Origin of the sequence: Caldicoprobacter algeriensis, assembly GCF_023838525.1 — a bacterium.
Taxonomy (GTDB): Bacteria; Bacillota; Clostridia; order Caldicoprobacterales; family Caldicoprobacteraceae; genus Caldicoprobacter; species Caldicoprobacter algeriensis.
Genome location: NZ_JAHUQD010000001.1, coordinates 115344 through 172779, shown reverse-complemented (window position 1 = coordinate 172779; position 57436 = coordinate 115344). Strand labels below are relative to the sequence as shown.

Here is a 57436-nt window from a genome sequence, read left to right as displayed (position 1 = left end):
GGATCGTATTCATGGGCACACCAGAATTTGCTATACCGTCTCTTGAAGCCATTGTAAGCAGCGGCCACGAGATAATAGGTGTGGTTACCCAGCCAGATAAGCCTAAGGGCCGGGGGAAGAAGCTGGCGCCTCCCCCCGTTAAAGAATGGGCTCTTGCAAGAGCCATACCGGTCTATCAGCCCGAAAAGGTAAGGGATCCAGAGTTTATCAGGATATTAAAAGAGCTGGCGCCCGACCTCATAGTTACTGCTGCCTACGGACAGATACTGCCAAAAGAGATACTCGATATCCCGCCACTGGGATGCATAAACGTCCATGCGTCTTTGCTGCCCAAGTACCGCGGCGCTTCGCCCATTCAACAGGCATTGATAGACGGGGAGACTGAGACGGGCATAACCATAATGTATATGGATGTGGGTATGGATACTGGTGATATAATACTTCAGAGGAGCACTCCCATACACCCCAATGAGCAGGCCGATGAATTGCATGACCGGCTGGCTGTGCTGGGTGGGCAGGCGCTGGCAGAGGTGCTGGAGCTGTTTGAAAAGGGGCGACCCGCCGGACGTCCTCAAGAGCATGACAAGGCCACTTACTGTAAAAAGATAGACAAATCCATGGGCAATATCGATTGGACCCAAAGCGCTGTCCGCATCAAAAACCTGGTGAGGGGGTTGACGCCCTGGCCCGGAACTTTTACCTTCCTTGGGGACCAGCGCATAAAAGTATGGAAGGTACAGGAATGGGAATACTCTAAACTGGGAACCTATACCCCCGGGCAGGTGGTGGCGGCCGATCAGCGCCAGGGACTGGTGGTGGCCTGCGGTGATGGCTTTTTGCGGCTTGTCAAAATACAGGGGGAAGGCAAAAAGGTCATGGAGGATATTGAGTTCTTGAGGGGTAACCCGATACCGGTGGGTGCTGTCTTCCGAAGTGAGCTATCTTCGGAAGTGCCCCAATCGTGTGAAGAGAAAGAGTAATAGAAACGACCTAGTATAAGTATTGCTTAAGGAGAATTGTGGAGCGAATACTATGGAGACTAAAACCGATGTTGCAAGGGATACCGCTTTGCGAATATTGAAAGAGATAAACCGTGATGGGAAATACGCCAACATAAGCTTGAAGCACCATTTGAGGAGAGCCAGGTTGCCTAACAGGGATGCCGCTTTTGTGACTCAGTTGGTTTATGGCACTTTGGAGCGGCAGATCACCATTGACTGGATTTTGAACAAGTTCTGCAGTTTAAAGCGGGCCAATCCCTGGGTAATAAACATATTGAGGATGGGCTGTTACCAGATCATGTATATGGATAGGGTGCCTGACTTTGCGGTTTGCGATGAATCGGTCAAGTTGTGCAAGAAGTACTGCAATAAGGCTCTGGCGGGCTTTGTAAACGGCGTGCTCAGAAACATCGTAAGGCATAAGGACGACATTTCGTTTCCCTCAAAGGAAGACGACCCGGTGCTCAACTTATCGCTTACTTACAGTTATCCCGTATGGCTGGTAAAAAAGTGGATTGACGATTATGGCATAGCGGTGGCAGAGGCCATGGTGATGCCTGCCGTGAGCGATGGCGATTACGTCACAATAAGGGTCAACAGAAACAGGATAACAAAGGATGAGCTTAAAGAGCGGTTCATGCAGCAGGGTATCCAGTGTGCAGATGGCCTGTATATAAAGGATGAAGCTTTAAGGCTCCGTTCTGCCGGCGATATTGAGAACAACCTCCTGTATGCGGAAGGCCTTTTTACGGTACAGGGCGAGAGCTCCATGCTGGTTGTTCGCGTTCTTGATCCCAAGAAGGGCGAGCTTATTATAGATGCGTGCAGCGCTCCAGGCGGTAAGGCCACCCATATGGCCGAGCTGATGGGGAATCAGGGGCGCATATTGGCATGGGATGTCCACCTTCAAAGGGTCGAGTTGATAAAGCTTAACGCCGAGAGGCTGGGGGCTACCATCGTTGAGCCACAGCAGCAGGATGCCCGGAAGTTTCAGGCATGTCTTGAGGGGCAGGCTGATCGAGTGCTCATCGATGCCCCGTGCAGCGGATGGGGGGTCATATACAAGAAGCCCGATATAAAGAACAGCATAAGGCGGGAAGACCTTGATGAACTTTATGAGCTTCAAGACCAGATCATTTCCACTTGTTCCCGTTATGTAAAGCCAGGAGGTGTACTGGTCTACAGCACATGTACCATGAATGTGGACGAAAACCAGATGGTTATTGAGAAATTTTTGCAGCATAATCCCCACTTTATACTGGATGATTTTACGTATTTATTACCGGAGGGCTTAAAAGATTCAGTTATTCGGCCGGGAATGATTCAGCTTATCCCTTCCAGGGATGGAATAGATGGATTTTTCATTGCCAGGCTAAAGAGGATGAGGTGACCATGGTAGAAAAGCGGGATATTTTGAGCTTATCTTTGGAAGAAATACAACAGGCGGTACAGGAATGGGGACAGCCCCATTATCGTGCTCAGCAGATACTTCAATGGCTTCACAGGGGTGTAAAGAGCTTCGACGATATGACCGATTTGCCAAAGGCTCTTCGTGAGCTTCTGGCAGAGCGGTTTTATATAGTGAAGTTGCAGATGCTGGACAAACGCACATCAAGCGCAGGAGATGCAACAAAGTATTTGTTTTTACTGCAGGACCGTAATATAATTGAAAGTGTTGTGATGCGATATAAGTACGGCAATTCCCTGTGCCTGTCCACGCAGGTGGGGTGCAGGATGGGATGTAAATTCTGCGCTTCCACCATTGGAGGTTTGGTTCGCAACCTTTCGGCAGGGGAGATGCTGGCGCAGGTCATAGAGGTGAACGATGACCTTGAAAAAGTCGGGGAACGCAGGGTGGGCAATGTAGTGCTCATGGGTATTGGTGAGCCCCTTGATAATTATGATAACACCGTTAAATTTATTAAGATGATACATTATCCGATGGGGCTCAATATGAGTTACCGCAGGATTACGCTGTCCACCTGCGGACTTGTACCCAGGATGATGGATTTGGCAGAAGAAGGTCTGCCGATTACCCTTTCTATCTCCCTTCATGCGCCAAACGATGAGCTTAGAAAGCTGATCATGCCGGTTGCATCGGCCTATTCGATTGACGACATACTCAAAGCCAGCAGATATTACTTTAAAAAGACCGGCAGGAGGGTAACGTTTGAGTATGCCTTGATCAGCGATTTGAATGATCGTGAGAAGGACGCCATTGAATTGGCCCGAAGGCTGAAAGGTTTTCCGTGCCATGTTAATATCATCCCCTTGAACAACGTCAGGGGGCTTGCGTACAAGAGGAGTTCACAAGCTGCTGTGGAAAGGTTTGTTTCGGTGCTGAAATCGCAGGGAATTGCCGTTACAAAGCGCAGGGAGCTGGGGCTGGATATTGAAGGCGCCTGCGGTCAGCTCAGGAGGAGTTATCTTGAGCGGGTTGAAGCCCGTCAGGACGAGAGGTGAGGGGGACGTGAGGCTGGTATTTAGCGCTTACAGCCATCCTGGCAAGGTGAGGAAGAATAACGAAGACTATTTTTTCATTCCCAACGACGGAACGCGAGTAAAGAACTTGATGATGGTTGCCGATGGAATGGGCGGTCACAATGCAGGAGATGTGGCTAGCCGTATGGTGGTTGAGGCTATAGTGGAGTACTATGTAGAAAACTCGCACAGGGTTACATCGGTGGAGCAGGCTAAGGACCTCATATTGAATTCCATTCAGCAGGCCAATATAAAGGTGTATAACCAGTCCCAGGCCCGGGACATATATAAGGGCATGGGGACGACCCTTACCCTTGCTTATTTTTTCGACCACAGGGTATGTATAGGCCATGTGGGAGACAGCCGGGCTTATCTGGTACGCGACAGGTCGGTAACCAAAATTACCCGGGATCATTCGCTGGTTCAGGAGTTGCTGGAGGAAGGTAAGATAACCCAGGAAGAGGTGGACAATCACCCTCAAAAGAACATCATCACCCGTGCGCTTGGTACAGCAAGCCAGGTTATCGCCGATTATTATGAGATAGAGCTGAAAGACAATGATATAATAGTTTTGTGCACTGATGGTTTGAGCAATCACGTGGATTTGAACAAAAATATAGATCTTTTTTATTTTCTTGAATCGCTGGATGAGATCGCCTCGACTCTAGGCAAGAAAGCGCTGGAAGCTGGAGGCGTTGACAACGTCACAATAGTTATGGCCAAGTACTCCTGTGCGACAGAAAAGAGGTGAAGCCTTTGCTGGGACGGATTTTAGGTGGAAGATACGAGCTGGAAGAGAAGATCGGCAGCGGGGGTATGGCCATAGTCTATAAAGCCAGGTGCCATCTGCTAAAAAGGCACGTAGCCGTGAAGGTGCTCAGGCCTGAACTGGTGGAAGACGAGGAATTTGTGGCACGTTTTAAAAGGGAGTCTCAGGCAGCGGCCAGCCTTTCCCATCCCAATATTGTGAACATCTATGATGTTGGCGAGGAGAACGGAATATATTATATAGTCATGGAATACATCAAGGGGAAAACACTGAAGGAATATATACGCGAGAAGGGAAAGCTGGATTGGGAGGAGGCTGTGCGCATTGCCATCCAGATATGCTCTGCGCTCAAGCACGCCCACAAGAACGGTATCATACACCGCGATATAAAACCTCAAAACATCCTCGTTAGCGAAGACGGCACTGTAAAAGTTACGGATTTTGGCATAGCGAGGGCTGTTACCTCTGCTACCGTCACCATGGCAGGGGCCAATGTAATGGGTTCAGTACACTATTTTTCACCCGAGCAGGCCCGCGGGGGGCATGTGGACGCCAAATCAGACCTCTATTCTCTGGGCATAGTGCTGTATGAGATGGTGACGGGTACTGTTCCGTTTGAGGGTGATACTGCTATTTCTGTAGCGCTTAAGCATATTCAGGAAAAGGTAAAACCCCCTGGAGAGCTAAACCCTGATATCCCCAAAAGCCTTCAGGATGTCATAGAGAAGGCTATAGAAAAAGATCAAAATAAGCGCTACCAATCCGCTGGTGAAATGATAAAAGACCTGCAGAGAGTGCTAAAAGAGCCCAATGGCAATTTCGTCGTTCGCAGCAATGACAACAGCGATATGCCCACGCGGGTCTTCAGGCCCATTAACGTTGGAAAAGAACAACAGGAGAGCTCGGCTGAGAAAGAAAAGCGGCCCGTATGGCTGAAGCTGCTGTTTATCACCATTCCTTTACTTGCTATACTGGCGCTGTTTTTCTATATAGGCAGCCAGATATACCAGAATCATTTTGTGGTGGAAGACGTCGAGGTGCCCAGAGTGGTGGGAATGGATGAGCAGAATGCTGAAAGGATATTGCAGGAGCATAATCTGACCATGAAAGTCATCGAGAGGAAAAACAGCAGCCAGGAAGAGGGAATCATACTGTATCAGGAGCCGGCCGAGGGCATAAAGGTAAAACCTCACTCGACGGTAAATGTGGTGGTGAGCCTGGGGCCTAAGACCATAAAAGTGCCGAATGTGATTGGCTTTTCACATCGTGATGCCGAGATAGCGCTGGAGAATGCCGGGCTCAAGGTAGGACCACCGGAGTACGTTGAGAGCGATATGCCGGCCGGTACGGTGGTCAGACAGAGCATAGAGCCCAATACCGAGGTGGTGGAAAACACTGAGATTGTGCTGGTTATAAGCAAGAAGCCAGAGATAGAGCTGATTGAGGTGCAGGAATACGTTGGACTAAAAGAGGAGATTGCCAGAGAACTCATAGAGGGCATAGGGCTTAAGATAGGCAAGGTTGTCAAGGATTATAGTCAGGAATATCCCGAGGGGGTTGTATATAAGCAGAGCCCACAGGCGGGCGATGTGGTGGAACCCGGCCGTGAAGTCGACCTGTGGGTAAGTTTGGGGCCGGTGCCCTCTTATCCCAAGGTGCTGGAAATTGACCTCAGCCAGTATGAAGGGAATCAGGAGGATGATGACAATAGCAGCATAAAGGTTACGGTAAAGCGGGTTGATGATGGCCAGGTCGTATATGATGCCGAGCATGCACTATCTGAAGGTACTATATCCATAAATCTTGAAGGTTCGGGCGTTGTGCGTTACATTATATATATAGATGACCAGCCGGTGAAGGAGATTGCAGTCGATTTTACGAAAAAGGAAGATGTAGATTGATGGAGAGAGGGATTATAGTCAAAGGAGTAGGTGGATTCTATGATGTCTATTTGAGTGGCAACTTCCTGCGATGTATCCCCAGGGGCAAGTTCCGCAAACAGGGCATTACCCCTATGGTTGGGGATATGGTGGAGGTCAACACAAAAGATGCGGTGATAGAATCCATACTGCCGCGAAAAAACCAGTTTAAGCGCCCATGTGTGGCTAATATTGACAATCTTGGGATTGTTATGTCGGTTAAACATCCGAATCCGGATTTGCTGTTGGTGGATAAGCTCATATTGGCGGCCCGGATGAACTCTGTAAAGCCCTTTATAGTGATAAACAAGATAGACCTTGTAGAGTGCGAGTGTGAGATAAAGGCCATTGAAGAGGAGTATCGCCTTTCGGGCTGTTCTATTTTTTGCATATCGTGTAAGGATGGTACCGGGATTGAGGAACTCAAGCAGGGGCTGTACAGTGGTATCACCACCTTTGCCGGGCAGTCGGGGGTGGGCAAGTCATCGCTCATCAACCGGCTTTATCCGGATGTATCGCGTGAGGTGGGGGATATAAGCGACAAGACCAAGAGGGGCAGGCATACCACTCGCAGCGTAGAACTCCTCGTACTGCCCGATGGCAAGATGCTGGTCGACACCCCTGGTTTCAGCGCGCTGGAGGTGGATCTCATGCAGCCCGAGGAGGTTCAGCTTTACTACGACGAGTTTATTCCATATGTTGAGGAGTGCAGGTTCCCAAAGTGCGTACACTACAGAGAACCCCATTGTGCGGTGAAGGAGGCCGTACAGAGGGGAAAGATTCCCGGGCAGCGCTATGAACGCTACATCCGGATCATAGAGGATATAAACGAAAAGAGGAGGGAGCGGTGGTGATAAAGATTGCCCCCTCAATCCTTTCAGCGGATTTCTCCAGGCTGGGTGAGGAGATCAAAAGGCTGGATCATGGGGGTGCTGACATCGTACACATCGATGTCATGGACGGCCATTTTGTGCCCAATATCACCATAGGTCCTCTGGTGGTCAAGGCTATACGCCCTTACACCAGGCTGCCTTTTGATGTGCACCTCATGATGGACAACCCCATGGAGTTTGTGGACGCCTATGTGGAGGCCGGCGCCGATAGCATCACTGTACATGCTGAGGTGCTGCACCATCTGCACAGAGCGATATGCTACATAAAGGGTCTAGGTGTAAAGGCTGCTGTGGCTCTCAATCCGTCTACGCCCCTCAACGTCCTGGAATATGTTTTGGGGGATGTAGATATGGTGCTCTTGATGACGGTAAACCCGGGCTTTGGCGGTCAAAAGTTTATCCCGGCCATGATGGACAAGATCAGGAAGCTGGTAGATATGCGAAGCGCCTGCGGCGCTGATTTTTACATACAGGTGGATGGCGGGATTGGACTGCACAATATAAGGGATGTGGTAAAGGCTGGAGCAGAGGTTATAGTAGCCGGTTCTGCGGTTTTTGGCGCCCAGGACATAAAGGGCATTATAGAGGCTATGAGGCAAGAGGCGAAATTATGAAGGTTCTAATAATTGCCAACGGAGAGATAAGGGATATACAAAAGGTAAAGGCCATGCTGCCGCAGGTGGATTATACCATATGTGCCGATGGAGGGGTAAGGCACGCGCGGGGTCTGGGAGTTGTCCCTGATCTGATAGTGGGAGACTTCGACTCGCTGCCCGATGAGGCGTTACGGGAGTATAGCATGGCCGGGATTCCCATCAAGCGATATCCTGCTGATAAGGACAAAACTGATATGCAGATAGCAGTCGATACGGCCGTGGATATGGGGGCCAGCCAGGTATTCTTATTGGGCGCATTTGGCAGCCGGTGGGACCATTCCTATGCCAACATGCTGATGCTGTACAGGCTTGCCACACGCGGTATAAAAGCCCAGATTTTGGACTCACATAACGTTGTGATGGTTTCCAGCGGGAAAGTGGAGATAGAGGGGGAAATAGGGCAGACGCTGTCATTGCTACCCTTAAGCGGCGATGTTCGCATTTTGCGCACTGACGGGTTGAAATACCCCATAGTGGACGGCATTTTGCCCCTGGATTTCCCGTATGGTGTAAGCAATGTGTTGGTAAAACCCAGGGCAGAGGTACATGTCTGCTCGGGATGGGTAATGGTGGTGGTAGCAAGGGATTGATTTTTGGCAAGTCACCTGCCTGCTATATCCAGCATATAATGTTTATCGAGGAAAAGAAGCATTAAGTTTTCATGCAGGCGGGGAAGTGAGTGGGTTGATCGTGAGATTTTCTCCGAAAAAGAAGAGCAACACGGCCAGGATTGTTCTGGGCGTGCTCTTCATCGTTGCAGGGATACTTTTGATAATAATATGGGTACCGCTATGGATGTGGGTGTTTTTGTTAGGGTTCGTGATGATAGCCATAGGCGTCATCCTCTTGAGGAAGTGAGGTGATGGGAGTGGCCAGGATATACGTTATAAAACTACCCAAGTTGCTGGGGAAATTCATAAGAAGGTTGAGGAAAATGAGAGCCGGTTGAAAAGTTGCTGCTGATTACTTACGATTGCTCAAGGTCATAAAAGAGAATATTCTCGTAAAAATTAAAAAAACGTGCTTAATCGCACGTTTTTTTAGTGTGAACGTTTATGCGCTCTGAAACGCAATAAACTTTCATTAAAGCGCTCTTTGTACTTTCCCCGACTTAAGGCAATTGGTGCAAACCCTGATGGTCTTGGGAGTTCCATTGACGATGGCTTTCACTTTTTGAAGGTTTGGAACCCATATGCGGTTGGTCTTGCGATTGGAATGGCTGACTGCTTTTCCGTACAATAGCCCCTTCTTGCATATATCACAGCTTCTTGACATGGACTTTACACCTCCTCCTTTACATCCACTACCGTTGCTTAAAAACAATAATATTGTACCATTAAGCTGGTGGTTTTTCAAGAAAGCAAAAAGCTAAAAAATAAATGTTATTGCATGATTTGCCGTCATATTATAGAATGGTAGTAGAATTTTCGTTGGTGAAGGTATTTAAGAAGGGAGGCACAACAATGGCTGCTAGAAAAAGAAATTCGTTGGGGGAGATCATCATTTCGGACGAAGTGTTGGCAACGCTGGCGGGGATATCGGCTATGGAGTGCTATGGCATTGTAGGAATGGCTGCTAAACGCCCAACTGACGGCCTGGTGGAGCTGCTGGGTTTGGAAAATCTGTCCAGAGGTGTGAAGGTTCACACACAGGACAATGAGATTTACATAAATTTATATATCATTGTCGAATACGGGATTTCCATAGCTACTGTAGCCAAAAATGTTATGGAAACAGTGAAATATAACATAGAAAACTTTACCGGCATGAGCGTAAAACGGGTAGATATCAACGTAGAAGGCGTGAGAGTGTAAGCTACCCTGACTGAAGGAGGTACAAGGAGTTGAAGTGCGAATTCATTGATGCAGCGAAGATGAAAGAGATGATACTGTCTGCCACTCAGTTTTTGGATAAGCACAAACAGGCTGTAAACGCTCTGAACGTGTTTCCGGTTCCCGATGGCGATACCGGCACAAACATGTCGCTTACCATGCTGGCAGCGGCAAAGGAGGTACAGGGCGCCCGTTCAGATAGCATGGCCGAAGTGGTAAACGCTCTGGCCAGTGGTGCACTGAAGGGGGCAAGAGGGAATTCAGGGGTCATACTGTCTCAGTTGTTCAGAGGATTTGCCAGGGCATTACAAAGCCGCCAGGAAATTACCACCAGCGACTATGCCGAGGCCATGCAAGCGGGAGTGGATACCGCATACAAGGCTGTTATGAAGCCGGTTGAGGGTACCATGCTTACGGTTGCCCGGGTTACGGCAGAGGAAGCGAGGAAGATTGCCAGAGAACAAAAGGATTTCAATGAGTTTTATAAAGAAATCATAAAGGTGGCCAAGAGGGTCCTTGATAAAACCCCTGAAATGCTTCCGGTACTGAAGCAGGCGGGCGTTGTGGATGCAGGCGGCATGGGGCTCCTGTATATAATGATAGGCGCCAGCCATGCACTCAAGGGAACTTTTGAGCTGGACGGCGCCATTTTGGCTGCCGAGAACTATTCTGCGGCGCCCAAGCTTGAGGTACGGCCCCAGGAAGATATAGAATATGGATACTGTACTGAATTCCTCATAAAGAATCTGTATCCTTATGTGGAAGAAGGGGATGAGGAAAATTTAAGGGAAAGGTTAAATAAGCTGGGCGATTCTGTGCTGGTCATACGCGATGATGATATAATTAAAGTTCATGTGCACACCAACATGCCCGGGAAGGTGTTGCAGCTGGGATTGAGGTACGGGGAGCTGTCCAGCATAAAAATAGACAATATGAGGGAGCAACACAGGCACATAAACGAAATTGGCAGTGAGGAGTCTGCACCGCAGGATGATGCTGTGGAGAAGCAGTTCGGGGTAATTGCGGTGGCCATGGGCCAAGGGATATCTTCAATATTTAAGGATTTGGCAGTCGATTTTGTGGTTGAAGGTGGACAAACTATGAATCCCAGCATAGATGACTTACTGAAGGCTATCGAGAAGGTTAAGGCAAAGGAGATATTCATTCTTCCTAACAACGGCAATATAATCTTGTCGGCCTCCCAGGCACAGCAGATAAGCGATAAAAAGATTTATGTTATACCCAGCAAGTCCATTCCACAGGGTATAGCGGCAATGCTGGCGTTCAATCCCGATGTGGATGCCGAGACCAATGTACAGCGCATGACGGCGGCATTGAGCTCGGTGAAGACTGGACAGGTGACATATGCCGTACGAGATTCGAATTTCGATGGTATGAGCATACAAAAGGGCGATATTTTGGGCCTGATTGATGGCAAAATAAGCGTGGTGGGCAAGGATATAAACGAAGTCACCAGAGGCCTTATAGATAATATGATGGATGATGAGAGCGAGATAATCACTCTATATTACGGGGAGCAGGTGAGCGCCCAGGATGCTGAAGCTATAGCGGATTTTGTGTCGAGCCGCTATCCCGACGTCGAGGTGGAAGTCCATTTTGGCGGCCAGCCATTGTATTATTACATCATATCAGTAGAGTGAGCGGGTTGATGTCAATTCAAACGATAAGCCGGAGGAGCACCTTCCGGCTTTTTGTTTTGTTCATTGATTTATCAAATTCACTTGTTCTGCAAAGCATTGAGTTACAAAGCTTGGCGTTTTGTGAAGAGCAAGATACGGGTTGCAGACAAACAGTTTTAATGAGGGCTAGATCGTTTAAAAATGCTCAAAATATTGTGGTATAATTTTTCTATATAGCATATTTTAATCTTCAATTGCTGAGCGATGTTTTTACCATGATGAGGTGCAAACGGTTTATGAGCATATTGAAGCAGGATGTACAGTTTATAAAAGGCGTGGGTCCCAAAAAGGCTGCCCGTTTAAACAAGCTGGGCATAAAGACTGTAGAGGATGCGCTGCATCATTTTCCTAGGGATTACGAAATGTGGCGCGGTATAAAGAAAGTGGCCAGCGCTGTGGATGGGGAAGACGCATCCTTTATGGTGACCTTTGTAGGGAATGCAAACACTCAAAAGCCCAGGAAGGGCTTGACCATAACCACATGGCGTGCAAAAGACGATACCGGCTATCTGTGGTGCGTATGGTTTAATCAGCCTTACCGCAGCAATATGTACAGCACTGATAAGCTGTATTTTGTTCGTGGAAGGGTAGAATACAGGTATGGGATGGTGCAGCTTCAGAACCCCATTGTTGAGGAGTATGTCCCCGAAAAACATGATGGCAGCAAAATACTGCCCATTTATCCGCTCACCGAGGGGATTACGCAAAAAGACATGCGCAATTTGATGGCAGAGGCTCTGAAGAGAGTAGAAGGAAGCTTGAATGACGAGTTTCCGGCAGATTTGCGAAAGAGGTTTAAGCTGGCTGAAAAGAATTTTGCTATGCGCCATATACACTTTCCTCAATCCCTTCAGGCGCTGGAAGAGGCCAGGCGCAGGCTGGTGTTCGAAGAGCTGTTCTTTATGAAGATGGCGCTACAACTGATTCGCGAGAAGAATCAGAGCGACAACCGGGGGTTGACCTTTGAGTGGGACCAGAGGGCTTTTGAAGAGTTTGTACAAAACCTGCCCTTTCCTCTGACCAATGCGCAGAAGAGGGTGGTGGACGAGATACTGCGGGATTTGAAGAGCGGAAGAGTGATGAATCGGCTGGTACAGGGAGATGTGGGTTCCGGCAAAACGGTGGTGGCGGCCCTGGCTTTATACTGTGCCGTGCTCAGCGGATATCAGGGAGCCATGATGGTCCCAACAGAGATACTGGCCAGACAGCACTATGCAACCCTCAAAGAGCTGTTTGATGGTACCGGTGTAAAGGTGGAGTGCCTTGTGGGTGGGATGAAGAATGTCGAGAAGGAGAGCATAAGATTCAGGCTGGCCACAGGGGACATCGATATCCTTGTTGGAACCCATGCGGTGATTGAGGACGGGGTGAACTTCAAAAATCTGGGCCTGGTTATAACCGACGAACAGCATCGGTTTGGGGTGCGGCAAAGAGCTGCACTGCAGCAGAAAGGCCAATCGCCCCATATGCTGGTCATGTCGGCTACTCCTATACCCAGGACCCTTGCTCTGATGTTTTATGGCGATTTGGACGTCTCGGTGATCGATGAGCTGCCACCTGGCAGAAAGCCTGTTAAGACCTATCATGTACCCCCATCCATGAAGGGGCGGGTTTTGGAATTCATCAAGCGTCAGGTGGCAGAAGGGCGCCAGGCATACATGGTGTGCCCTTTGGTGGAGGAGTCGGATGCTATAGATTCGCAGTCGGCGATTGAACTGTTTGAAACATTAAGGCGCGGGGAGCTGGCCGATTTGAGGCTGGGGCTTTTGCACGGGCGTATGAAGCCTGCTGAAAAGGAGAGCGTAATGGAGGCCTTTGCAGCCGGCCAGATCGATGTGCTGATTTCAACGACGGTGATAGAGGTAGGGGTGAACGTGCCCAATGCAACCGTCATGGTAATTGAAAACGCCGAGAGGTTTGGCCTGGCTCAGCTGCATCAGCTGAGAGGACGGGTAGGCCGCGGTGAGCACCAGTCTTACTGCATCCTGATTGCCGATGCCAAGACCAAGGAGATTTATGAGCGCATGAAGGTCATGACCAAGTCTAACGACGGGTTTGAAATAGCCGAGAAAGATCTACAGCTCAGGGGGCCGGGCGATTTCCTCGGGGTTAAGCAGCATGGCCTGCCCGAGTTTAAAATTGCCAACCTTGTTAGGGATATAGGTATATTAAAGCAGGTTGACCTGGCTGTAAGGCAGGTTTTACAGCAAAGGGACAACCCTGCCTATAAAGCCCTGATTGAATATACGATGGATAAGTTTAATGAACAGCTGAATGAGATAACATTCAATTAAAAAGAGTTATTTTTGTCGCGTTTGTTATAACGGCGTATTGGGGTAATGGAAGTAATGTAATGGATGATGAGAATAATGAATTGGATGTATTGCTAAACTTTGGAGAAAACCTTGTTACCCCTGAGTGGACGTTTATAAGGGATCAGCTTTACCGCTTTAAAGAATGAAAAAATATAAATGGAGATGCTAATATACAGTTGCTATATATTACTAGAGTAAAAATCGTTATATTGGTTAAATTAATAATACCACGATAAATCAGGAGGTGAAATAGACGTGGCCAGGAATAATAAGAAGGTAGTTCCCGAGGCTAGGCAGGCTCTTGACAACATGAAGTTTGAGATAGCCAGCCAGCTGGGAGTCAATCTGAAGCAGGGGTACAATGGAGACTTGACCGCTAAAGAGGCTGGTTATATCGGTGGGTATATGGTGAAGAGGATGATCGAGCAGGCCGAGAGGCAGCTCAGCGGTAGATAACATGTATGATAAAAGGGAACGGCTTTGAGTCGTTCCCTTTTATCATTTTTGGTAGCTGCTAAAACCGTGCATCTGCGAGCACTAGTTAAAGTGGTCAGCATGGGGAAAAGCATTTTAAATGTGCTGTTTTCTCTTTTCAGTTGTGCCGTGATCACACGCCAAGGTTGCTGCATAAAACAAAAAAAGCTGGTGACCTTTAAGCCACCAGCGCTGGGAGAGGAGAAATTGAAGGAAGAGCTCTATGGGGGATGTTACACTTCTATTATTGCACGATATGGCTGAAAATATACATCCGCTTGTATAGGAAAATTAGCCTGTTTTTTAAAGATTGCTTGTCCGGTATAGCAAATTATGCTAGAATGAATAATAATTAAAAAATTAGGTATCATGGGGGAAACCGGCTTGAGAGTTATAGCAGGGCGGTGGAAGGGGAGAAGGCTGCTAGCGGTAAAGGGCATGCATACCCGGCCCACATCTGACAGGGTAAAAGAGGCCATATTTAACATACTGCAGCAGTACATTACCGGCAGCAACGTGCTGGACCTGTTTGCCGGGACGGGCAATCTGGGCCTAGAGGCTTTAAGCAGGGGTTGTTCAAGGGTAGTATTTGTGGAGAAGGACCCGCGTGCCATCGATGTGCTCAACAAAAACCGTGCCAATTTGGGATGCGTTGAACAAACCACCGTCATGCGCGACGATGTGTTTTACGCAATCAAACGCCTTTCCGGCCGGGAAAGGTTTGACATAATATTTGCTGATCCCCCTTACAGCAGAGGATTGGAAGCCCTGCTTCTGAATGCCATTGCCGACAGCGATATACTGTGTCAGGATGGCATAGTTGTGCTTGAGCATTCCAGCAGGGACCATCAACCTGATAGAGTGGGGAGCTTGATTAAACTGCAGGACAGGCGTTACGGTGATACAGCGATAAGCTTTTATAAAAAGGAGTGAATGGCGTCATGAAGGTGGCTGTTTATCCAGGCAGTTTCGATCCCATAACAAATGGGCATATGGATATCATAAAAAGGGCCAGCAAGATATTTGACAAGCTGATTGTGGCTGTTGTGCGCAACCCCAACAAGGTGGCGACATTTACGGTGGCCGAAAGGATGGAGCTCATTAAAAAAGCGGTGAGCGATTTGCCCAACGTGGAAGTTGATCATTTCGAAGGATTGCTGGTTGATTTCATGAGGAAGAAAAACGCCTGCGTTATCATAAAGGGATTGAGGGCAGTATCCGATTTTGAATACGAGTTTCAGATGGCGCTTATGAACAGAAAGCTGGACCCCAATATAGAAACCTTGTTCATGATGACCAGCTATAAGTATTCCTATTTGAGCTCCAGCATTGTCAAGGAGATCGGCAGGCTGGGAGGATGTATAGGCGAACTGGTGCCGGAAGTTATTCTGCCTGATATACAAAAGAGATTGATTAACTCATGAGGGGGAGTAGGAGAGATGAATATTTTCAACCTTCTGGATATTTTGGAGGATGAGTTGGAGAATGGCAAGCCTGTGCCCCTCCTGGGCAAAGTAATGGTGGACCGCGATAAATGCCTGGATATCATCAGGGATATTCGCCTTAGCTTGCCGGAAGCACTGCAACAGGCAGAGATGATAACCAAGGAACGCCAGAGGATACTGGCCGAAGCGCAAAAGGAAGCCGAAACCCTTCTTAAGGAGGCCGAACAGCACATCAAAGTCCTTGTGGACGAGCACGAGATCACGCAGATGGCCTATCAGCAGTCAAGGGAGATCATCGAAAATGCACAGGATAGCGCCAAGAAGATACGGCTGGGTGCAAGGGAGTACGCTGATGAGATACTGCAGGAGGTGGAACGCTACCTTGCACATCAGCTGGAGGTCATAAGGCAGAACCGCGAGGAGCTAAAGGGGAGTAAGAAGTGAGGGCGCTATGGGCGGTTTGAGTGCCTGGATGGATTGAGGCGTACCATGATAAGGGAAATTAAGGCGGTCAGAAACAGAATCAAGATGGAGCATACAACCAGCTGCCATGCGCTTTGCAGCTGAGTGTAAAATGATGTACTCGTTTGAGGAGAAAATTGGTGGAATACGCCCGGGTCGGGTTGTACCCATATTTTCATAATGGTCCAGGCCAGGATGGAAGCCAGGATTCCATGGAGAAATTTGGCCATGGTGTACAGGCCAATGGAGATGCCGCTCTTGCTTAAAAAGCCCATTGCCTGGCAGTGAATAGAAAATCCGCTCCAGCTGATTACAAATGCGCTTAGAATTATTTTTTGGGACAGTGGAGCGGCGGCCTGGGATATCAGCTTGCACCCGGTGGTCATCTCGAATATTCCGCCGATTAAGCCAGGGAGCAGTTGTGGTTCCATTCCCAAAGGCAGGAGGAGAGGTGCCAGCATTCGGGACACATTGCTTATGAAGCCCGTTTTTAACAAAATATTGATGATTACCGAAAAGAGGATGATAAATCCCCCTATATACAAAAGTGCGTTCATGGAATTGCGGACGGCATCGCCCAGCATTTCTCCAAAGGTTCTGCTGTTCTTTTTTCTTGCGGCCAGCAGGGCCGCAAAAGCCGCTTTAAAGCCAGGGGGATTATCTATTTTTTTGGCCTTTTTATAGTCGGATGGCATATAAAGGCGAAATATGAGGCCTACTATAATGGAAGCGATATAGTGGCTTGCTGCGATGACCTTGCCGGCTGCAGAACTGTTGAGCATTCCTATGCCCACCGCGCCCAGCATGAAGAGCGGGCCGGAGGTGCTGCAAAAGGCCATTATCCTTTGGGCTTCGTGGACGGTTATGCTGCCTCTCTCGAGGAAAGAGGAGGTCAGCTTTGCCCCTACGGGATAGCCCGAGGTGATGCTCATGGCCCATATAAACGAGCTTTCACCCGGGCAGCGAAACAAGGGTCTCATGACAGGCCTGAGTAGGATGGCAAAAAAGTCCACCAGCCCGATGCCCATCATTATTTCGGAGGTGATGAAGAAAGGAAGCAGTGCCGGGAAGACGTTTCTCAGCCAGGTGTCCAGGCCAGTCAAGGCCGCTTGAAACGATTGGCGCGGAAAGGCGATTATAAAACAGGCGACCAGGAGACATAACATTACCAATGTTATCGATTGTAGCTTTATCAAGGCATATCTTTTATGCATTTTTCCTCCCATAATAAGGCATATAAAGAGTGCGCTTCAGTATAATTCATATTGTGGAGGTAGTAAGTTTATGAAGAAAAAGGTGAAGATAGGGTTGGCTTTGGGCTCGGGGGCTGCTAGAGGTTTGGCTCACATTGGTGTACTGCAGGTGCTTGAGGAAAACGGGATCGTCCCTGACTACATAGCCGGAACCAGCATTGGGGCCATTGTAGGAGCTTTGTATGCCGCCGGTGTTTCCCCAAAGATGATGGAGGCCCTGGCACAAAACCTGGACATAAAGAAGTATTATGATGTCACTGTTCCGCGTTACGGCTTTGTAAAGGGACAGAGGATTGAAGAACTCATCAAGCTGCTTACCCGCGATAAAGAGTTTAGCGAACTTAACATTCCTCTTACCGTAACGGCCGTTGACCTTAAGACCTGCAGGTTGATAGAGCTTAACGAGGGCAAGGTATACAGGGCTGTGCGGTCCAGTATATCCATCCCTGGGATATTTACCCCAGTTGAACAGGGAGATTATATCCTGGTGGATGGGGGGCTGCTGGCACGGGTGCCGGTGGATACCGTTAAACGCATGGGAGCCGATGTGGTCATAGGAGTGGACGTAGGATTTCGAGGGCAGCATCGTCCGCCTGTAAACATTCTGGAAGTGATTTTGCAGTCATTGGAGGTAATGGAACTGGAGATTTTGAAGAACAACGTGGAAAAAGGGGATGTGATAATCTATCCCGATGTCTCGGATATACACCCCTTTTATTTCGACAAGGTGGAGGAATGCGTACAGGAGGGCAGAAAAGCGGCCCTGAAAGCCATGGACCGCATAAAAAATCTCATACAAACCTACCAGCGTTAGACAATCCTGATCTTCTCGGTAAAGTCCCTGTTTCCCCTTCTGTAGCGTGGATCGGGTATGCCCAGGCTGTATAAATCGGTGGCCAAAATGTCTATATCAAACATTTCGCGGGCTATGGGGCTTTCGAGTATGCGAGCATAGTGAGCTGTCTTGGTTATTATGGGCACCTTGGCGTTTTGTTTTAATTGCTTCAAAAGCGGTATGGCTCTTTTTGAGAATCCCAGAATTCGCAAGTATTGGGGCCCACCGGCGCGCCGAAATCTTTCCACTCTTTCTCTTGTTATACCCAGCAATGCATGAATGAGTATGCGCTGCAGGCGCGTGTATACGTATCTCTTTGTCTTGGCAAGGGCTATGAATTCATCCAGGGTAGAGGCTTTAAGAGCGCATTCCTTTATGCGGTTTTCAAGGCCTTCATCTACATCCATAAGGTGTTTGATGTCTTCCAGGCACATCGAGCGGATTTTTCCCAATAAGAGCTGTTCAAGGGAATTGTTGGTGACCGGCCCTTTCCCAGATTCTACAGCGCGTTTTAATATTTCAAAGGATGCCTGAGGAATTGCCTGGGAAATGCTATCCCAGCATTTTTGCCTCAGGAGCTCATTCCTTATGGCCGTTGCGCTGGATACCTCACCGCTCATCTCTTGAGCGTTGTATGGTGCACCTATCCGCTGAATTGTAACCGGGATTATGCTGCTGTTGGTTCTGTAGAGCGCCTTCAGGTATTCTATTGCCAGTATGGAGTTTGAGCTGTTGATTATTTTTTCCCACTGGCTTTCTGAAAAGCCCGGCCCGCTTCTTTTTGCATGCTCTTTGATTGCCCTGTGCCTGGCCTGAGGGAAGGACAGCCCTTGATCCAGGTATTGTTTTAACAGAGCTTTAAAAGGTGGTGGTTCATCGGCCAGTATCCTGGCTATTTCTGCAAGGGGTTGTATCTGCCCTATTTCGCTGCCAAAGCTAATGTGGGTTACCACCCCTGTATGGTTGAGAAGCTGAACGCCGCCATAGGCGAACAGTTCCGCCGTTTGAGATGAATATGCGGCCGGCAGCTCTACTACTATATCGACGCCGTTTCTAAGCGCCATCTCAGTCCTTTCCCATTTATCGATTATGGCCGCTTCGCCCCTTTGGGTGAAGTGGCCCGACATGGCCACCATGGTGTAATCGGGATCGATGAGCTCTAAAGAGCTTTTAAGGTGATACATGTGCCCGTTGTGGAACGGATTGTATTCGGCGATAATCCCCAATACTTTCACCATAACTCCCCCTCGCTTTGGAGATGATATAGATGATATATTATTATTTTATCTTGAACTCAGTGCAATGTAAAACTTCAAAAAACTATTGATTTGCTAGTCATTTGGGTTAGAATAGATAATGGTTGTTTTAAGCTAAAAAAATATATACAGAAAATTCTGAAATTATATTTTATGAAGGATTTTAATGTTTTATGTAGAATATTAAATGGGTTGGCTTTTTTGTGTGTGATTAGCAAAAAAATAAATCTTTTGCTGAAAGGGGAATATCTATGGGTGTAATGGAATCTATTATTAGCAAGGCCAAGTCGTGCAAAAAGCGCATAGTCCTTCCTGAAAGTAATGACGACAGGACGCTGAAAGCGGCAGAAATAGTGATGAGGGAGGGCATAGCCGATATAATCCTGCTGGGCAAAAAAGAGGAGATTTATAAAAACGCAGCAGGATTGGATATAGCGGCTGCTACAATTATAGAGCCAGAGGGCTCGGATAAATTTGACCTTTACGTCGATCAGTTGGTGGAGTTGCGAAAACACAAAGGGATGACCCCGGATAAAGCCAGGGAGCTCATGAAAAACCCGCTGTATTATGGTTCCATGATGGTCAAGCTGGGCGATGCAGATGGAATGGTGGCGGGTGCGGTGCACAGTACGCCGGATGTATGGAGGCCGGTTTTGCAGATCATAAAGACCATGCCGGGGATATCGGTGGCATCCAGCTGTTTCCTCATTGAGGTGCCCGATTGCCCATACGGTGAAAACGGAGTGTTCATCTATGCCGACTGCGGTCTGAATCCTAACCCTACGGCGGAGGAGCTGGCGGCTATTGCTGTATCTGCAGCCAGGACCGCTAAAGTGCTGGTGGGTATGGAACCACGAGTAGCCATGCTGTCTTTTTCAACAAAGGGGAGCGCAGAGCATGAATCGGTTGACAAGGTAAGAGAGGCCACACGGATAGCCAAAGAGATGATGCCTGACCTGCTCATAGACGGCGAGCTGCAGGTTGATGCTGCTCTGGATATGGAAGTGGCCAAGAAGAAATGTCCTGGCAGTCCGGTAGGGGGTAGGGCAAATGTATTGATATTCCCTGACCTTAACGCCGGCAATATTGCGTACAAGCTCACTCAGAGGCTGGCCAAGGCCATGGCGTTGGGACCGCTGAGCCAGGGGCTGGCAAAGCCGGTAAACGACCTGTCAAGGGGCTGTAGCGCCGAGGACATCGTCAACGTGGTGGCCATTACGGCTGTTGAGGCCCAACAACAGTGAAGGGGAGGGACACGGGATGAAGGTGTTGGTCATCAATGCCGGTAGTTCATCGCTGAAGTATCAGCTTATCGATATGACTGATGAAACGGTTTTGGCCAAAGGCAATGCCGAACGAATAGGAATAGACAACTCTGTGCTGTCACATACACCGGCTGGGAAGGAAAAGGTTGAGATAAGGACCGACATCAAGGACCACGTGCAGGCCGTGAGAATGGTCATAGATGCGCTGGTGCACCCCGAATACGGGGTGATCAAAGACATGTCCGAGATTTCGGCGGTAGGGCACAGGGTTGTTCATGGCGGCGAGAAGTTTTCGGGTTCGGTGGTAATAGACGATGATGTAATGGAGGCTATAAGAGCAAACAGCGAGCTGGCGCCCCTTCACAATCCTGCCAATATAACCGGCATAGAGGCATGCAAAAGTGTTATGCCCAATACACCCATGGTGGCCGTTTTTGATACGGCATTCCATCAGACCATGCCCAGGGAATCCTACATATATGCCATTCCATACAGCGCTTATGAAAAATACGGCATAAGGCGCTATGGATTCCACGGTACTTCGCACAAGTACGTATCGCTAAAGGCTGCCAGGTTCATGGGTAGGCCGATAGAAGAGCTGAAAATAGTCACGTGCCATCTAGGCAACGGGTCCAGCATCACTGCTGTTAAAAACGGCAAGTCGGTGGACACCAGCATGGGATTTACCCCTCTGGAAGGGCTGCCCATGGGTACCCGCTGCGGCACCATTGACCCGGCTATCATCATGTTTTTGATGGAAAAGGAAAATATGACTTACCAGCAGATCAACCATTACTTGAACAAGGAATCGGGGGTACTAGGCATATCGGGCGTGAGCAGCGATTTCAGAGACTTGGAAGCGGCTGCTCGAGAGGGGAATGAGCGGGCACAGCTGGCCTTGGACATATTTGCCTATTCCATCAAGAAGTACATTGGTGCATACGCCGCGGCTATGGGTGGGTTGGATTGCGTAGTCTTTACTGCAGGCATAGGCGAAAACAATCCTTACATCCGCCAGAAAGCCTGTGAAGGTTTGGAGTTTCTTGGCATAAAGATTGATGAGGAAAAGAATCAACGTATGGTTGGTAGAATGGGGCGAGAAGGCGAAATATCCACTGCCGACTCGACAGTGAAGGTTTTGGTGATTCCAACAAATGAAGAGCTGATGATAGCAAGGGAGACTGTAGAATTGGTTGGTTGATGCGGGATTTCATGGGTGCACAGCAAAGCTAGGAAGGCCATCGTTTATTTTAGAGCAGTTGAGTATCGCAATTGGTATTGTAATTAATTGCATAAATGGATATCAAGGGAATATCCTTGATATCCATTTATTTTTGGTTTGATTTGAAAAATATTGGTAGAATAGTTTACAAGAATTCTGCAGAAAGCCTCGTCCTTGTAGGGCGGGGATGAATGCAAGGGTTGAAACTGAGAACCAAGTATGATATAATTAAACCAAATCTTGGAATTAAGAAGGTTGGTTTAGAATGAATACCTACAAATCCACACGACATGCTAAATTCCTAATCAACTACCACTTTGTTTGGATACCAAAGTACAGAAAAGACTTTTTAAAAGACCCTGAGGTAAAAAATACAGTTGAAGAAACAATCAGGGAACTATCCAAGACATACAAGTTTGATATTTTAGCACTTGAAATAATGCCTGATCATATTCATCTATTTATTTCTGCACTTCCAAGGTATTCTCCAAGCGAACTTATTAATGTTATAAAGGGCGCTACTGGCAGGAAGATAGGACAAAAGTTTCCCCAGTACAAACAAAGAGATTCTGTCTGGACAAGAGCGTACTTTGTGGCAACTGCAGGTAATGTATCTGCCGAAACCATCAAGAAGTATATAGAGAGCCAATGGAAGAAGGTAGAAAAGGATGGATAGGACATATATTTTGTCAGTTCCAGAAGAATATCAAGATTTAGCGAGAGAAATTTCAATGGTATCTGGTAAAATCTACTCTAAAGCAGTAAATTTTTTTAAAAGAATACAAACAAAAGGGATACATGTTTCGAGAAAGACATTTGACCGGTATATGGAATGGTGGCTGCATCAAAAGAGTTTTAAACTTCACAGTCAAAGCAAACAGGCAGCATACCAGCAGTTTTGGACTGCATATCAGGCATACCTGAAAAAATTACAAAAGGCAAAGGAGAAAGGCCAAGATACATCCAAGATAAGGCCACCATTCAGGAACAAGAAGTATAATAAAGTGGTTTTTAAGAAAAGCGCAATTCATTTTAAAGATGGAGACTTGATTTTGTCAAATGGGAAGGAACAAGCACCAATGGTTATAAAAGGGTGTTGTTTAAAAGGTGCTCCCAAGTATGCAGAGCTGATTTTCCATCAAGACAAGAAGAAATATTATCTTCACATTGTGGTTGAAGTAGAAGAAGGAAAAATTGAGAATACCGCAGGAGTCATGGCAATAGATCTTGGAGTAATACATCCGATGGTTTGTTTTGATGGCAGAAAAGTTTTAATCTATAATGGTGGTATTCTGAACTCAAAGATAAGATACCGCAATAAAAAACTTGCAGAATTTCAGCAAAAACTATCTAAGTGTCAGAAAGATTCAAAAAAATTCAAAGAGCTTTTGAGAGCAAAGAGGGAAGTATTGAAAAGAGTTAACAATCAAATTAGAGATGTGTTGGAAAAATACACATCTTATTTGGTAGGGTATTGTATTAAAAATGGTATAGGGACAATTGTATTAGGTGATTTGAAGGGTATAAGGAATGGGGCAAGACATGGGAAAGTACCAAATCAAAAAATCCATCAATGGATGTTTAGAAGAGTAGCAAGAAGGATAGAAGAGAAAGCCGAGTTTGTGGGGATAGAAGTCAAATTTATAAAAGAAAATGGGACATCACAGAGTTGTCCTGTGTGTGGTAGCAAAAACAAGCCAGAAAACAGGAACTATGAATGCAAAAGCTGTGGTTTTAGATATCACAGGGATGGAGTGGGAGCGATAAACATATACAGAAAGTATACAGGCTCTTTAAGCCTGGTAGTAGGGCTATTGGCTTGCCCCACAGGTGTGAGGTACACACCACACCTGTGTTGCCCTATTGAGTGGAATATCCACCCAGTAGGGAAGACGGCCTGAAATTCGGAGCTGTCAAGAATCCTCGCCCCTTCCAGGGCGGGGAGAAGTCAAAATCTGACTATGGAGTAGATATGTAAAAAGAGGGTGAATTTTATGGAACATTTGCTATCTGTAAAGGGCCTTAGGAAATATTACAGCAAAGTAAAAGCGGTGGATGGAATCTCGTTTGAGCTGTATCCAGGAGAAGTAGTGGGATTGATAGGGCCTAATGGTGCCGGGAAAAGTACCACGCTTAAAACCATAATGGGCCTTTTAAGAAAAACTGAAGGTGAGATAAGGGTATGCGGTTATGACCACAGAGATGTACAGGCTCGCATGAGAATTGCGTATATTCCGGAAACACCCGATATTTATCCAATCCTTACGGTATGGGAACATATGAAGTTTATTGCATTGGCCTATAATCTACATAATTGGGAAAGTGAAGCGCTAAAATACATGGAAGCATACGACCTTCTGGACAAAAAAGATGAATTGGGAGCAAGTTTGTCAAAGGGTATGCAGCAAAAATTGATGGTGATCTGTAGCCTTTTGCACCATCCCGAGTTGATGTTGTTTGATGAACCATTTATAGGCCTTGATCCCAAGGCCATGAGGGAATTGAAAGATACTATACGGCGGCTTAGGGACGAGGGCAAGGCTGTTCTTTTGAGTACGCACATGCTGGATTCGGTGCAGAATCTAGCCGATAGAGTGCTTATTTTAAAGGCGGGGAAATTGATTTATCAAGGTACCATTGGTGAGATTATGGAAAAGGCTGGTCCGGGGGGAACGTTGGAAGACCTGTTTTTGGAGGTAACAAAATGAGGGAGATAAGAGCTTTATTCTGGCTGGATGTTTTAAGGGCGAAGAATTTTATAAAGGGTATAATTAAAAAGCCCAGCAGGATATTTTTATATCTTTCACAGTTTATATGGTATATATTCTGGCTTATTCCTGTTTTACTAACAAGAGGCAAAACGGCGGGAGAAGTAGTATATCCAACAAAAACCATATATCTACTTGTTTGTATAATGGTGTTTTTACTGTTGGGGCTTGTCATATCTTTATACAGCTCTATAAAGCATCCGAGCATTATTCTGGGAGAGGGTGATGTTGCCTTCCTACTGTCTTCTCCCATAGGCGAGAGAAAGATATTTTTGTGGCATATGTTGAGGGTTGCATTCAAAAATATCGGTTATGCTGTGCTTTTGGTGATATATCTACCATACCTGAGCATAGTGTTAGGAATAGAAAGCTACGCAAAAAATTTGGTTTTTGCATACATAGGCATCTTTACCTTCTCATTGAGCTTGGTTCCTCTGGAATTCTTAATTTATTCAATAACAATGAAATTTGGCGCAGAAAAATTTATCAGGCGATGTTTGGGCATACTGTTGGTCTTAACCGTGGGATTAGCGGTATACCATGTTTATAAACAGCAAAGCCTGCGCGGGTTAATCGATTTTCTTATGCTGGATGGTTGGAATTACCTTCCGGTTATTGGGCCTTCTAGACATCTTATATTTTTATATTTTTCACCTGATACAGCAAACAATATCCCTTTTATTATGTATCAAATGGCCAACATAGTATTCATGGTTGCAGCAGGTTTGTATTTTGCGACCGACTATTATGAAGAGGTTGTAGGTTACAATGAAATATTGAAGCGTATAAGGGAGAAGGCAAAGAAGGGAAATTATTATGAAGCAGAAAAAAGCTCGGCAAAGAAAAAAAAGAAGGTAAGAAGGGTAGAGGTAAAACTTGAACTCAAAGGGCCCTGGGCTTTTTTATGGGCTAAACTGGTGGAGGCCAGAAGGAGTGCAGGGTCTCTGATATTTAACTACTATAACCTTGTAATAATCGTGATTTCGATTATAGCAGGATATTTTCTTCCAAAAAATGATAAGGATTTGATATTTGTTGGTGCCTTCATGTATGCCTACGGGGTCTGGCTGGGGACGAGTACAATTTCGGCTGTGGTTTCGGAGCTTAAAAGGATGTACATATATATAATACCGGGTGATGGAATTAAAAAATTGGTAGCAGTCAGTACGGTGACTATATTAAAAACATTTATAGGAGCTGTTGCAATGATTGTACCTCTTTCAATTTTTATAAAACCGGGCATGTTAAACATCATTGCTTCAATTCTGTTTATAATGGGCGTTGCAACTCTGCAGAATTATTCTTCTTTATTGTTACAACTTGTTTTGCCTTCTAAAACAGACCTTATATCAATTATGCCTGTGGTGAAGTGGCTAGGGTTTATTGTGATACTTCTACCAGCAGGAGCGGTGGCGGTACCTCTAGGAATGGCAACAGATAGCATGGGGATAGGGGTTTTGGCGGCAGCAGTTATGATGTTTCTGGAATCAGCTGCATTTTTAGCCTTTGCTAATTTAGCGTTTGACCGGCTAGAATTGAGAGATAACTAGACGTATTTATGGTGACTGAAAGGAGGTTAGAATATGGCGTTGAGACCTGATAAATTTCTGGAACGGTTGTACAGCTCTATCAGGCCCAAATACAGCTTTAATGCTAAAACCATATCTGAGTGGGAGATATGGCGTAATAATTTAAAGAAGGTGTTTGTGGAATGCCTGGGCGAATTTCCGGAGGAAAAAGTGGACTTAAATCCTCGAATTGTGGAACAAAAAGAGCTTGATGGCTATATAAGACAGCGGGTGGCATTTACCACTATGGAAGATTTAGAGATGTTGGCGTATGTATTGATCCCCAAAAATGTAGCCGGAAGGCTGCCGGCTGTTGTAGCATGCCATGGCCATGGGTACGGAAGTAAGGATGTGGTGGGGCTCAATTTCGATGGCAGTGAAAAGACCGGCGATGCTGGATATCAAAAGAATTTTGCTGTGGAGCTGGTAAAGAGGGGATTTTTAGTCATAGCGCCCGAACTGCTTGGGTTTGGTGACAGGACGCTTGAGGAGGACGCGCGTAAAGCGCATAAGGGTGAAAGTTCTTGCTACAAGATATCGACCAATTTGTTGATGATGGGTAAGACAATGGCTGGGATACGAGTGTATGAGGTCATGCGTACCATAGACTACCTCTTAACCCGCAGCGAAATCGATACTGACAGAGTGGGCTGCATGGGCATCTCGGGGGGAGGATTGGTGTGCGCCTTCACAAGCGCCATAGATGAGAGGATCAAGGTTGCGGTCATCAGCGGCTATGCAAATACATTTAAGGACAGCGTAATGTCCATATACCATTGTATAGACAATTTTATACCCGGAATAATCCAATATGCCGAAATGCCCGATATAATTGGTCTCATCGCTCCAAGGCCTCTGCTTATCGAGTCAGGTACTCTGGACCCTATATTTCCCATAGGAGCTGCTGAAAAGGCTTTCTCTAAATTGGAGAGAATATATGAAATTTTGGGAGCGCGGGAGAGACTGGATAAGGACTTCTTTGAAGGCCAGCATCAGATATCAGGGAGAAAAGCATATGACTGGTTTGTCAAGTGGCTGTGAGATGTTGGAGTATTTCGGAGCTTTTACTTCCTTCATATTTTGACAGGTATTTTTTCTGTGATTTTTACTTCATATGGCGATACCGAACACCGATAGGCGAGAACTTCTACGCCCGCTTGAGCGGCTTCTCTGACTTTTTGTGCAAATGCGGGGTCCATAAGGGCATTGGGGCTAAAGCCTTTTGCATATTCTATCTGAACCACAAAAAGCAAAACCGCGCGATGGCCGCTTTGTGCTGCGCATATCAACTCGTCGATGTGTTTGCGGCCCCTCTGTGTAGGGGCGTCGGGGAAGTAGCTCCAGCCGTCTAATTCTAAAGTGACCCCTTTTACTTCAACAAAGCAAATGTCCTTTCCGATAAGCTGCAGGTCAAAACGGCTGCTGTTGTAGATTATTTCTCTGTTTATGGCGCTGTAGCCTTTCAGCTCGCTGATGGTTCCGGCTGATATAGCCTCAACGGCCAGGGCATTGGGAAGCTGGGAATCTATGGACACCCAGCTTCCCTTCTTTTTTACCATCCGTAATTCATATTTGGTTTTCCGGTTGGATGAAGCGTGGTAAGAAACGGCCACCTCTGCACCAGGGTACAGTAGCTCTTTGAGCCGTCCGGTATTGGGGACGTGGCAGACCGCTTCTGCTCCTGATATATTTACGTGGGCGATAAACCTGTTGGGCCTGCATATAAAAGTGCCATAATGCATATCATAGTCCAGTTTCATATCGTGCCAGCCTTACTTTTTCTAGCTTTTCATGCAAGAGTCATGAAGAAACGGATCGCTATTTTTCTTTGGCTTGTTTTTTAGAAGGGCACAGCCCTTTAAACGAGCAGCCATTGCAACCGGCGCAGCCCGAGAGCTGCAGGACAAGGGTGTGGCATCTGGGGCATCGATGGTATTTTTCTATATCAACCAGCATCTTGCAGGTGGGACACTGTACATGCATATTTAACACCTCACAAAGTTTTTTAATTGGTTTAACTGTTGATTTGCGATTACAAATTAATTTAGCTTAATGAAAAGTATAAAAAGGCAAAGCGAATTTCGTTTTGGGTAGCACATTAGCCTTTTTACACTAACAAGATCATATTATGACCTGCGCTACTATTCCTGCCGTTAAAAATGAGATTACAAAGCTTCCCATCCATATCAGAAGGGCTTCCTTCCAGTCTCTCTCTTTGAAAATCACCATGATGGCGGCTATGCAGGGAACAAACAGGGTTATGGCTATAAGCGCCACCACCACCTGAGATGAATTCAGCAGGCCTCTTGATACCATGTCGTTCAGGCCAGCGGCGCCAAAGTCCCTTCTGATTATCCCCATGATGAAGGCGACAGCCGTTTCACGTGGAAGCTTTAAAAATCCTTCTGTGATGGGCGCAAACCCGTTGGCTATCAGGTCTAAAATTCCGGTGTACTGCAGCAGAGTGATTATGACGGCGCCAAGGAGAAAGAGTGGACCGGCCTCGGTGATGAAGACCTTGGACTTGACGTATGTCTTTTTAAGGACGTTTCCGATGCGCGGCAGGCGCAGCGGAGGAAGGTCTATCATAAGGTCGGTGGACTTTCCGGGAACAACCTTATTCAAAAGGGTACCTGTGAGCGCGAAGACTATAAATATTACTGATACATAAAGAGCGGCCATCTTAATGCCCAACGGCCCCAGCAATCCGGCTATTACTCCCAGCTGAGCGGAGCAGGGAATGGCCAGGCCCAGAAGCATGGTAGCTATGAACCTTTCACGCCTTGAACCGAGTATGCGCGTCGTGATGGTGGCCATGGTAACGCAACCGAACCCCAGTATTATGGGTATGATGGCTCGTCCGTTCAATCCAAGCAAGTTTAAGCTTCGGTCGGTAAGTACTGCTACCCTGGGAAGGTATCCAGAGTCTTCCATGATGGAAAGCACCAAGTAAAACCCTACTACAAGAGGTAGCAGAAGTCCGAATACATAGATGGGCGTCATGGTGAGAACGCCAAATTCACCAATGAGCAGCTGGGCCAAAAGGCTCTCTGTACCCAGTAAGGGTTCCAGCGTCTTCATTATGAATTCATAATAATATTTGCCCATGATCACTTCTTCGGTCCACCCAACCACCGTCTGTGCCACGAATACTCCCACGAATTCATAGACAAGCCATAGCACGACCAGCAGAATCGGGATACCTGTCAAAGGGGATAACATCCATCTTCCTAATTTCACAGAGAAAGAAGCGCCGCGGTTGGTATGGCGTACCACCTTTTTGACTATTTCATCAACTCTTGCGCGCCTTGCTTGATAGATTTGCTCCCTCATCCCCTTAATTCCGCTTATGTTGTGGCGGGCAATGATATTTTCGTCCTCCTCCAGCACCAGCAGGGCTTCAGAGTCTTCGTCGACCATATGGCGAACAGCGTGCAGATTTTCCTCAACTATAGGGAGCCTGTTGCCGGTCCTTGCGCGGCCAAGCGCCTCCTTTACTTCCTCAATGCCTTCGCCTTTTACGGCAATGGTGGGAATTACCGGTACCCCAAGCTCCCGGGATAGCTTGTCAACGTCGATCTCTATGCCGTTTTTCTTGACATCATCTATCATGTTGAGGGCCACTACCACCGGTTTGCCCATGTCTATGATCTGCTGGGTGAGAAACAGGTCACGCTCTATATGTAGAGCGTCAACCACATTGAGGATGATGTCGGCGTACAGTATGACATCCCTGGCAACCCGCTCTTCGTCGTTAAAGGAGGATACCCCATAAACGCCTGGCGTATCCATTACCACCATGTCCTTGTATCTTCCCGAGCTTATGTCTACTGTGGTTCCAGGAAAGTTGGATACATCCACGTATGACCCTGTGAGGGCGTTGAAGAACACCGATTTTCCTACGTTAGGATTTCCAACCAGTACGATCTTCTTTGCTTCTTTGTTTATATCGATTTTTTCTGTCATATTATGGCACTGCATTGCTTCACATCCCCCTTGTCTAGCAGTTGTACCTCTATCTTCTTGGCCAGTCCCCTGCCTATAGCTATCTCCTGCATACCGTTTTGGATGATTACCGGCCCGGCGGGGAATTTATACACGCAGGTGAGCCTGGCACCTTGGTATATGCCTAAACGTATGGCTTGCGCACTGACGTGTTTATCTGGGATTGATACTATTTGGAAAATTTGTCCTTTATTTACTTGATCCAGCGTCATGTTAGCTCTCCCTTCTAAACGCATAATTGGTATTTTAAAGGCATTTTTTATTTGGTTTTTAAAATTTTTTATCACAAATAACCATTGTACATGGGTGCCAGTAAATATTATGACATTGATAATCATTATCAATAAAAATTCCTACTAAAACACTTTGTTTTTCAAATCCATTTTAATGTAAATGATAATCATTGTCAATATATATTTTGTCAAAATTTTTAATTATGTGATTTTCAGCGCCATGCGTCTTGACAGTGTTAAATTTTTCTTATAATATTAAGAATTAGAAAATTAAAAATCATAAGCTAAAAGTAAAGGGGAGTAATCCATTGCCCTTAAGTTTCATCAGGGCAAAGCTTCCAATCGTCATTACGGCACTGCATTTTGAGGGAATTTGTGCAGTGCCCGGTTGGAAGGCAGACGTAAAGTCTGAGGATGAGACCTTTGTCTGGCAAATGGCTGTCAGATGGAGGTCTTTAATAATTTTAAAAGCACTTTAATTTTGCTTCGGTTTTGTCATAATCTCAAAGCATCTGTTATATCAAGTGATATTACGCATTATACGTATGTCTGCAGGTCTTATGGGCGATTGCCGGGATAAACGTACAGAGATGCATCGTTAAACGGACAGTGAAGGATACTAACATTGGCAAAAATTAAAGCAAGCGGGGTGTAAGTTTTTATGGAGAAGATGGCATGGCATGTTTTATCTAAAGAAGAGGTTGAAGAGAAGCTTTCAACTTCGTTTTTGAAAGGCCTTTCTAAAGACGAAGTGTACCGCCGCCTGGAACAGTATGGCTCTAATGAATTGGAGGAAAAAGGGCGAAAAACGATTTTTCAGATGTTCCTGGACCAGTTTAAGGATTTTATGATTGCAGTTCTGATAGTGGCGGCCATTATATCCGGTTTGCTTGGTGAGATAACCGATGCGCTCATCATACTGCTCATCGTTGTATTAAATGCTGTTCTGGGCGTGGTACAGGAGAACAAGGCTGAACAGTCTTTGGAAGCTTTGAAGAAAATGGCATCCCCCACAGCAAAGGTCATAAGGAATGGGATGCCCGACGTGATTCCGGCGTCACAGCTGGTACCAGGGGATGTGGTGGTGCTGGAGGCCGGCGACTTTGTTCCCGCCGATATCCGGCTTATAGAGACCTCTAACTTGAAGATAGAGGAGGCGGCGCTCACCGGCGAATCGGTGCCGGTTGAGAAGCACAGCGAAAGGCTGGAAAAGGAGGACGTACCCCTTGGCGACAGGGTGAATATGGCCTATTCAGGCAGTATAGTGACCTACGGCAGGGGAAAGGGCATAGTGGTAGGCACAGGCATGAACACCGAGATGGGTAAAATCGCCGAGATGATACAGACAGGCGAGGAGACCGTGACGCCCCTTCAAAAGCGTTTGGAGGTGGTGGGCAAGACCCTGGGTACAGCGGCCCTCGCCATATGCGGTGTCATATTCACTGTGGGCATACTCTACGGCAAAGAAATTTTCCAGATGTTCTTGACCTCTGTCAGCCTTGCGGTGGCTGCTATACCTGAAGGGCTACCGGCTATAGTGACGATAGTGCTGGCGGTGGGGGTACAGCGCATGGCCAGGCGCAACGCCATTATACGCAAGCTGCCGGCGGTGGAGACGCTGGGCAGTGCCACCATCATATGTTCGGATAAGACGGGGACGCTGACACAAAACCGCATGACTGTGGAACAGGTTTATTACAATGGCAAGTTTTTAAACGTCAATAAACTTGAAGGGCAAGATGGCTTAGATGACCATCTTAAACTACTGGTTACAACTGGTGTTTTGTGTAACGATACGCAGATAGTGATGGAAGGCGAAAAGAAGAAGACCATAGGGGACCCCACTGAGACGGCCTTGGTGCAGCTCGGCTTAAAAGTGGGACTGGATAAAGATATACTTGATGCCAATATGCCCAGGGTGGATGAGTTGCCCTTTGATTCGGAGAGAAAGCTTATGACCACGGTACATAAGCTGGAAAACGGTTATCGCGTATTTACCAAAGGCGCTCCTGACCGGCTCATCTTGCGGTGTAACAGGATATTGCTGGATGGGAAGGTTGTGGACATATCGGATGACCACCTGCAGCAGATTCAAAAGGCCAACGATGACATGGCCTCCCGCGCTCTGAGGGTTCTGGGTATGGCTTACAAAGACCTGGGCGATTTAAATTATACAGATAAGGAAAAGGAACTGGAAAATAGCTTGATTTTCGTTGGCCTAGTAGGGATGATTGACCCACCGCGGCCGGAAGCCAAGGAAGCCATAAAGATATGTCAGCGGGCAGGCATAAAACCCATTATGATTACGGGCGATCACAAGATAACGGCTGTGGCCATTGCGCGTCAGCTGGGAATTTTGAAAAGCGATGAGGAAGCCATCACCGGCGTTGAGCTGGATCGGCTGAGCGACGAGGAGTTTAAGGAACGCGTTAAAGACTTTTCCGTGTATGCCCGCGTCTCCCCCGAGCACAAGGTGAGAATTGTGAAGGCATGGCAGGCCTGGGGCGAGATAGTAGCCATGACGGGGGATGGGGTCAACGATGCTCCGGCTCTTAAAATCGCCGATATCGGTGCTGCCATGGGCAAGGTGGGTACTGATGTGACAAAAGAGGCTGCTGACATGGTGCTTACCGATGACAACTTTGCTACCATCGTTGCGGCGGTAGAGGAAGGAAGGATAATATTTGCCAATATTCTGAAGGCAATCCAGTATCTGCTCTCGTGTAACGTGGGTGAGATACTGGTAATATTCATTGCCACCATGCTCAATTGGGAGGAACCGCTGCTGCCCATACATATACTGTGGATTAATCTGGTGACCGATAGCTTTCCTGCTCTGGCGCTGGGGATGGAACCGGCTGAGCGGGATATCATGGACAAAAAGCCCAGAGATCCCAATGCTAGAATTTTTGGCAGGGGTATGGTACGGCGCATTGTTTATCAGGGCTTTTTGACGGGTATTTTGACCTTAACGGCTTTTACAATAGGCCTCAGAGATGGCCTAGATGTTGGGCGAACCATGGCTTTTGCAGCCCTCACCTTTGGAGAGTTGGTGCACGTGCTAAATGTGCGCTCCAACAAGTATTCGATTTTTAAGATAGGGTTTATGACAAACCGGTACGTGGTGGGAGCTATCGCTGTTTCGGGATTGCTTCAGATTTTGGTAATGGTGGTGCCTTTCCTGTCGGATGTCTTTAATGTGGTTTCACTTAACTTTAAACACTGGATGTGGGTTGCCATTCTGGCTTTGGCACGGTTGGTTGTGGTGGAGATTGTGAAGCTGCTGGGATACAATACTACAAGAGATGAGGAGTGATGGTTGTATAGCTTTGATGAAGATTATGTGTAGGGTTATGCCTTGAGGAGAAGGGTAATAATTGTATCGTTATAATACTATTTGCGATGGAGTATAAGTATTGGTTATTTGCTCCATAAGCCCAAATAAGGGTATAATACCAACAAGATGGGGTGGCAGGGATTATCCTGAGAGGAGTTTTATCTGATGGATGTCCCTGCCACACTAAGGCCTTAATTAAGCACAGGGGGTAGATGAAAGATGGGCTCATGGAGCGTACGAAAACTGGTATTGGCAGGGATTTTGGCAGCGTTGGTATTTGTGGTGACGGCATTTACCAAGATACCTTCTCCTTTTGCAAGGGCCGCTTATTATCATGCCGGTGATAGCATAATCTATTTAAGCGGTCTGATTTTGGGACCACATATGGCAGCGGTGGTAAGCGGCTTGGGTTCGTTTTTGTCTGACCTGTACCTTGGCTATCCGCTCTATATGTTTGCCACCTTCGTTATAAAAGGCATAATGGGTGGTATTGCCGGCTATTTTCTGTATGTGCCACAGGGCAGGGTGTCTTGGAGGAGAAAGTTGCTGGGGGTTGCCCTTGCTGGGCTGTGGATGGCAGTGGGGTATTATGTATTTGAGGTGTACATAGTCAGGATAGTGGATTGGCGGGCCAACATCCCCAACTTCTTTGCCAACATAGGCCAGGCTTTGGTGGGAGCAGTGATATTTTTGCCTCTGTCCAAACCTTTGGAGAGGCTCAAGGATGTTCTATAAGTCCTCTTTTCAAAAAAGGGAATAACCTGCATTTTGGTAGAAGAGAAGGCATTTCCAGAGGTACGTTATAAATTAAGAGGATAAAAGGTGTAAAGCACTTACCCTTTAGTATTGACGCATGGTGAAATACCAGTACCAGGTGTCGGGTATTCTAATGGCCGTTGGGAATCCTTTTATATCAACACCTATGTAACCATATCCATGAACAACGACATCTGTGCCCAAGCCGCCATATACGATATTTGCAGAAGCCCCAGTCTGAACCCAGCCGTTGTCAATGAATACGCCAACTATGTCGGATGTAATCCTGTCGATGGATACAAAGATACGGTAACCATATGAGTTATAATCCCAGTGATATTCGATGGTGCACATCTTCCAAACAGTCAAAGGGGCGCCTAATCCGTATAGATAAAGAGGGTGCCCATTTTTGTTTGATTCTGAACGCCCGTATATGAATAGGGCACAATATCGTAGGCACTGTTGGAAGGCATTGTAACTTTGGAAACTCCATTGGGGGATACTTCAACCCTAACCCTTTTGTCAGCTGATCTCTTAAAGGATTCTAGCAGTAGATCTAGTTCTTGTACAGAGTTTAATTTAAAAAATTGATCCGCATCCACAACCCCTTCTACATCTTATTTTTATAAATCCTTTGCTCAGCACCTGCATGATATTTTTCCTTTCATTTCATTTCTTTTGTAAGGTCGGCTTGAGTTCGTTCAGTACCTTTATGACTGTAATGTTAAGACGAAATTATAAGTTCAGCCATTCTTTTTATCGTTTTTACTGCAAGAAAACTTCATCTTCTACAAGATGGAGATGAATTACTAAAAATATGATATAAATATTTTCTAGGTGATGGCTAATGTATAAAACTCAGAAAAATCATATAAGGTGTGATAAGCAAACATATGAGCTGTTGAGGGTGCTGTTCCATCTTCCCCAAAATCTGTATAACTAAAGAAAGTAGCTGGCGAGTCTGCGGTTGAGCAAATAGTCAGTAGTGGGTGTGTGGACCACCCTATGAGAATAAGGGTGGCTTAATGCTACCAGACTTCTCACGAAGCCACCACCTTTATAGGTGGTTGGTAGTTCATATTAATGGTAACATTATATTGAGTCATTCTTCATTCATACGGCTGTTTTTTTCCATATCTCTGGTGCTATTTGCATTTGATGCTGAGGAGGAATCTAAAATGGGGGTGAACGCATGTTGAATTTTATAAAAGATGTGTTTAGGAAAAAGAACAGGTTTAGTGATGAAGATTACAAGAGACATTACGAGTTAAAACTTAAATCGTTAGAGAACATTTTGGGAAAGATGCATGAGTTTGTAGGGCATTCAGTCATACCTTTTCAAGCAGGTGGAGCAGTGGATATGTACTATTTCCCTAATGCAATAGATGGGACTGCTTTTGTGACTATGAAATTGATAGAACCGGATGGGTACTTATGAGTTGATCGCTTTTACTAGACACAAAATTGATGAAGGTTTCAATCAAGATTCGAAATTTTATAAAATCGAATGAGTAAGGAGAAGGGTTTTATGCCTAAAAGGTTATTATTGGGCATAGACCTTGGCACATCGGGATGCAAGATAGCGGTTATGGAGCTGATGTGTGCATAAATACGGGAGATGAAAATTTTAAGGAAGCAATCAGTGATTTTACTGATGGACGGGGCTTTGAAATTGTGGTGGAAGCCGCCGGCGTTGAATTTACAGAAAAGCTTTGCCTTGAGATTGCGGCCAATAAAGGTACCGTGATGTTCATAGGCACGCCGTCGAAGCCAATTACACTTCAACCCAGGGAATTTGAATACATCAATCGCAAGGAGCTAACAGTGAGAAGGTCGTGGATGTAGTACTCTGCACCTTTCTCAGGGAGGGAATGGGAGCTAAGGTGGTTTATCATGCGGCGTATTCAGGCTTAAAGCCATGACGGCAACAGCAGGCGGTAAGTGGCTCAACGTGGCAAGAGTTGCCAAAATTTTGGGAGAGCAGGTGGTGGCCACCGGTTTGATTGGTGGTGCCACCGGCCAGTTTATTCACAATCAGGTTCAAGACAGCGGAATCATAAGCAAGTTTGTACCAATAGAAGGGGAAACCAGGATATGCATAAATATTATGGATGAGAAAAACGTCACCTCCACCGAGGTTTTGGAGCCGGGGCCGACGGTAAAGGTCCTAATTCCTGGCAATATATGGTTTAGGACCTTATATTTTTAGTCTTAAATCAATTTTAATAAATTTGTTGTTATTTATTTATTTTTTCGGTTTCAATTGATGATATAATCTATGAAGGGAGAAATAGGTAGTATGCCTGACCGTATCGAATGGGCGATTGAGAAATGTACTGCGGGAAACAGATTTTGGGTGGAGGGAATGGTGTGAAAAGAGCAACGATAGTAGTGTTAGCCTTTTTAGCGCTGTTGATGCAGCTAGGTTCGGTCAACGTTAGCATAGCATATGCCAATGACGACGATGGCATTATAATGCAAGTTCAAATGGGCTTTAAAGGGCGTTTCAGGCTTGGGAACTGGACTCCTATTACGGTGGATATCAAGAATAAGGGTGATGATGTACAGGGAGACCTCGAGATAGAGGTCCAGCAGCCAAATCGTATCACGTCGGCCGTGTTTTCGACGCCGGTGGTTATTCCCCATGGTACGCGAAAGCGCTTTAAACTCTATGTCCAAATAAATACTCTGCAGAGGAATTTTGAGGTGAAGCTAACTCAAGGGGGTACTGTAATAGATAGCGTTGAGATCGACGATGTGGCGCCGGTGACGCGGGACAGCTATATGTTAGGCCTTGTGACGGACGACAGGGAGGCGCTTAGCTACTGGAAGGCCTCGCTGGGCAGTGACCGCATCTTTTATCAGTATGAGGCGGTATATCTTGGTATGGAGGATTTTCCGAACAGAAAAGAGGTCCTTGATAATTTTATGATACTCATACTGAACAATGCCGATACAACCAGGTTTTCGAAACTGCAGGTAGAGGCCTTGCGGAAGTGGGTGGAGGCCGGCGGCATTCTCATTGTGGGTACCGGCCCCAACGGACACAAGACGCTGTCTGCTTTGCAGGATGGTATTCTTTCGGCCAGCATGTCGGGGACAGAAGAGGTGGCTAGAATTCCTATTCTAGAAGCTGTCGGTGAAAGCACGATACAGGGCGATGTGCCTTTTGAGGTAATGAACCTAGCCATCGATGGTGCAGAGCCTATACTTGAGCATGAGGGGAAGGGAATCGTATGGAAGGTAAATCGCGGTGCAGGGTACATCTTTGTGTCGGCCTTCGACTTGGGGCTGGAGCCATTTGTAAGCTGGACCGGCAATAAGATGCTGTGGGAAAATATCTTGAACGCTCATATCAGCGCCGATAAGGTGAACATTCTGAAAAACATTGAAGTGCGCAGAGCCTATGGCGTGAGGGTTGGGACAGCAAGAAATGAGCTAATTCATGAAGCCCTCGGAATAGGCATGAAGGCTATGGACCTTCCCCCTTTTTCAAAGCTGCTTTTAATACTTGCTGCATATTTAATTGTGGTGGGGCCTGTGAATTACCTGGTGCTCAAACGATTGGATAGGCGCGAATGGACGTGGTTCACAATACCCATTACAGTGATGGTGTTTTCGGCTATCATATATGGTTTGGGGTATATGGCCAAGGGGGGTGATATCATAATCCACGCCATTTCGGTGGTAAACTTGGATGGAAGCGGCAGCGCAGATGTGGAGAGCCACATTGGCTTGTTCGTGCCCAAGAAGGGGGATTACCAGGTTACGGTTGAAGGCGACTCGTTGCTGGCTTTGGGAAGCCAGGGGGTATATGATGATTACAACATGCCTTCTGCAAGCGGCCAAAATGACCGACGAAGGGGTCTAATTGAGGCGCGGGTGGTACAGGGCAGATATCCTTCAATAACCTTTTACAATACCAACGTGTGGACCATGTGGGATTTTATGATGGCTGACACGGTGGATGAATTCGGCACAATTGATGCCGAGCTGTATTTTGAAGGCAACAGGATAAAGGGAAGCATAATTAACAATATGCCTTATCCGCTGGAAAATGTTATCGCGTATACGCAGTATGGGTATCAGGTGTTAGGCAACTTGGCAGCGGGTGAGGCAAAACAGGTGGATGTGCCGGTATTTGCAAGAACGGGCCAGTGGCAATCTCAAATGCCTTATTTGTACAGCATGCTGGATCAGGTATTCCCATATCCTCATACCTTGTCAGCAGGGTACAGGAATTTAGACGATGAGATCCGCGAAAGGTATGTGCGGAGGCTGATTGTAGAGGGATTGATGATGGCCTATGATTATAGTGCAACCTTGCCGTTGAAAGGGACGCTCAACCTGCTGGGGTTCAGCGCACAGAGGATTGTTCCGGATATTGAGGTGAACGGCGCTGCACCACAAATCATGTACCATAGGAATGTTATAACCACGCAGTTTGATGTGCCTTATGAGGATGAAGGCAATGTCTATATTCCACCTGGAGTTATAATGGCTGCTTTGGACAGGGGCAAAAGCGAAGGAATAGCCTACGCAGAGGGGAATACGGTGGGTTATGTGGGTCAGGGATCCGGCGTATTTTACTTTAATATGAAGCCTTACAGCGGTTTGGAATATTCCAAAGTAGATATATATTTGAATTACCAGGGGGTTGTCCCTGAACTGTATGTGTATGACCCAGCGAGGGGTGAGTATATAGACGCTGGAGAGGGGCTTTCAATAGACAATGCGCAGGGGCTTATATCGATAGACAGCCGTGCAGTAGAGAGATACATAACTCCACACGGCAAACTAGAATTAAAAGTTAGGGTGTCTACTAACTCCAGGGGCTCTACGTCCTCGTTGAAACCCGAGATGCCGGGGACCATACAGCTGCCTACTCTATCGATAGAAGGGAGGCGGCGCTGATGCTGGTGGTTCGCGACCTCGTCAAGAAGTATGGCGATTTCCTTGCCGTTGACCACCTCAACATGGAGGTTGAACGGGGCCAGATATTTGGATTCATAGGCCCCAACGGTGCCGGCAAGACCACCACGATGAAGATCATAGCTACATTGCTGGCCCCCACCTCAGGCCGGGTAGTGGTGGACGGTATAGACGTGTTCAAAGACCCCATAAAGGCGCGGGAAAAGATAGGGTATATGCCTGACTTCTTTGGGGTGTACGACAATCTAAAAGTTAAGGAATATTTGGACTTTTACGGCAGCGCATACGGTATTGAATACCGTGAGCGGCGCAAGATAGCTGAAGACTTGCTGGAACTGGTGGATTTGAGCGATAAAAAGGATGCCTACGTTGATACTCTGTCGCGGGGGATGAAGCAGCGGCTGTGCTTGGCCCGCTGTCTGATTCATAACCCCGAGCTTCTCATACTGGATGAACCGGCATCGGGTATGGACCCTCGTGCTAGAGCTGAAATAAAGGCTATACTGAAGGAGCTCAAAAGGATGGGCAAGACGATACTGATAAGCTCCCATATTCTGCCCGAGGTGGCTGAGATATGCGACAGCGTGGGAATCATAGACAGGGGCAAGCTGGTGGTTCAGGGGAGCGTGGAGCAGATCATCCAGAGGATGACGGGCAGGACGGTGGTCAGGATAAGGGTGCTGAGAGATATGGACAGGGCTATAAGCCTACTCAAGGAACAGCCCATGGTTACTAGCGTTATTCAGGAGGACCAGGAGTTGGAGGTGGCCTGCAAGGGAAGCGACGAGGACCTGTGGCAACTCCTTCGTGCTCTTGTGAGCAGCGATGTGCCGGTGGTATCCTTCCGCAAGATGGAAGGCAATCTCGAACAGATATTTATGGAGGTGACCAGTGATGAAGAGATGGCTTTATAACCCCGTACTGGCAAGCAGCCTTAAAACCAGGATGCGCGGCTGGAGGACGGCTGCGGCAGTGACGGCCTATCTGGGGGTTATGCTGTTTATCGCTTATATATTCTTCAAAATTAGTGTTGAGAATGGGGTGATGTATTACCTGTCCTTTAGTTCGAGTCGGTCAGCGGGACTTCGGGTGTATCTGATGCTTGCGGTTCTTCAGTTTGCCCTTATTCTGCTGGTCACCCCTGCACAGACTGCTGGTGTGATAAGCAGCGAGCGCGAGATGCAAACGCTTGACCTGCTTCTGTGTACCAAGATGTCTCCTCTCTCGATAATAATTGGAAAGCTGCTGTCATCGCTGGCCTTCATACTGCTGCTCATAATCTCATCCATACCGCTCTTTAGCCTGGTGTTCCTGTTCGGGGGCATTGCGCCTGAAGATGTTGCTATGCTGTTTTTGTTTTATATCATCACGGCGTTTGCTGTTGGGAGCATAGGGATATTCTATTCTGCGCTTTTCAAGAGGACGGTGGTGTCCACAGTAGTTACCTATATTACTATTTTCTTTCTGGGAATAGTATCGGTGGTACTGGGCGCTTACATGATGTCGGTACACTATTCACAGGTGCCGAGCCCCACTGATCATTATATCCCCTTTATACTCTATATAAATCCTGCGGTGGGATTAGGTGACCTGCTAGCCAGGCAGGCCGGCGATCCGACGACCAACGTCTACTATGGGATATTGGGATTATTTTTCGGCGTGAGCAGGAGTCTGGGTTCGCCACAGGGGTGGTTTCAGAAGCTGCCTCTATGGATCGGTAACAGCGCTGTGATATCAGGTATAGCTGTACTGCTGCTCTGTGCCAGTGCCTGGGTTATAAGGCCGTACAAGAGGCTCAGGTGTAAATCTTAAGCTGTTGGGATCAGATATTTAAAATGCCGACGAGAAGAATTGCGTATTGATCATTGTGATTTGATGCATGCGTTTTAAAACAATTTCCTCCTTCTTATACTCTTAGCGTGTAAAAAATTTATTAGGATAAGGCATAGCCGGGGATATGGCAGTAGAAGGCAACCACTGAAGAAAGAAGTATCTAATGGGAATTTGTGTTTTTCTAATAGTACTTAGCATAAAATTTTAAAAATACTGGCGTAGCAGGTTTTGATCCATAAGTTTACCTAAAAAACAAACGAAATGTGGAGTATAAAAATACGGGCATAAAGACAGGCAAATTAAATTGGATGAATAAGCTATCCAGAAAAGCGATGACAGTTGTGCAGGTGAAAAGCTACAGCCATGAAAATGCGTGAAAGAAGGGGCTAATTGATGGCCAAAGCGGTTGATAAAAGATTATATGGCGCCTTAAAGCCTACAAGGAGGCGCATATTGTTGCGCCATTTCATAAAGTACGTGGTGCTTGGGGCTATTTTGGCATTGGCCCAGGTGGTGGTATGGCTGTGAGCATCGTTCTTCGTCCCCATACCCTATATGTGGCAGAAGGTTGCCGCCTGTGGCTTCGGAATCATATTGATTTCGGTTGTGGTCAGTGCCTTTTATCGCCCCTCGTTCAAAGATGTTGCCCGCGAGGCTGACAGGCTAGGCCTGCAGGAGAGGGCCATCACCGCGTATGAGCGCATGGGCCTTGACGATGCTTTTTCGGTAATTCAAAGGGAGGATACCATACGCAGGCTCAAAGAGCTTGATACCACCGCTATCTCTGTTACACCACTCAAAAAATGGATGCTAGGCTTGGTGGGCATGGCTTTATTGATCCTTGTGGGAGGCATGCTACTAAATCCACAAAACCAAATCGTAGACCGCCGAATAAGGGTGCAGAGGGAGATAGAAAATCATGTTGAGCAGCTTCAGGATAAGGTACAGGAGAATTTGACAACACAGGCTGAGCTGACTGCGGAGGAGAAGCAGGAGCTCATGGACCTTGTAAACCAGCTTGCAAGGAGGCTCAGGCAAACCAGCGACTACAAGGAAGCCATCAAGGAGGTCTCAAAGGCTGAACAGCAACTTGCCGGACTAGTGAAGAGGTTCCGGCAGTACAGGATGGGTTTGCTGGGTGAAGCTCTGGAGAGGCATTTGCTGACCAGGGACCTCGGCCAGGCAGCCAAAGCCATGGAGGTGCAAGGAATAGAGCATGCGCTTGAGAGCTTAAAGGAGCAGATTAAGCAGGGGAATATGGATGCTGAGGCAATGCAGTCGCTGGAGGCAGCGCTTAAAAGTGCAGCCGATGCCCTGCCAAATGGCAGTTTGAAGAAGCAGCTGGAGAAGGCGGCTGGGGCTGTGGCTTCAGCTATTGCCGGCCAATTAGGCGATGTAACAAGAGAGCTGGGCTCTCTACAGGAGATGCTTACCTATATGGCTCAGGAAGGCTTTGCGAACCCGGCCGATATTCAATACTTGTTACAGAATATGAAGAACAGCATAGCTAGTGCAGCCGGACAGGATATCCGCCTGGCTCAAAATGCCTATGGCGCCGATCAGGGCTTAAGTAGCCATTGATAAGGTATATCAGATAAGGAACCAAGACATAGAGTCAATTGTCTTTAATAATGAAGGGAAAATTTTTGCCGTTGAGCTGGTGAGCTGGTCTCAGACGCCCAATGGAACGGTGGTCTTGTCAAAGATCGCAAATTATTCTGATGAGGACATTGCGCTTACGGTTGAATGCCTGGTAGATGGCGCTACCTTTGATATAAGGGAGGTTGCAGTGCCTGCTGGCCGCAAGGCAGACGTGTACTGGAAGGGGATACCTGCGGATGCCAAGCGCGTGGAGGTAGCCATTTTGGATGAGGATGACCTGGCTGTCGACAACAGGGGTTGGACGTTTATGGAACTCCACAAGGAAAACAAGGTGTTGCTGGTGACCCAGCGCAACGTCTTTCTGGAGAAGGCCATAGCCCTTCGAGATGATGTGAATCTTGTAAAAACAGCTTATGAACATGCTGGGAACGTGAATGGATATGCGCTGTATGTATTTGACGGGTATATCCCTTCAAAACTTCCCAGGGATGGGAACATGATTATATTCAATCCTCTGCCTGAAAACGGTTTTTTGAAGGTAGAAGGGGAATATGTTCCACAAAATTTGCGCCTTCTATCCCATTCCCGCTACGCACGCTTTTTTGATCTTGTAAACTATAAAGGGTTCAATATTGCAAGGGCCGGGCGGATAAGCGTACCTCGGTGGGCAGAAGTTGTGCTTGATGGGGGGCAGGGGCCGCTTGTCATGGCAGGCGAAATGGGGGCTCAGAGGGTCGTCGTTTTCTCGTTTGATGTACACCATTCGGATATTTCGCTCAAGGTGGATTTCCCCATATTGATTCAAAATGTACTTGCATGGGTACTTCCCCAGTCTTCAGGGCAGGAAAGAGGGTTTTATGCCGGGCAGGAGGTATTCATAAATTTGCTGCCTGGCGCTCAGGAGATTTGGGTGATAACACCGTCGGGTAAGGAGCTGACGTTAGAACCATCGCACAGCCAGATCCCCTTTATATATAGCCATGAAGTAGGGGTATACACAGTGCGGCAGGTTGTTCAGCAGGGCGACAGGCAAGAAGTGTTGGAATCTCATTTTACTGTTCATGCTCCAACTCACAGCGAGTCCGACCTGAGGGCAGGACGGGTCATGAGCGATATGGGCCAGCCTGCGGATGTGCGGAGCGATGTATCCGGGCTTGTGAAGGAGCTGTGGAGGTACTTCGCCTGGGCTGTGTTGGCTGTTATTCTGCTTGAGTGGTGGGTGTATCAACGTGGGTATTAGTTTTGGAAATGGCGGCATAGGCTTTGTTGCCCCTCTGTGGTTGCTTATGGTTGTCCCTACTGTAGCGTTTGTGATACTTTCATTTGTGAGGAGCCGGCGAATCGGGAGCAAGAAGGACAGGTATGTTTTGATCCTGCGCTGCGTAATAGTGCTTCTCATAATATTATCCCTGGCGGGGACCAGTATAAGGAAGTATACCCATGCCGCTACCGTATTTTTTGTTGCTGACCTGTCAAACAGCGCGGCAGGGGCCAAAGCGCAAATAGAATTTTTTATAGTGACAGCATTGGAGCGAAAGCCACCTCACTGGAATGCAGGCATTATAACATTTGGGAAGGATGCACTGGTGGAGCACCCGGCAGGAAGGACCGCTTACTTTGGCGGCTTTGAAACCCTCCCCAATCCCCATTTTACCGATATAGAGGGTGCGCTTCAGATGGCGGCTGCCCTTTTGCCTGCCGATACCCGGAAGAGGATAGTGTTGCTCACCGACGCTGCTGAGAACGTGGGCGATGCCTTAAAAAGCTCCAGAGCGCTGGCTTTGCAGGATATCGTGGTCGACGGGGTGTACTTTGACACCACACCCTCAGCCGAAGTACAGGTAACATCGCTGGATGTTCCCGGCCGCCTGTATAAAGGGGAGACATACGATATACGGGTACAGATTGACAGCACAGTGAGCACCTCTGGCGTGTTGAGGCTGTATGCCAACCGCCAGCTCATAAGCCAGGAAAGGGTGGAGATACAAAAAGGAGAGAACACCTTTGTGTTTAAGGATACGGCGCAGGACAGCGGAATAAAGACCTATGAGATAGACCTTCACGTTAGTAAGGATACGGTGTACCAGAACAACAGCGCGGTCACCTTTGTGGAGGTATATGGGTTGCCCGCTGTGGCGGTGGTGGAGGGACGAGAGGGCGAAGGCCGGGAGCTTATGAAGATGCTGAATCAGGCGGGGATCGAAACGATGGTTCTTACTCCTCAAGTATTGCCGGCTGCTTTGGAGGAGCTCCGCAAATACCACGCCCTGGTGCTGTGTAACGTTGCTGCCGATGACCTGGGAGATGAAAAGATGAAGGCGCTTGATTCATACGTAAAACATCTGGGACGGGGGATGCTGGTGACCGGAGGCGACAACAGCTATGCCCTGGGTGGGTATATGGATACGCCGTTTGAGCCCATGCTGCCGGTCGATGTGGACCTCATGCGCAAAGCGGAGATATACCTTCCCTGGGGCTGGTGCTGGTGATAGACAAATCAGGCAGCATGGCGGCAGGGCAGTACGGCGTAAGCAAGATGGAACTAGCGAAGGAGGCTGCCATTCGCTCGACCGAGGCCTTGCGGCCGGTAGACTATATAGGCGTGGTGGCCTTTGATGATGTGGCCTCATGGGTTGTGAAAACGCAAGCAGTAGACGATGTAGACAGAATAAAGAGCGATATTGGCACCATCAGGCCCGGTGGGGGTACCAATATGTATCCAGGACTTAAGTTGGCTTATGAGTCTTTAAAAGAGCTAAACGTGCAGCTCAAGCACGTGATTGTGCTTACCGATGGGCAGTCCCAGGAGGGCGATTTCCATGGCTTGGTACAGGAGATGCGGGACCATGGGATTACGGTTTCAATGGTGGCGGTAGGTGAGGATTCGGATACAAAATTACTAGAAGAGCTGGCAAATATAGGAGGAGGGCGCTACTATTATACCGACGAGTTTACCAATATCCCTAAAATATTCACCAAGGAAACATATCTGGCAACTCAAAGCTATATACATAACCGAACGTTTTATCCGGTTGTCACCGGATATTCACCCATAATAGAAGGGTTTGATCAGGGCTTTCCGTCGCTACACGGGTATATCGCCACCCTGCCAAAGGTAGAGGCCAACATGGTGCTGTCCAGCGATAGGCAGGACCCGGTATTGGCTGAGTGGCAGTATGGTCTGGGACGGGTAGTGGCATGGACCAGCGACCTGCGTGGCAGCTGGACAGGGGACTGGCTTGCATGGGATGAGGCACAGCGCTTCTGGCTCAACGTCATATCATGAATACTGCCTATAGAGGAGGAACAATATGGCCTTCTTGATGTCAGCAGGATGGGGGACAAGGGATATGTAACCTTGGATATATCCCAAAACTGGGATGAGGCCTTAAACAGCCATGCAGTCGTTATGAAGCTGGGCGGTGGCAGGCAGGAGGTATCGCTTCAGGCTACTCAGCCAGGGAGATATGAGGGCGAATTTGAGATAGATGAGGCGGGCGTGTATCTTGTTAGAGTGGAGCTTAAAGATGGTGAAAGCGTGGTTGGACAGCTTGAAAGCGGCCTAGCGGTCAGCTATTTGCCGGAGTACGATATCCGCAATCGGGGCGCTAAAGAGCTGCTTGAAAGGCTGGTGAAAGAAACCGGTGGCATTATGCTTGACGAGCCTGAACAGGTGTTCCGCGAGGACCTGCATCCGGTTTGGGTGGAAACCGAGGTCTGGCCGTACCTGCTTTCTGCCGCGCTTGTGTTGTTTATGGTGGAGGTGACCTTAAGAAGGCTTAAAGTAGAGGCTTTATTGAGGAGATGGGCATCGAGGATAAAGATATGGGAAGGCCATTGGCCGAAACCCAGCGCATTTGAGGGCAATTTAAAAAGCCATGGCAATGCGCACAAAGGCGCGGATGAAAGCGCTACTGCATCTGAAAGCGATCGGGATCAAGGCGATGTCCGGTTAAAAAAGAGCATTGAAGGTGGGAGCGAAGTCGTGGATAAACCTGAACTTGGGCAAACTAATAACCGTAATTCAAAGACTTTACAACATACAAGAGACTTTTGCATAATACCCTTAGTTACTATAACTCAATGAATAATTATTCTTTTTTAGCTCGCTTTCAAGTTGTGTACCTATGAAAGCAGGGATGTTTACATTAATACCATCCGTTGTGAGTACGATATACTTATCCTCATTTAAATAGCTTGGTCCGGTTATCCTGAATTCGTTCACTACTTCTCCATTTTCTTTGATTTGAATATAAACACCAAAAGGACAATTAAATCCACCTTCAAGATAATTCTCCTCATTTTTTATTGCTTATACGCTCTCGAAAAGTCCAAGAGTTTTATTTTTATATGTTTCAGGGTTAAGCTTCTAAGCTTCACCCCTTATATTGAATCTTGTTGGCCATTGGGATCGCCTCCTGTGATCCATCTTCCCATTATATATAACAAAACAAAGAAGGCTTTTGTGACATAGACTTAAAAAATTTTTTAATTTTTTCAGTATTTTCATTAGCAACTTTTAAAACCCGGAAACCAAGGGTAAACGTCAAATAGAGTACACCTAAAAATTTGTAAGCAGATATGAGATAATTCCTCCATAAAGAAGTCAAGGAGGGGTTATCTATGACACACAAAGAGCGTAAGCAGCAGTGGAAAGCTAGGATTGAAGCATATAAGGTTAGCGGTTTAAGTAAAAAGGCATTCTGTAAACAGCACAACATAAGCATAAGGCAGTTGTATTACTGGCTGAAGAAAGAATCCATGAAAGAAGAACAAGCCAATAACACAATATAGTGGCTACAGCTTAATTTGAATAGTCGAGAGGATAAATCTGATATTAACTTTTTAAACGTAAAAATTGGTCTCGCTGTTATTGAACCATAATGGTTTCCTTGAACCTACTCGTACGCTCTGCTTGAGCTCATCACACGACAGCTCGTCTTTTCATAGACTAGATGTTGTGTGCCAATCTTTTTAACTTGTTTTCTACCGGAACAAGCCTAGCTTCATATTGTTCAATCTTGAAATTTAACCTTGCCAAAGCTCTATTCATTTCTTCAATGCGGGAGATGAGTTTATCACGCTGTTCCATAAGGATTTGTTTTCTGGCCTCTATAGTTGTGTCACCTTGCTGGAGTAGCGTGACATATTCAATGAGCGTTTCAACTTGAACACCTGCGCTGCGCATACATTTAATAAATTCAATCCATTTACAGTCTTCCTCTGTATATTCGCGGATACCGCTTTCGTTGCGATTTACCCGGGGGATTAGCCCAATGCGCTCATAGTAGCGGAGTGTATCTGGCGAAAGGCCAAATTTTTTGCTTACTTCTGTAATCGTCATGTGGTTTTACCTCCAATCTTCAATACTATTTAGAACCTGGAGCTAACTCCAAGTCAAGGGTTGTTTAAATAGTAGCACTACTTGTGCTACTATTAAAGAAATAGAGTATAATTTGTGCTAATTATAATTTTATGTTGCTTTAAACATTTTTTCAACAGGTTAATTACATTGTTTTCTTTGTACACTTTTTTGGCTATGCATATTTTTCTTCTACCATAAGCTGCAAATAATATTCATCAGAAACAGGTTCCATCCATTCAACTGCACCCTTTTGAGAATTGGTTGTAATCGCAATATGAGAAAGCCAACTATTTTGTGTCGCTCCATGCCAATGTTTAACACCCGGTTGGATTTTTACAACGTCGCCTTCTTTGATTATATGTACAGGCTGGCCTTCCTCCTGATAATAGCCTTTTCCTCCGGTAATAAGCAAAATCTGTCCGCCAGGATGTTTATGCCAATTATTCCTTGCACCCGGCTCAAAAGTAACATTAGAGATTGCACAATTAAAGATGCTGTCGCTAGAAACCAATGTTTCAACCCAGACTGTTCCTATAAAATAGTCATTTTCAATTTTTTGCCCTTTCGGGAAAATTATTCTGCTGTCTATGTTTTTTGGTTCGTTTTTGTTCATCCTTTATCTCTCCTTTCACCTATGATATCAAATTAAGTCTCTCAAGCCAGTTTGCAATACTTGTGTCTGCTTTGTTAACATTGCTTCCTCGAATGGCCAAACCAGGTAGCACCTTTGCATTCGAGCAGAGTTTCTTGATGTCGCGCTCACTGCTTCCCATTCTGCTGCCTTCATGTGTGCAAAATGGAACAATGGTCTTTCCTGAAAAATCATAGGACTCTAAAAACGTGAATACTGCCATCGGCATTGTGCCCCACCAATTGGGATAGCCGAGGAAAATTACATCATAAGAATTAATATTATCTAATTTAGCTGCAAGCTCAGGTCTGGCATTTTGCCGTTTTTCTTCCTGTGCTACTTTTGTTGTTTCTGTATAATCTTCCGGATATGGCTTTATTGTTTTGATTTCAAACATATCACCACCCGTTAATTCCTGTATTTTCTTTGCTATTACTTCCGTGTTCCCAATCGGCAGGTTTAAAATACTGCCACCTACATAATTATTTCCTCTACGAGAAAAATAAGCGATAAGAATCCTTGAATACGCCAATTCGGATCCCTCCTCTTAGGATTACTTTTTTCGTTTTTCTACTATATATCAAGCTTTCTCGAACAAAGCCATTTCACAATTTCCGGATCATTATGTGAGAAAAAAAAGCTCTTTTTTGTGTCCAATGTTACAATTTTTTCCATATCCTCTTGACTTAATTCAAAGTCGAATATGCTAATGTTTTCGATCATCCTTTCTTTGTGTACAGTTTTCGGGATTGTAACTATCCCTCTTTGAACCAACCAGCGCAAAATCACCTGAGCTACTGATTTATTGTATTTTTTAGCTATAGATATTAAGATTTCATTCTGAAAGATGTTATTCCTGCCTTCTGCAAAAGGACCCCAGGCTTCTGGCTGTACATTGTATTTCTTCATGAACTCGATGTTTTCTGTTTGCTGGTAGAACGGGTGTATCTCAATTTGATTTACGGCAGGAACTACCTCATGGTGAACTATTAAATCCATCAAACGATCTGGTTGGAAGTTACTGACTCCTATTGCCCTAACCAATCCTTCATGATAGAGCTCCTCCATAGCTCGCCAAGAACAATGCACATCACCAAACGGTTGATGAATCAAATAAAGGTCGATATAGTCAAGTTGAAGCCTTTTAAGCGATTTTTCAAATGCTTTTATTGTTGATTCGTAGCCTGTATCTTGTATCCAAAGTTTTGTAGTAATAAATAGTTCTTCTCTTCTTACTATACCTTCTTTAATTGCCCTATTAACGGCTTTACCAACTGCTTCTTCGTTCATATAAGAGGCTGCAGTATCAATTAATCGATAACCTATTTGGATTGCATCATAAACACACTGTTCACACTGGTTCAGGTCGGTGATCTGAAAAACACCATAGCCTAAAATAGGCATCTCAACACCGTTATTCAAAACCACCTTTTGCATTTTAATCCCTCCTAACTGAATTAATTACGTTGCCATGCTTAGTATCTCTACAATATCTTCCTTTCTCAAAGGCAGACGGCCTGGAAGCCTTCCTTCTTCATCTTGAAGTACTTTCAACGTTTCTTCTGCGCAGCGGGAAAGTATTTTCTCGGTAATTTCTCCAATGCCAAGTTCCGACAAACGCGTTGGACAGCCTATGGAACGCAAAAACTCTTCAAACCTATTTATACCTTCCATAGCCAGACTCAAGCTATCTTTACCTGCTGCCGAAAGAAAAGATGCGCTGAGCAAATTGGGCAAAGCGGTCGGGACGGAATCTTGCAGCAAAGCGCATCCAGGCGGGGTTCACAACTGCTAATCCTGCTCCATGGGGGATATCGTAGAGTGCGGAAAGCGTATGCTCGATCATGTGAACCGGTGCTATATAATTTGTACCAACCTGTACCCAGCCGTTTAAGGCAACTATCGACGCCCACTGTACCTGAGCGCGTGCTTCCAGGTCACTTCCATCACTAACTGCCTTTGGCCCCCATTCCAAGACAGTGAGGATTACCCCTTCGGCAAATCTGTCCTGAAGAGGAGTCCCGTCTATACCGTTGAAATAACCCTCAGTCACATGGGTTATTATGTCGCAAACCCCAAAAGCTGTGTGATTTTGGGGCACTGTCACGGTAAGTTCAGGATCCACCACTGCTACACGAGGATAGAGAACCTCAGCCTTAACGAATGTTTTTAGCTTTTCTCCTTCATCGTCAATTGTGATCACCGCACCGTTGTTCATTTCCGAGCCAGTTGCCGCCAGGGTGGGAACAGTGATAATGGGAAGAGCTCGCTCTGGAAGTCTGGGCGCTTTTCCTGCCCGCACAAGCATATCCTTAGGATCGCCTTCATAAAGGACTGATGCTGCAATTACTTTTGAGGCATCCATGACGCTACCGCCCCCCCATACCTATGACCACATCACATGCTTCTTTTTTTGCCTGTTCTGCAGCACGCACTACAGTTGACAAACGGGGATTTGGCTCAACACCTGAGAATTCCACCACTGAAACACCTGCTGCCTTCAGACTGAATACCGCTCGGTCAAATGCTCCGCTCCTCTTGACGCTTCCTCCGCCAATGACGAGCAGCGCTTTTTTGCCATATTGACTAACTACTTTCCCTAACTGTTCTAATGAACCTGCACCAAAGATTAGTCGGGTTGGATTATAAAATTCAAATTTCATCATGGGTAACACTTCCAACACAAGTCTTTTTGAGGCATTTATGCATATTAATGAATACTATATAAGAGTTTTTTCTCTTAAGCAAATAAAACTGATTTAATATTGCAGCAACAAAAAGATTTTTCTCATTTTGCCTCTGTTAGTTCCATGTTAACTCTTTTAAGAAGAGATGGAATATCTAATTTTTGAGGACATTTACCAAGACACGCTCCACACTCCTTGCAGAAAGACGCAGATATTTTCTGCCCCATAAACCATCTGTATGTAGATCTTCCACCTGTCCAATCGCCAAACATAACAGCTTCATTGTATAACCTGAAATTTTCAGGAATATCCACACCGCTTGGACACGGCATGCAGTAGCCGCATGCTGTACAATTTATTACTGCAAATGATTCTAAGGTTTTCTTCACTTCTTCTATCAGTTTAAGGTCTACTTCGGTCAAGTTATTTGGAGTTACATTCTTTATAATTTCAACATTCTCTTTCACTTGTTCCAAAGTGCTCATTCCACTTAGTATAACAGAAACCTCTGGAAAATTTCCAAGCCATCTGAAGCTCCATTCCACCTCAGACCAATTTCTCCCATTGCTTTGAAGAATGTCCTTCGGTCTCTGTGGAAGCCTTACTAATTTTCCGCCTTTCAACGGCTCCATTATTACTACTGCAAGTTCCTTGGAAGCAGCGTACTTTAACCCTCTCAAACCTGCCTGATAGTTAACATCCACGTAGTTTAATTGGATTTGGCAAAAATCCCATCCATCATAGCCATCAACTATCTCTTTAAAAACAGGATATTTGTCATGGAATGAAAAACCAGCAAATCTAATTTTCCCTTGCATTTTTGCTCTCTCAAAAAACTCTGAGAACCTCAAAGCTTTTATTTTTTCCCATCTTTCTTTGTTGAGAGCGTGCATTAGGTACATATCCACATAGTCAGTTTGGAGTTTTTCTAATTGTTCATCCAAAAATCTATTAAAATCTTCGTGTTTTTCAACTTGCCATACAGGAGATTTGGTTGCAAGGAAGACTTTTTCTCTATATCCATCTCTTAAAGCCTTCCCGACTATTTTTTCGCTATTTCCCATGTGATATGGATATGCGGTGTCAACATAATTTACACCATGTTCGATGGCATATCTAATCATCTCTATTGCCTTTTTTTCATCAATTTGAGACGGATTTTCCTCTATGATAGGAAGCCTCATAGCACCAAATCCCAGAAGGGAAGTTTTCACACCTGTTTTTCCAAAATCTCTGTATTGCATAGTCCTACCTCCATTATTAATTTTAGAATTCAAATGACTACTGTTTCATATCCTCAGCTAGGATGCTTTGAAGTAAAAAACACTATAACGCAGCAACATTGCTACCTACTTTTAGGGGATTTATCGATATGTCATTTTTTCTAACTCCTCCGGATATCGTCCACCCTGGATAGGAATTTTTGAAAGTGCTTCATTTATCTCTCTTAACTCTTCTTCAGTAAGAGTTATAGATACAGCACCTACATTTTCCTTAAGTCTCTCCAGCTTCGTTGTTCCAGGAATAGGAACAATCCAAGGTTTTTGCGCCAAGAGCCAAGCCAAAGCTATTTGTGCAGGTGTTGATTGTTTTCTGTGCGCTAAATCCTTTACAAACTCGACCAAAGCAAGATTTGCCCGTAGTGCCTCAGGCTTGAAGCGGGGAATACGGCTGCGCAGATCTGAGGGATCAAACTCAGTCTTATCATCGATGGTGCCAGTGAGGAATCCCTTTCCAAGAGGACTGTAAGGCACAAAGCCAATGCCCAGTTCCTCACAGGTGGGGAGCACCTCCTCTTCGGGCTTCCGCCACCATAGAGAGTACTCACTCTGCACTGCAGTCACCGGACAGACAGCATGAGCACGGCGAATGGTATTGGCTCCCGCCTCTGAGAGCCCGAAGTACCTCACTTTACCTTCCTGAATGAGATCTTTTACAGCTCCGGCCACCTCTTCTATAGGCACATTTGGATCCACGCGGTGTTGGTAGTAAAGATCAATCGCCTCTACCCTGAGCCGCTTGAGAGAACCTTCTACGGCTTTTTTGATGTGCTGTGGTTGGCTGTTGAGTCCCCTCCAACCAGGTCTTCCGTCAGGATATAGATCAAATCCAAATTTGGTGGCAATCACCACCTCTCCCTTAAACGGCTCCAGAGCCTCCCCTACAAGTTCCTCATTAGTGTATGGCCCATAGACCTCAGCAGTGTCAAAGAAGGTAACACCCAGTTCTACTGCCTTGCGAATGAGCGCAATCATCTCCTTCCTGTCAGGAAGAGGATTCTGACCAAAACTCATCCGCATACATCCCAGTCCGATTGCTGAAACTTCAAGGCCACTTTTTCCAAGTTTTCGTTTTTCCATATGTAACACCTCCTATTTTTTATTTACAATTAGAATATACATGCTGGAGTTAACTCTAAGTCAATACCTTTATTGAAGGAACCTTTAGGCTGGGATAAATTAACCTAATACTTTCAGTGGTGGCAATGTCTTTCATAGATCAGATATGGTGGCAATGTCTTTCATAGATCAGATATTCTCGATATAAAAAGATGTCATTCGACCCCACAAATTTACAAAATTTACAGGACAATTGTTGTATATTATTTATGAGGGGGGTTAGAACAAATGAAGAAGACGTTTAGCATTGCCATACTGGGATACAACAGGCGCCAAGTTGAACAATATCTTTCTGATATGCGCAGAGATTATGAGGAAGAGCTTTCTAAGAAAAAGGAACGGATGCTGGAGCTTGTGGAGGAAAACAATAGGATAAAGTCGCAGATTAAGGAACTGGAAAAGAAATTGGAGGAATTTTCTGAGAGGGAGGCTTATATTTCAAAAGCATTGGTCCGGGCCGAACAAAAAGCCCAGGCTATTATAGAAGAAGGACGTCAAAAAATTGCAGCCGAGATGTACCAGCTGGAGATGGAGAAGAATAAGTGGAAAGCAAGGTGTAAGGAGATACGGCGTCAGCTATTGGAGTTTGAACACATGGTATGCACTCTCATGGAAAACTTTTATTCCGAGATCAATTACCTCAAATCCAAAGAATTGAGCGATTCCATTTTTGCAGAAGGAGACTGCATTGACTGCGCTAAAGAAAGGGAAGATGAGGATTCTGGCCTGCTGAGCGTATCATGAAAATAAAAAGCGGTTGCTTTTTATCAAGCAACCGCTTTTTTCATCAATACATGTCAGGATTCTTGCCACCGGGCATTGCTGGTTCTTTCTCGGGTATTTCGGCCACCAAGCTCTCAGTGGTGAGAACCATAGCTGCTACGCTAGCAGCATTCTGCAATGCCGAACGGGTAACCTTGGTGGGATCGATGATACCCTTGGCTACCATGTCACCATATTCGCCTCTCAACGCGTCAAAGCCAAAGTACTTGTCGCTGCTGGATTTGACTTTTTCGGCTACCACAGAGCCTTCCATACCGGCGTTGATGGCAATCTGGCGCAGCGGCTCTTCTAAGGCACGTTTCACTATGTTGATGCCTGTTAGTTCATCGCCTTCAGCCTGGAGTTTTTCCACTTCTTCTATGGCTTTAATGAGCGCTACGCCACCGCCAGGAACGATACCCTCTTCCACAGCAGCTCTGGTAGCATTGAGGGCGTCTTCGATTCTCAGCTTCTTCTCCTTCATCTCGGTCTCGGTCGCGGCACCAACCTTAATCACGGCTACGCCGCCGGCCAGCTTAGCAAGGCGCTCTTGTAGTTTCTCTCTATCATAGTCAGAGGTGGTCTCCTCAATCTGGGCTTTAATGGAGGCTATACGGTTCTTAATCTCTTTCGGATCGCCAGCGCCACCCACGATGGTGGTATTCTCTTTGTCAACAGTTACTTTAGTGGCACGACCGAGCATGTCAATGGTGGCTTCTTTGAGAGTGAGACCTACCTCCTCGGAAATCACAGTACCGCCTGTCAGGATAGCGATATCCTGCAGCATGGCTTTGCGCCTGTCACCAAACCCAGGAGCCTTTACACCCACGCTGATGAGAGTACCTCTCAGCTTGTTGACAACCAGCGTTGCCAATGCCTCACCTTCAATGTCCTCGGCGATGATCAGTAGCTTTCTGCCGTGCTGTACTACTTGTTCGAGTATTGGTAACAGGTCCTGTACATTGCTGATCTTTTTATCAGTGATCAAGATCAATGGTTCGTCCAACTCTGCGATCATCTTTTCAGTATCGGTTACCATGTAGGGGGAGATGTATCCTCTGTCAAACTGCATTCCTTCTACTGTCTCAACTTCGGTCACCAGCGATTTGGATTCTTCGACAGTGATGACGCCATCTTTGCCTACTTTCTCCATAGCATCGGCGATTAACTGGCCTATTGTCTCGTCGCCAGCAGAAATGGAAGCTACCTGAGCAATAGCCTCTTTACTTTCAATGGGTTTGCTGAGCTTCTTCAGCGCTTCAACAGCTGCATCTACAGCTCTCTGGATGCCCCTCTTTAACAACATGGGGTTGGCTCCTGCTGCCACGTTCTTCAGGCCTTCACGGATGATGGCTTGTGCCAGCACCGTCGCTGTGGTGGTACCATCGCCGGCTACATCGTTGGTTTTGCTGGCCACCTCTCTGACGAGCTGAGCGCCCATATTCTCGTATGGATCTTCCAGCTCAATTTCCTTGGCGATGGTTACGCCATCGTTAACGATCTGCGGAGAACCATACTTTTTCTCCAGTACGACGTTGCGCCCTTTGGGGCCAAGGGTTATCTTTACAGTATCGGCCAATTTGTTAACGCCGCGCTCTATTGCTCTTCTCGCTTCTTCGCCATATATAAGCTGTTTGGCCATATGTATTACCTCCTCCTTTTTCTTGTTTTTTATTCAACTACTGCGAGTATATCGCTTTGACGAACGATGATGTATTCTTCGTCATCCAGCTTTACTTCAGTTCCAGCATATTTGGAGTAAATGACTTTGTCGCCTACCTTTACCTCCATTTTGACTTCTTTGCCGTCGACCATGCCACCAGGTCCTACAGCGATGACCTCTGCCATTTGAGGTTTCTCTTTTGCAGAACTGGGCAACACAATGCCACCCTTTGTGGTTTCTTCGGTTTCCAACGCTTTGATTACAACCCTATCACCCAATGGTCTTAATTTCATGCCGTTACCCTCCTTTTAGTTATGTTTTTGTGTTAATTATCTGTACCTTATCTGTACTCTACTCTATTAGCACTCATCCTCGGTGAGTGCTAATCACAGTAAATAGTTTATATAAAAGCCAGGGGGATGGCAAATACTGTTGTAAACGAATTTTGGCTAAATAATTTGGATTTTGAAAAATAAAATAACAAATCATCTTTTTGCTTGCTATATCTAAAAATAGATATAGATTTTAAACTTTTTCATAAGCATTACAGTTTGTATATACAAATACCATACCCCCTGCTGTTTATCTGCAGAATTTGACAAAAAACGGGCGATATCACTCTAAAAAAGTTGCAATACCCTGTGGTTATAAGTAGAATATATTCTAAGAAGCGTTCGAGGAGGGGTCTTGTGGATAAATGGGATAAGAGGTTTATGGAATTGGCAGAGCTTATTGCCAACTGGTCCAGCTGCTATCAGCCCAACAGGAAGATAGGCGCAGTCATCGTCAAGAATAAGCGTATCTTGACCACAGGCTACAACGGTGCCCCGTCGGGCTATACCAGCTGCGTTGAGAGGGGAGAGTGTCTGAGGAGAAAGGCAAACATACCTTCCGGCACCCATCAGGAGTACTGCTATGCGGTCCACGCCGAACAAAACGCCATTGCTCAGGCAGCCAAGATGGGGATATCGATTGACGGGGCCACCATGTACTGCACCCACCAACCCTGTGTCATATGCGCCAAGCTCATTATCAACAGCGGCATAAAGAGGGTGGTGTACAAATACCCTTATCCTGACGAGCTGGCGACGCATATACTGACTGCGGTTGGGGTAAG

Annotated in this window: 60 protein-coding genes and 1 pseudogene (2 of these 61 only partly in view); 45 read left to right on the top strand and 16 right to left on the bottom strand. The window is 46.3% G+C overall.

The genetic code is table 11. The features are described 5' to 3' along the window. The 9 genes from fmt to KVG29_RS00875 all read left to right on the top strand — a co-directional run. Positions 1–980, top strand: partial view of a methionyl-tRNA formyltransferase gene (gene fmt, locus KVG29_RS00915; protein WP_420840503.1) — the 3' portion only. 13 nt of this gene lie to the left of the window's left edge; only the last 980 of its 993 coding nucleotides appear in the window; its start codon lies off the left edge, out of view; the stop codon is at positions 978–980. A 52-nt stretch (positions 981–1032) separates the two neighbouring features. Further along, positions 1033–2391, top strand: coding sequence for a 16S rRNA (cytosine(967)-C(5))-methyltransferase RsmB (rsmB, locus tag KVG29_RS00910; RefSeq protein WP_252225770.1), 1359 nt, complete (start codon positions 1033–1035; stop codon positions 2389–2391). A gap of 2 nt (positions 2392–2393) precedes the next feature. Then, positions 2394–3464 (top strand): dual-specificity RNA methyltransferase RlmN, encoded by a 1071-nt coding sequence (gene rlmN / locus KVG29_RS00905; protein ID WP_252225768.1) that lies wholly within the window; start codon positions 2394–2396, stop codon positions 3462–3464. After that, on the top strand, positions 3430–4233 hold the full coding sequence (locus KVG29_RS00900; protein ID WP_252225766.1) for a Stp1/IreP family PP2C-type Ser/Thr phosphatase: 804 nt from the start codon (positions 3430–3432) through the stop codon (positions 4231–4233). Before rlmN ends, KVG29_RS00900 begins: the two co-directional genes overlap by 35 nt. Next, the gene (gene pknB, locus KVG29_RS00895; protein ID WP_252225764.1) at positions 4230–6152 is read left to right on the top strand and encodes a Stk1 family PASTA domain-containing Ser/Thr kinase; all 1923 of its coding nucleotides are present in this window, start codon (positions 4230–4232) and stop codon (positions 6150–6152) included. Before KVG29_RS00900 ends, pknB begins: the two co-directional genes overlap by 4 nt. Continuing rightward, entirely contained in the window at positions 6152–7024 is an 873-nt protein-coding gene (rsgA, locus tag KVG29_RS00890) for a ribosome small subunit-dependent GTPase A (protein ID WP_252225762.1), read from the top strand. The genes pknB and rsgA overlap by 1 nt, the downstream gene beginning before the upstream one ends. Further along, a complete protein-coding gene (gene rpe, locus KVG29_RS00885; RefSeq protein WP_252225760.1) occupies positions 7021–7677 on the top strand; it encodes a ribulose-phosphate 3-epimerase in 657 nt (218 codons plus the stop codon). The genes rsgA and rpe overlap by 4 nt, the downstream gene beginning before the upstream one ends. Beyond that, a complete protein-coding gene (locus KVG29_RS00880; RefSeq protein WP_252225758.1) occupies positions 7674–8309 on the top strand; it encodes a thiamine diphosphokinase in 636 nt (211 codons plus the stop codon). Before rpe ends, KVG29_RS00880 begins: the two co-directional genes overlap by 4 nt. 85 nt (positions 8310–8394) lie before the next feature. Further along, the gene (locus KVG29_RS00875; RefSeq protein ID WP_252225756.1) at positions 8395–8577 is read left to right on the top strand and encodes a hypothetical protein; all 183 of its coding nucleotides are present in this window, start codon (positions 8395–8397) and stop codon (positions 8575–8577) included. A 225-nt stretch (positions 8578–8802) separates the two neighbouring features. Here KVG29_RS00875 and rpmB read toward each other — a convergent pair whose 3' ends face one another. Then, a complete protein-coding gene (gene rpmB / locus KVG29_RS00870) occupies positions 8803–8994 on the bottom strand; it encodes a 50S ribosomal protein L28 (protein ID WP_252225754.1) in 192 nt (63 codons plus the stop codon). Positions 8995–9182: 188 nt separating this feature from the next. On the opposite strand from rpmB, the gene KVG29_RS00865 reads away from it, so the two are divergent. The 9 genes from KVG29_RS00865 (at position 9183) to KVG29_RS00825 (ending at position 15929) form a co-directional block, all read left to right on the top strand. Continuing rightward, positions 9183–9533 carry an Asp23/Gls24 family envelope stress response protein gene (locus KVG29_RS00865; RefSeq protein ID WP_252225752.1) on the top strand — a complete coding sequence of 117 codons (351 nt, stop codon included), beginning with the start codon at positions 9183–9185 and terminating at the stop codon, positions 9531–9533. A 29-nt stretch (positions 9534–9562) separates the two neighbouring features. Then, on the top strand, positions 9563–11212 hold the full coding sequence (locus KVG29_RS00860; protein WP_338084604.1) for a DAK2 domain-containing protein: 1650 nt from the start codon (positions 9563–9565) through the stop codon (positions 11210–11212). 275 nt (positions 11213–11487) lie between these two features. Beyond that, positions 11488–13545: an ATP-dependent DNA helicase RecG gene (gene recG, locus KVG29_RS00855; protein WP_252225750.1), complete on the top strand. Its 2058-nt coding sequence runs from the start codon at positions 11488–11490 to the stop codon at positions 13543–13545. A 59-nt stretch (positions 13546–13604) separates the two neighbouring features. Further along, positions 13605–13712, top strand: a complete 108-nt coding sequence (locus tag KVG29_RS00850) for a DUF4846 domain-containing protein (RefSeq protein ID WP_252225748.1) — start codon at positions 13605–13607, stop codon at positions 13710–13712. A gap of 109 nt (positions 13713–13821) precedes the next feature. Continuing rightward, positions 13822–14022: an alpha/beta-type small acid-soluble spore protein gene (locus tag KVG29_RS00845; RefSeq protein ID WP_252225746.1), complete on the top strand. Its 201-nt coding sequence runs from the start codon at positions 13822–13824 to the stop codon at positions 14020–14022. 48 nt (positions 14023–14070) lie between these two features. Next, positions 14071–14304, top strand: coding sequence for a hypothetical protein (locus KVG29_RS00840; RefSeq protein WP_252225744.1), 234 nt, complete (start codon positions 14071–14073; stop codon positions 14302–14304). Positions 14305–14424: 120 nt separating this feature from the next. Continuing rightward, positions 14425–14973, top strand: coding sequence for a 16S rRNA (guanine(966)-N(2))-methyltransferase RsmD (gene rsmD, locus KVG29_RS00835; protein ID WP_252225742.1), 549 nt, complete (start codon positions 14425–14427; stop codon positions 14971–14973). A gap of 8 nt (positions 14974–14981) precedes the next feature. Then, positions 14982–15464, top strand: coding sequence for a pantetheine-phosphate adenylyltransferase (gene coaD, locus KVG29_RS00830; protein WP_252225740.1), 483 nt, complete (start codon positions 14982–14984; stop codon positions 15462–15464). 15 nt (positions 15465–15479) lie between these two features. Then, on the top strand, positions 15480–15929 hold the full coding sequence (locus tag KVG29_RS00825) for an ATPase (protein WP_252225738.1): 450 nt from the start codon (positions 15480–15482) through the stop codon (positions 15927–15929). A gap of 5 nt (positions 15930–15934) precedes the next feature. Here the strand turns inward: KVG29_RS00825 and ylbJ are convergent, their stop codons facing one another. After that, complete coding sequence (ylbJ, locus tag KVG29_RS00820; RefSeq protein ID WP_252225736.1) at positions 15935–17161, bottom strand: sporulation integral membrane protein YlbJ; 1227 nt, start codon at positions 17159–17161, stop codon at positions 15935–15937. 70 nt (positions 17162–17231) lie between these two features. Here ylbJ and KVG29_RS00815 point away from each other — a divergent pair, with 70 nt between their 5' ends. After that, complete coding sequence (locus KVG29_RS00815; protein ID WP_252225735.1) at positions 17232–18014, top strand: patatin-like phospholipase family protein; 783 nt, start codon at positions 17232–17234, stop codon at positions 18012–18014. On the opposite strand, the gene KVG29_RS00810 is transcribed toward KVG29_RS00815, so the two are convergent. Continuing rightward, positions 18011–19273 carry a nucleotidyltransferase gene (locus KVG29_RS00810; RefSeq protein WP_252225734.1) on the bottom strand — a complete coding sequence of 421 codons (1263 nt, stop codon included), beginning with the start codon at positions 19271–19273 and terminating at the stop codon, positions 18011–18013. The two genes, KVG29_RS00815 and KVG29_RS00810, sit on opposite strands and share 4 nt — an antisense overlap. 269 nt (positions 19274–19542) lie before the next feature. Here KVG29_RS00810 and pta point away from each other — a divergent pair, with 269 nt between their 5' ends. The 7 genes from pta (at position 19543) to KVG29_RS00775 (ending at position 27155) form a co-directional block, all read left to right on the top strand. Continuing rightward, positions 19543–20535 (top strand): phosphate acetyltransferase, encoded by a 993-nt coding sequence (gene pta / locus KVG29_RS00805; RefSeq protein WP_252225733.1) that lies wholly within the window; start codon positions 19543–19545, stop codon positions 20533–20535. A 16-nt stretch (positions 20536–20551) separates the two neighbouring features. Then, the gene (locus tag KVG29_RS00800) at positions 20552–21757 is read left to right on the top strand and encodes an acetate/propionate family kinase (protein WP_252225732.1); all 1206 of its coding nucleotides are present in this window, start codon (positions 20552–20554) and stop codon (positions 21755–21757) included. 286 nt (positions 21758–22043) lie between these two features. After that, complete coding sequence (tnpA, locus tag KVG29_RS00795) at positions 22044–22454, top strand: IS200/IS605 family transposase (protein ID WP_025746433.1); 411 nt, start codon at positions 22044–22046, stop codon at positions 22452–22454. Beyond that, the gene (locus KVG29_RS00790) at positions 22447–23679 is read left to right on the top strand and encodes an RNA-guided endonuclease InsQ/TnpB family protein (RefSeq protein WP_252225731.1); all 1233 of its coding nucleotides are present in this window, start codon (positions 22447–22449) and stop codon (positions 23677–23679) included. Before tnpA (KVG29_RS00795) ends, KVG29_RS00790 begins: the two co-directional genes overlap by 8 nt. Before the next feature lie 93 nt (positions 23680–23772). Then, the gene (locus KVG29_RS00785; RefSeq protein WP_252225730.1) at positions 23773–24486 is read left to right on the top strand and encodes an ABC transporter ATP-binding protein; all 714 of its coding nucleotides are present in this window, start codon (positions 23773–23775) and stop codon (positions 24484–24486) included. Further along, positions 24483–26096: a putative ABC exporter domain-containing protein gene (locus KVG29_RS00780; RefSeq protein ID WP_252225729.1), complete on the top strand. Its 1614-nt coding sequence runs from the start codon at positions 24483–24485 to the stop codon at positions 26094–26096. Before KVG29_RS00785 ends, KVG29_RS00780 begins: the two co-directional genes overlap by 4 nt. 33 nt (positions 26097–26129) lie before the next feature. Beyond that, complete coding sequence (locus KVG29_RS00775; protein WP_252225728.1) at positions 26130–27155, top strand: dienelactone hydrolase family protein; 1026 nt, start codon at positions 26130–26132, stop codon at positions 27153–27155. Positions 27156–27187: 32 nt separating this feature from the next. On the opposite strand, the gene sfsA is transcribed toward KVG29_RS00775, so the two are convergent. Next, a complete protein-coding gene (gene sfsA / locus KVG29_RS00770; protein WP_252225727.1) occupies positions 27188–27874 on the bottom strand; it encodes a DNA/RNA nuclease SfsA in 687 nt (228 codons plus the stop codon). 73 nt (positions 27875–27947) lie between these two features. Here sfsA and KVG29_RS00765 point away from each other — a divergent pair, with 73 nt between their 5' ends. After that, on the top strand, positions 27948–28103 hold the full coding sequence (locus KVG29_RS00765; protein WP_252225726.1) for a hypothetical protein: 156 nt from the start codon (positions 27948–27950) through the stop codon (positions 28101–28103). 132 nt (positions 28104–28235) lie between these two features. Here KVG29_RS00765 and feoB read toward each other — a convergent pair whose 3' ends face one another. Together feoB and KVG29_RS00755 are read right to left on the bottom strand one after the other, a co-directional pair. Then, positions 28236–30095, bottom strand: a complete 1860-nt coding sequence (feoB, locus tag KVG29_RS00760) for a ferrous iron transport protein B (protein ID WP_252225725.1) — start codon at positions 30093–30095, stop codon at positions 28236–28238. Then, positions 30077–30331: a FeoA family protein gene (locus KVG29_RS00755; RefSeq protein WP_252225723.1), complete on the bottom strand. Its 255-nt coding sequence runs from the start codon at positions 30329–30331 to the stop codon at positions 30077–30079. The genes feoB and KVG29_RS00755 overlap by 19 nt, the downstream gene beginning before the upstream one ends. A gap of 329 nt (positions 30332–30660) precedes the next feature. Between KVG29_RS00755 and KVG29_RS00750 the strand changes: the two genes are divergently transcribed. The 3 genes from KVG29_RS00750 (at position 30661) to KVG29_RS00740 (ending at position 34424) form a co-directional block, all read left to right on the top strand. Further along, on the top strand, positions 30661–30831 hold the full coding sequence (locus tag KVG29_RS00750; protein ID WP_252225721.1) for a hypothetical protein: 171 nt from the start codon (positions 30661–30663) through the stop codon (positions 30829–30831). Positions 30832–31013: 182 nt separating this feature from the next. Continuing rightward, the gene (locus KVG29_RS00745) at positions 31014–33668 is read left to right on the top strand and encodes a calcium-transporting P-type ATPase, PMR1-type (RefSeq protein ID WP_420840502.1); all 2655 of its coding nucleotides are present in this window, start codon (positions 31014–31016) and stop codon (positions 33666–33668) included. Positions 33669–33908: 240 nt separating this feature from the next. Further along, the gene (locus KVG29_RS00740; RefSeq protein WP_252225720.1) at positions 33909–34424 is read left to right on the top strand and encodes an ECF transporter S component; all 516 of its coding nucleotides are present in this window, start codon (positions 33909–33911) and stop codon (positions 34422–34424) included. A gap of 105 nt (positions 34425–34529) precedes the next feature. Here KVG29_RS00740 and KVG29_RS00735 read toward each other — a convergent pair whose 3' ends face one another. Further along, complete coding sequence (locus KVG29_RS00735; RefSeq protein WP_252225719.1) at positions 34530–34814, bottom strand: hypothetical protein; 285 nt, start codon at positions 34812–34814, stop codon at positions 34530–34532. 823 nt (positions 34815–35637) lie between these two features. Here KVG29_RS00735 and KVG29_RS00730 point away from each other — a divergent pair. The 13 genes from KVG29_RS00730 to tnpA (KVG29_RS00675) all read left to right on the top strand — a co-directional run bounded on the left by KVG29_RS00730 (position 35638) and on the right by tnpA (KVG29_RS00675) (position 47606). Next, positions 35638–35883, top strand: coding sequence for a hypothetical protein (locus tag KVG29_RS00730; protein WP_252225718.1), 246 nt, complete (start codon positions 35638–35640; stop codon positions 35881–35883). A gap of 134 nt (positions 35884–36017) precedes the next feature. Next, entirely contained in the window at positions 36018–36290 is a 273-nt protein-coding gene (locus KVG29_RS00725) for a zinc-binding dehydrogenase (protein WP_252225716.1), read from the top strand. A gap of 73 nt (positions 36291–36363) precedes the next feature. After that, the gene (locus tag KVG29_RS00720) at positions 36364–36654 is read left to right on the top strand and encodes a PfkB family carbohydrate kinase (RefSeq protein WP_252225715.1); all 291 of its coding nucleotides are present in this window, start codon (positions 36364–36366) and stop codon (positions 36652–36654) included. Positions 36655–36815: 161 nt separating this feature from the next. Continuing rightward, positions 36816–39359 carry a hypothetical protein gene (locus KVG29_RS00715; RefSeq protein WP_252225713.1) on the top strand — a complete coding sequence of 848 codons (2544 nt, stop codon included), beginning with the start codon at positions 36816–36818 and terminating at the stop codon, positions 39357–39359. Then, on the top strand, positions 39359–40291 hold the full coding sequence (locus tag KVG29_RS00710) for an ABC transporter ATP-binding protein (RefSeq protein WP_252225712.1): 933 nt from the start codon (positions 39359–39361) through the stop codon (positions 40289–40291). Before KVG29_RS00715 ends, KVG29_RS00710 begins: the two co-directional genes overlap by 1 nt. Continuing rightward, the gene (locus KVG29_RS00705) at positions 40272–41189 is read left to right on the top strand and encodes an ABC transporter permease (protein ID WP_252225711.1); all 918 of its coding nucleotides are present in this window, start codon (positions 40272–40274) and stop codon (positions 41187–41189) included. Before KVG29_RS00710 ends, KVG29_RS00705 begins: the two co-directional genes overlap by 20 nt. 414 nt (positions 41190–41603) lie before the next feature. Continuing rightward, entirely contained in the window at positions 41604–41738 is a 135-nt protein-coding gene (locus tag KVG29_RS12340) for a hypothetical protein (protein WP_276576319.1), read from the top strand. Positions 41739–41765: 27 nt separating this feature from the next. Continuing rightward, positions 41766–42791, top strand: coding sequence for a nucleoporin Nup88 family protein (locus KVG29_RS00700; protein ID WP_252225710.1), 1026 nt, complete (start codon positions 41766–41768; stop codon positions 42789–42791). Positions 42792–42870: 79 nt separating this feature from the next. Next, complete coding sequence (locus KVG29_RS00695) at positions 42871–44052, top strand: hypothetical protein (RefSeq protein WP_252225709.1); 1182 nt, start codon at positions 42871–42873, stop codon at positions 44050–44052. Then, on the top strand, positions 44042–45301 hold the full coding sequence (locus KVG29_RS00690; RefSeq protein WP_252225707.1) for a VWA domain-containing protein: 1260 nt from the start codon (positions 44042–44044) through the stop codon (positions 45299–45301). The genes KVG29_RS00695 and KVG29_RS00690 overlap by 11 nt, the downstream gene beginning before the upstream one ends. Then, a complete protein-coding gene (locus tag KVG29_RS00685) occupies positions 45298–46098 on the top strand; it encodes a vWA domain-containing protein (RefSeq protein WP_252225706.1) in 801 nt (266 codons plus the stop codon). Before KVG29_RS00690 ends, KVG29_RS00685 begins: the two co-directional genes overlap by 4 nt. A gap of 48 nt (positions 46099–46146) precedes the next feature. After that, positions 46147–46899 carry a hypothetical protein gene (locus KVG29_RS00680; RefSeq protein ID WP_252225705.1) on the top strand — a complete coding sequence of 251 codons (753 nt, stop codon included), beginning with the start codon at positions 46147–46149 and terminating at the stop codon, positions 46897–46899. Positions 46900–47435: 536 nt separating this feature from the next. Further along, positions 47436–47606 (top strand): IS66 family insertion sequence element accessory protein TnpA, encoded by a 171-nt coding sequence (gene tnpA / locus KVG29_RS00675; protein WP_252225704.1) that lies wholly within the window; start codon positions 47436–47438, stop codon positions 47604–47606. Between the two features lie 157 nt (positions 47607–47763). On the opposite strand, the gene KVG29_RS00670 is transcribed toward tnpA (KVG29_RS00675), so the two are convergent. The 7 genes and pseudogenes from KVG29_RS00670 to KVG29_RS00630 form a co-directional block, all read right to left on the bottom strand. Next, positions 47764–48156: a MerR family transcriptional regulator gene (locus KVG29_RS00670; protein ID WP_252225703.1), complete on the bottom strand. Its 393-nt coding sequence runs from the start codon at positions 48154–48156 to the stop codon at positions 47764–47766. A gap of 193 nt (positions 48157–48349) precedes the next feature. Continuing rightward, positions 48350–48790: a (R)-mandelonitrile lyase gene (locus KVG29_RS00665; protein ID WP_252225702.1), complete on the bottom strand. Its 441-nt coding sequence runs from the start codon at positions 48788–48790 to the stop codon at positions 48350–48352. Between the two features lie 19 nt (positions 48791–48809). Continuing rightward, on the bottom strand, positions 48810–49340 hold the full coding sequence (locus KVG29_RS00660; protein WP_252225701.1) for a flavodoxin: 531 nt from the start codon (positions 49338–49340) through the stop codon (positions 48810–48812). Positions 49341–49381: 41 nt separating this feature from the next. Then, complete coding sequence (locus tag KVG29_RS00655) at positions 49382–50245, bottom strand: aldo/keto reductase (RefSeq protein ID WP_252225700.1); 864 nt, start codon at positions 50243–50245, stop codon at positions 49382–49384. Positions 50246–50269: 24 nt separating this feature from the next. Beyond that, a pseudogene (locus KVG29_RS12545) lies at positions 50270–51474 on the bottom strand (iron-containing alcohol dehydrogenase). 122 nt (positions 51475–51596) lie between these two features. Beyond that, positions 51597–52739, bottom strand: coding sequence for an aldo/keto reductase (locus tag KVG29_RS00635; protein WP_252225696.1), 1143 nt, complete (start codon positions 52737–52739; stop codon positions 51597–51599). A gap of 120 nt (positions 52740–52859) precedes the next feature. Further along, positions 52860–53855 carry an aldo/keto reductase gene (locus tag KVG29_RS00630; protein ID WP_252225695.1) on the bottom strand — a complete coding sequence of 332 codons (996 nt, stop codon included), beginning with the start codon at positions 53853–53855 and terminating at the stop codon, positions 52860–52862. 267 nt (positions 53856–54122) lie between these two features. Between KVG29_RS00630 and KVG29_RS00625 the strand changes: the two genes are divergently transcribed. Continuing rightward, positions 54123–54638: a DivIVA domain-containing protein gene (locus KVG29_RS00625; RefSeq protein ID WP_252225694.1), complete on the top strand. Its 516-nt coding sequence runs from the start codon at positions 54123–54125 to the stop codon at positions 54636–54638. A gap of 43 nt (positions 54639–54681) precedes the next feature. Here KVG29_RS00625 and groL read toward each other — a convergent pair whose 3' ends face one another. Both groL and groES read right to left on the bottom strand, forming a co-directional pair. Further along, on the bottom strand, positions 54682–56298 hold the full coding sequence (gene groL, locus KVG29_RS00620) for a chaperonin GroEL (protein ID WP_252225693.1): 1617 nt from the start codon (positions 56296–56298) through the stop codon (positions 54682–54684). A gap of 29 nt (positions 56299–56327) precedes the next feature. Further along, positions 56328–56612, bottom strand: a complete 285-nt coding sequence (gene groES / locus KVG29_RS00615) for a co-chaperone GroES (RefSeq protein WP_252225692.1) — start codon at positions 56610–56612, stop codon at positions 56328–56330. A 396-nt stretch (positions 56613–57008) separates the two neighbouring features. Between groES and KVG29_RS00610 the strand changes: the two genes are divergently transcribed. Beyond that, positions 57009–57436, top strand: the 5' portion of a protein-coding gene (locus tag KVG29_RS00610) for a deoxycytidylate deaminase (protein ID WP_338084603.1). 25 nt of this gene lie beyond the right edge of the window; only the first 428 of its 453 coding nucleotides appear in the window; it begins with the start codon at positions 57009–57011; its stop codon lies off the right edge, out of view.

What these genes read in the sequence shown, in the direction of transcription:
- rsmB (WP_252225770.1), top strand. Translation starts at nt 1,033, where the DNA reads ATGGAGACTAAAACCGATGTTGCAAGGGATACCGCTTTGCGAATATTG.
- rlmN (WP_252225768.1), top strand. Translation starts at nt 2,394, where the DNA reads ATGGTAGAAAAGCGGGATATTTTGAGCTTATCTTTGGAAGAAATACAA.
- rsgA (WP_252225762.1), top strand. Translation starts at nt 6,152, where the DNA reads ATGGAGAGAGGGATTATAGTCAAAGGAGTAGGTGGATTCTATGATGTC.
- KVG29_RS00880 (WP_252225758.1), top strand. Translation starts at nt 7,674, where the DNA reads ATGAAGGTTCTAATAATTGCCAACGGAGAGATAAGGGATATACAAAAG.
- rpmB (WP_252225754.1), bottom strand. Translation starts at nt 8,994, where the DNA reads ATGTCAAGAAGCTGTGATATATGCAAGAAGGGGCTATTGTACGGAAAA.
- KVG29_RS00865 (WP_252225752.1), top strand. Translation starts at nt 9,183, where the DNA reads ATGGCTGCTAGAAAAAGAAATTCGTTGGGGGAGATCATCATTTCGGAC.
- recG (WP_252225750.1), top strand. Translation starts at nt 11,488, where the DNA reads ATGAGCATATTGAAGCAGGATGTACAGTTTATAAAAGGCGTGGGTCCC.
- KVG29_RS00850 (WP_252225748.1), top strand. Translation starts at nt 13,605, where the DNA reads ATGGATGATGAGAATAATGAATTGGATGTATTGCTAAACTTTGGAGAA.
- coaD (WP_252225740.1), top strand. Translation starts at nt 14,982, where the DNA reads ATGAAGGTGGCTGTTTATCCAGGCAGTTTCGATCCCATAACAAATGGG.
- KVG29_RS00825 (WP_252225738.1), top strand. Translation starts at nt 15,480, where the DNA reads ATGAATATTTTCAACCTTCTGGATATTTTGGAGGATGAGTTGGAGAAT.
- ylbJ (WP_252225736.1), bottom strand. Translation starts at nt 17,161, where the DNA reads ATGCATAAAAGATATGCCTTGATAAAGCTACAATCGATAACATTGGTA.
- KVG29_RS00815 (WP_252225735.1), top strand. Translation starts at nt 17,232, where the DNA reads ATGAAGAAAAAGGTGAAGATAGGGTTGGCTTTGGGCTCGGGGGCTGCT.
- KVG29_RS00810 (WP_252225734.1), bottom strand. Translation starts at nt 19,273, where the DNA reads ATGGTGAAAGTATTGGGGATTATCGCCGAATACAATCCGTTCCACAAC.
- pta (WP_252225733.1), top strand. Translation starts at nt 19,543, where the DNA reads ATGGGTGTAATGGAATCTATTATTAGCAAGGCCAAGTCGTGCAAAAAG.
- KVG29_RS00800 (WP_252225732.1), top strand. Translation starts at nt 20,552, where the DNA reads ATGAAGGTGTTGGTCATCAATGCCGGTAGTTCATCGCTGAAGTATCAG.
- tnpA (WP_025746433.1), top strand. Translation starts at nt 22,044, where the DNA reads ATGAATACCTACAAATCCACACGACATGCTAAATTCCTAATCAACTAC.
- KVG29_RS00790 (WP_252225731.1), top strand. Translation starts at nt 22,447, where the DNA reads ATGGATAGGACATATATTTTGTCAGTTCCAGAAGAATATCAAGATTTA.
- KVG29_RS00785 (WP_252225730.1), top strand. Translation starts at nt 23,773, where the DNA reads ATGGAACATTTGCTATCTGTAAAGGGCCTTAGGAAATATTACAGCAAA.
- KVG29_RS00780 (WP_252225729.1), top strand. Translation starts at nt 24,483, where the DNA reads ATGAGGGAGATAAGAGCTTTATTCTGGCTGGATGTTTTAAGGGCGAAG.
- KVG29_RS00775 (WP_252225728.1), top strand. Translation starts at nt 26,130, where the DNA reads ATGGCGTTGAGACCTGATAAATTTCTGGAACGGTTGTACAGCTCTATC.
- sfsA (WP_252225727.1), bottom strand. Translation starts at nt 27,874, where the DNA reads ATGAAACTGGACTATGATATGCATTATGGCACTTTTATATGCAGGCCC.
- feoB (WP_252225725.1), bottom strand. Translation starts at nt 30,095, where the DNA reads ATGCAGTGCCATAATATGACAGAAAAAATCGATATAAACAAAGAAGCA.
- KVG29_RS00755 (WP_252225723.1), bottom strand. Translation starts at nt 30,331, where the DNA reads ATGACGCTGGATCAAGTAAATAAAGGACAAATTTTCCAAATAGTATCA.
- KVG29_RS00745 (WP_420840502.1), top strand. Translation starts at nt 31,014, where the DNA reads ATGGAGAAGATGGCATGGCATGTTTTATCTAAAGAAGAGGTTGAAGAG.
- KVG29_RS00740 (WP_252225720.1), top strand. Translation starts at nt 33,909, where the DNA reads ATGGGCTCATGGAGCGTACGAAAACTGGTATTGGCAGGGATTTTGGCA.
- KVG29_RS00730 (WP_252225718.1), top strand. Translation starts at nt 35,638, where the DNA reads ATGTTGAATTTTATAAAAGATGTGTTTAGGAAAAAGAACAGGTTTAGT.
- KVG29_RS00725 (WP_252225716.1), top strand. Translation starts at nt 36,018, where the DNA reads ATGCAAGATAGCGGTTATGGAGCTGATGTGTGCATAAATACGGGAGAT.
- KVG29_RS00720 (WP_252225715.1), top strand. Translation starts at nt 36,364, where the DNA reads ATGACGGCAACAGCAGGCGGTAAGTGGCTCAACGTGGCAAGAGTTGCC.
- KVG29_RS00710 (WP_252225712.1), top strand. Translation starts at nt 39,359, where the DNA reads ATGCTGGTGGTTCGCGACCTCGTCAAGAAGTATGGCGATTTCCTTGCC.
- KVG29_RS00705 (WP_252225711.1), top strand. Translation starts at nt 40,272, where the DNA reads ATGAAGAGATGGCTTTATAACCCCGTACTGGCAAGCAGCCTTAAAACC.
- KVG29_RS12340 (WP_276576319.1), top strand. Translation starts at nt 41,604, where the DNA reads ATGGCCAAAGCGGTTGATAAAAGATTATATGGCGCCTTAAAGCCTACA.
- KVG29_RS00700 (WP_252225710.1), top strand. Translation starts at nt 41,766, where the DNA reads ATGTGGCAGAAGGTTGCCGCCTGTGGCTTCGGAATCATATTGATTTCG.
- KVG29_RS00680 (WP_252225705.1), top strand. Translation starts at nt 46,147, where the DNA reads ATGGGGGACAAGGGATATGTAACCTTGGATATATCCCAAAACTGGGAT.
- tnpA (WP_252225704.1), top strand. Translation starts at nt 47,436, where the DNA reads ATGACACACAAAGAGCGTAAGCAGCAGTGGAAAGCTAGGATTGAAGCA.
- KVG29_RS00670 (WP_252225703.1), bottom strand. Translation starts at nt 48,156, where the DNA reads ATGACGATTACAGAAGTAAGCAAAAAATTTGGCCTTTCGCCAGATACA.
- KVG29_RS00665 (WP_252225702.1), bottom strand. Translation starts at nt 48,790, where the DNA reads ATGAACAAAAACGAACCAAAAAACATAGACAGCAGAATAATTTTCCCG.
- KVG29_RS00655 (WP_252225700.1), bottom strand. Translation starts at nt 50,245, where the DNA reads ATGCAAAAGGTGGTTTTGAATAACGGTGTTGAGATGCCTATTTTAGGC.
- KVG29_RS00635 (WP_252225696.1), bottom strand. Translation starts at nt 52,739, where the DNA reads ATGCAATACAGAGATTTTGGAAAAACAGGTGTGAAAACTTCCCTTCTG.
- KVG29_RS00630 (WP_252225695.1), bottom strand. Translation starts at nt 53,855, where the DNA reads ATGGAAAAACGAAAACTTGGAAAAAGTGGCCTTGAAGTTTCAGCAATC.
- KVG29_RS00625 (WP_252225694.1), top strand. Translation starts at nt 54,123, where the DNA reads ATGAAGAAGACGTTTAGCATTGCCATACTGGGATACAACAGGCGCCAA.
- groL (WP_252225693.1), bottom strand. Translation starts at nt 56,298, where the DNA reads ATGGCCAAACAGCTTATATATGGCGAAGAAGCGAGAAGAGCAATAGAG.
- groES (WP_252225692.1), bottom strand. Translation starts at nt 56,612, where the DNA reads ATGAAATTAAGACCATTGGGTGATAGGGTTGTAATCAAAGCGTTGGAA.